The 57,411-nt window shown below is 53.3% G+C and carries 48 protein-coding genes, 3 tRNA genes, 2 other RNA genes, 10 pseudogenes and 1 riboswitch (2 of these 64 running past the window's edge); of the genes and pseudogenes, 43 read left to right on the top strand and 20 right to left on the bottom strand.

Annotation, left to right across the window (positions count from 1 at the left end; translation table 11 throughout):
- The 20 genes and pseudogenes from sucA to O3W44_RS07435 form a co-directional block, all read left to right on the top strand.
- Positions 1-1,392: pseudogene (gene sucA / locus O3W44_RS07530) on the top strand (2-oxoglutarate dehydrogenase E1 component); it begins 1,414 nt to the left of the window's first position.
- A 15-nt stretch (positions 1,393-1,407) separates the two neighbouring features.
- The gene (gene odhB, locus O3W44_RS07525; protein ID WP_269292578.1) at positions 1,408-2,628 is read left to right on the top strand and encodes a 2-oxoglutarate dehydrogenase complex dihydrolipoyllysine-residue succinyltransferase; all 1,221 of its coding nucleotides are present in this window, start codon (positions 1,408-1,410) and stop codon (positions 2,626-2,628) included.
- A gap of 69 nt (positions 2,629-2,697) precedes the next feature.
- Positions 2,698-3,864, top strand: coding sequence for an ADP-forming succinate--CoA ligase subunit beta (gene sucC / locus O3W44_RS07520; RefSeq protein ID WP_269292576.1), 1,167 nt, complete (start codon positions 2,698-2,700; stop codon positions 3,862-3,864).
- A complete protein-coding gene (gene sucD, locus O3W44_RS07515) occupies positions 3,864-4,739 on the top strand; it encodes a succinate--CoA ligase subunit alpha (RefSeq protein ID WP_021508535.1) in 876 nt (291 codons plus the stop codon). Before sucC ends, sucD begins: the two co-directional genes overlap by 1 nt.
- Positions 4,740-5,309: 570 nt before the next feature.
- On the top strand, positions 5,310-6,878 hold the full coding sequence (gene cydA / locus O3W44_RS07510) for a cytochrome ubiquinol oxidase subunit I (protein ID WP_269292574.1): 1,569 nt from the start codon (positions 5,310-5,312) through the stop codon (positions 6,876-6,878).
- An 11-nt stretch (positions 6,879-6,889) separates the two neighbouring features.
- Positions 6,890-8,029, top strand: coding sequence for a cytochrome d ubiquinol oxidase subunit II (gene cydB / locus O3W44_RS07505; RefSeq protein WP_269292573.1), 1,140 nt, complete (start codon positions 6,890-6,892; stop codon positions 8,027-8,029).
- 15 nt (positions 8,030-8,044) lie between these two features.
- Positions 8,045-8,158 carry a cytochrome bd-I oxidase subunit CydX gene (gene cydX, locus O3W44_RS07500; protein WP_269292572.1) on the top strand — a complete coding sequence of 38 codons (114 nt, stop codon included), beginning with the start codon at positions 8,045-8,047 and terminating at the stop codon, positions 8,156-8,158.
- On the top strand, positions 8,158-8,451 hold the full coding sequence (gene ybgE / locus O3W44_RS07495) for a cyd operon protein YbgE (RefSeq protein ID WP_269292571.1): 294 nt from the start codon (positions 8,158-8,160) through the stop codon (positions 8,449-8,451). Before cydX ends, ybgE begins: the two co-directional genes overlap by 1 nt.
- A gap of 177 nt (positions 8,452-8,628) precedes the next feature.
- Complete coding sequence (gene ybgC, locus O3W44_RS07490; protein ID WP_269292570.1) at positions 8,629-9,033, top strand: tol-pal system-associated acyl-CoA thioesterase; 405 nt, start codon at positions 8,629-8,631, stop codon at positions 9,031-9,033.
- A complete protein-coding gene (gene tolQ, locus O3W44_RS07485; protein WP_269292569.1) occupies positions 9,030-9,716 on the top strand; it encodes a Tol-Pal system protein TolQ in 687 nt (228 codons plus the stop codon). Before ybgC ends, tolQ begins: the two co-directional genes overlap by 4 nt.
- Before the next feature lie 13 nt (positions 9,717-9,729).
- A pseudogene (gene tolR, locus O3W44_RS07480) lies at positions 9,730-10,159 on the top strand (colicin uptake protein TolR).
- A gap of 27 nt (positions 10,160-10,186) precedes the next feature.
- Positions 10,187-11,476, top strand: a complete 1,290-nt coding sequence (gene tolA, locus O3W44_RS07475) for a cell envelope integrity protein TolA (RefSeq protein WP_269292568.1) — start codon at positions 10,187-10,189, stop codon at positions 11,474-11,476.
- Positions 11,477-11,591: 115 nt separating this feature from the next.
- On the top strand, positions 11,592-12,887 hold the full coding sequence (tolB, locus tag O3W44_RS07470) for a Tol-Pal system beta propeller repeat protein TolB (protein WP_269292567.1): 1,296 nt from the start codon (positions 11,592-11,594) through the stop codon (positions 12,885-12,887).
- Between the two features lie 51 nt (positions 12,888-12,938).
- Positions 12,939-13,463, top strand: coding sequence for a peptidoglycan-associated lipoprotein Pal (gene pal / locus O3W44_RS07465; protein WP_269292565.1), 525 nt, complete (start codon positions 12,939-12,941; stop codon positions 13,461-13,463).
- A gap of 9 nt (positions 13,464-13,472) precedes the next feature.
- Complete coding sequence (gene cpoB / locus O3W44_RS07460) at positions 13,473-14,273, top strand: cell division protein CpoB (protein ID WP_269292564.1); 801 nt, start codon at positions 13,473-13,475, stop codon at positions 14,271-14,273.
- Between the two features lie 165 nt (positions 14,274-14,438).
- Positions 14,439-14,514, top strand: a tRNA-Lys gene (locus O3W44_RS07455).
- A 58-nt stretch (positions 14,515-14,572) separates the two neighbouring features.
- Positions 14,573-14,648 (top strand) — tRNA-Lys (locus O3W44_RS07450).
- A gap of 44 nt (positions 14,649-14,692) precedes the next feature.
- A tRNA-Lys gene (locus tag O3W44_RS07445) sits at positions 14,693-14,768 on the top strand.
- 43 nt (positions 14,769-14,811) lie between these two features.
- Positions 14,812-14,948, top strand: a non-coding RNA gene (locus O3W44_RS07440) — RtT sRNA.
- 43 nt (positions 14,949-14,991) lie between these two features.
- Positions 14,992-15,118: non-coding RNA, RtT sRNA (locus tag O3W44_RS07435), on the top strand.
- A 182-nt stretch (positions 15,119-15,300) separates the two neighbouring features.
- Here O3W44_RS07435 and O3W44_RS07430 read toward each other — a convergent pair.
- Entirely contained in the window at positions 15,301-16,749 is a 1,449-nt protein-coding gene (locus tag O3W44_RS07430) for an AlkA N-terminal domain-containing protein (protein WP_269292563.1), read from the bottom strand.
- A 159-nt stretch (positions 16,750-16,908) separates the two neighbouring features.
- Between O3W44_RS07430 and O3W44_RS07425 the strand changes: the two genes are divergently transcribed.
- From O3W44_RS07425 to pnuC, 3 genes are all read left to right on the top strand, one after another.
- Positions 16,909-17,394: a methylated-DNA--[protein]-cysteine S-methyltransferase gene (locus O3W44_RS07425; RefSeq protein ID WP_269292562.1), complete on the top strand. Its 486-nt coding sequence runs from the start codon at positions 16,909-16,911 to the stop codon at positions 17,392-17,394.
- A gap of 154 nt (positions 17,395-17,548) precedes the next feature.
- Entirely contained in the window at positions 17,549-18,610 is a 1,062-nt protein-coding gene (nadA, locus tag O3W44_RS07420) for a quinolinate synthase NadA (RefSeq protein ID WP_269292561.1), read from the top strand.
- Between the two features lie 25 nt (positions 18,611-18,635).
- Positions 18,636-19,355 (top strand): nicotinamide riboside transporter PnuC, encoded by a 720-nt coding sequence (gene pnuC, locus O3W44_RS07415; RefSeq protein WP_269292560.1) that lies wholly within the window; start codon positions 18,636-18,638, stop codon positions 19,353-19,355.
- On the opposite strand, the gene zitB is transcribed toward pnuC, so the two are convergent.
- From zitB to O3W44_RS07395, 4 genes are all read right to left on the bottom strand, one after another.
- Complete coding sequence (gene zitB / locus O3W44_RS07410; RefSeq protein WP_269292559.1) at positions 19,352-20,308, bottom strand: CDF family zinc transporter ZitB; 957 nt, start codon at positions 20,306-20,308, stop codon at positions 19,352-19,354. The genes pnuC and zitB overlap by 4 nt on opposite strands.
- Positions 20,286-23,360: an ATP-binding protein gene (locus O3W44_RS07405; protein ID WP_269292558.1), complete on the bottom strand. Its 3,075-nt coding sequence runs from the start codon at positions 23,358-23,360 to the stop codon at positions 20,286-20,288. Before O3W44_RS07405 ends, zitB begins: the two co-directional genes overlap by 23 nt.
- Complete coding sequence (locus O3W44_RS07400) at positions 23,342-23,923, bottom strand: response regulator transcription factor (protein WP_269292557.1); 582 nt, start codon at positions 23,921-23,923, stop codon at positions 23,342-23,344. Before O3W44_RS07400 ends, O3W44_RS07405 begins: the two co-directional genes overlap by 19 nt.
- A gap of 94 nt (positions 23,924-24,017) precedes the next feature.
- Entirely contained in the window at positions 24,018-24,368 is a 351-nt protein-coding gene (locus O3W44_RS07395; RefSeq protein WP_269292556.1) for a YbgS-like family protein, read from the bottom strand.
- A 289-nt stretch (positions 24,369-24,657) separates the two neighbouring features.
- Here O3W44_RS07395 and aroG point away from each other — a divergent pair, with 289 nt between their 5' ends.
- Complete coding sequence (gene aroG, locus O3W44_RS07390; RefSeq protein WP_269292555.1) at positions 24,658-25,710, top strand: 3-deoxy-7-phosphoheptulonate synthase AroG; 1,053 nt, start codon at positions 24,658-24,660, stop codon at positions 25,708-25,710.
- Between the two features lie 60 nt (positions 25,711-25,770).
- On the opposite strand, the gene gpmA is transcribed toward aroG, so the two are convergent.
- From gpmA to modE, 6 genes and pseudogenes are all read right to left on the bottom strand, one after another.
- Complete coding sequence (gpmA, locus tag O3W44_RS07385; RefSeq protein ID WP_269292554.1) at positions 25,771-26,523, bottom strand: 2,3-diphosphoglycerate-dependent phosphoglycerate mutase; 753 nt, start codon at positions 26,521-26,523, stop codon at positions 25,771-25,773.
- Positions 26,524-26,686: 163 nt separating this feature from the next.
- Positions 26,687-27,717, bottom strand: a pseudogene (galM, locus tag O3W44_RS07380) (galactose-1-epimerase).
- The gene (gene galK, locus O3W44_RS07375; RefSeq protein WP_269292553.1) at positions 27,705-28,859 is read right to left on the bottom strand and encodes a galactokinase; all 1,155 of its coding nucleotides are present in this window, start codon (positions 28,857-28,859) and stop codon (positions 27,705-27,707) included. Before galK ends, galM begins: the two are co-directional and overlap by 13 nt.
- Positions 28,856-29,900: pseudogene (galT, locus tag O3W44_RS07370) on the bottom strand (galactose-1-phosphate uridylyltransferase). Before galT ends, galK begins: the two are co-directional and overlap by 4 nt.
- 225 nt (positions 29,901-30,125) lie before the next feature.
- Positions 30,126-31,597, bottom strand: a pseudogene (modF, locus tag O3W44_RS07365) (molybdate ABC transporter ATP-binding protein ModF).
- A gap of 76 nt (positions 31,598-31,673) precedes the next feature.
- Positions 31,674-32,456, bottom strand: a complete 783-nt coding sequence (modE, locus tag O3W44_RS07360) for a molybdenum-dependent transcriptional regulator (protein ID WP_269292552.1) — start codon at positions 32,454-32,456, stop codon at positions 31,674-31,676.
- A 141-nt stretch (positions 32,457-32,597) separates the two neighbouring features.
- Here modE and O3W44_RS07355 point away from each other — a divergent pair, with 141 nt between their 5' ends.
- From O3W44_RS07355 to modC, 4 genes are all read left to right on the top strand, one after another.
- A complete protein-coding gene (locus O3W44_RS07355) occupies positions 32,598-32,750 on the top strand; it encodes an AcrZ family multidrug efflux pump-associated protein (protein ID WP_269292551.1) in 153 nt (50 codons plus the stop codon).
- 140 nt (positions 32,751-32,890) lie between these two features.
- Positions 32,891-33,664 carry a molybdate ABC transporter substrate-binding protein gene (gene modA / locus O3W44_RS07350; RefSeq protein WP_269292550.1) on the top strand — a complete coding sequence of 258 codons (774 nt, stop codon included), beginning with the start codon at positions 32,891-32,893 and terminating at the stop codon, positions 33,662-33,664.
- On the top strand, positions 33,661-34,350 hold the full coding sequence (modB, locus tag O3W44_RS07345) for a molybdate ABC transporter permease subunit (RefSeq protein WP_269292549.1): 690 nt from the start codon (positions 33,661-33,663) through the stop codon (positions 34,348-34,350). Before modA ends, modB begins: the two co-directional genes overlap by 4 nt.
- A gap of 2 nt (positions 34,351-34,352) precedes the next feature.
- A complete protein-coding gene (modC, locus tag O3W44_RS07340) occupies positions 34,353-35,411 on the top strand; it encodes a molybdenum ABC transporter ATP-binding protein ModC (RefSeq protein ID WP_269292548.1) in 1,059 nt (352 codons plus the stop codon).
- Positions 35,412-35,423: 12 nt separating this feature from the next.
- On the opposite strand, the gene O3W44_RS07335 is transcribed toward modC, so the two are convergent.
- Positions 35,424-36,245, bottom strand: coding sequence for a pyridoxal phosphatase (locus O3W44_RS07335; protein WP_269292546.1), 822 nt, complete (start codon positions 36,243-36,245; stop codon positions 35,424-35,426).
- 152 nt (positions 36,246-36,397) lie between these two features.
- Here O3W44_RS07335 and pgl point away from each other — a divergent pair, with 152 nt between their 5' ends.
- Positions 36,398-37,393: a 6-phosphogluconolactonase gene (gene pgl, locus O3W44_RS07330; RefSeq protein WP_269292545.1), complete on the top strand. Its 996-nt coding sequence runs from the start codon at positions 36,398-36,400 to the stop codon at positions 37,391-37,393.
- Positions 37,394-37,438: 45 nt separating this feature from the next.
- Here the strand turns inward: pgl and O3W44_RS07325 are convergent, their stop codons facing one another.
- Positions 37,439-37,876 (bottom strand): kinase inhibitor, encoded by a 438-nt coding sequence (locus tag O3W44_RS07325; protein ID WP_442954616.1) that lies wholly within the window; start codon positions 37,874-37,876, stop codon positions 37,439-37,441.
- A 116-nt stretch (positions 37,877-37,992) separates the two neighbouring features.
- Positions 37,993-39,284, bottom strand: a pseudogene (gene bioA / locus O3W44_RS07320) (adenosylmethionine--8-amino-7-oxononanoate transaminase).
- Positions 39,285-39,369: 85 nt separating this feature from the next.
- Here bioA and bioB point away from each other — a divergent pair.
- From bioB to bioD, 4 genes are read left to right on the top strand one after another with little or no spacing between them, the layout of a single operon-like run.
- Complete coding sequence (gene bioB / locus O3W44_RS07315; RefSeq protein WP_269292544.1) at positions 39,370-40,401, top strand: biotin synthase BioB; 1,032 nt, start codon at positions 39,370-39,372, stop codon at positions 40,399-40,401.
- On the top strand, positions 40,401-41,555 hold the full coding sequence (bioF, locus tag O3W44_RS07310) for an 8-amino-7-oxononanoate synthase (protein ID WP_269292543.1): 1,155 nt from the start codon (positions 40,401-40,403) through the stop codon (positions 41,553-41,555). Before bioB ends, bioF begins: the two co-directional genes overlap by 1 nt.
- Positions 41,536-42,291, top strand: a complete 756-nt coding sequence (gene bioC, locus O3W44_RS07305; RefSeq protein ID WP_269292542.1) for a malonyl-ACP O-methyltransferase BioC — start codon at positions 41,536-41,538, stop codon at positions 42,289-42,291. The genes bioF and bioC overlap by 20 nt, the downstream gene beginning before the upstream one ends.
- Positions 42,288-42,959, top strand: coding sequence for a dethiobiotin synthase (gene bioD / locus O3W44_RS07300; protein WP_269292541.1), 672 nt, complete (start codon positions 42,288-42,290; stop codon positions 42,957-42,959). The genes bioC and bioD overlap by 4 nt, the downstream gene beginning before the upstream one ends.
- Positions 42,960-42,966: 7 nt before the next feature.
- On the opposite strand, the gene O3W44_RS07295 is transcribed toward bioD, so the two are convergent.
- Positions 42,967-43,689 (bottom strand): ABC transporter ATP-binding protein, encoded by a 723-nt coding sequence (locus O3W44_RS07295; RefSeq protein WP_269292540.1) that lies wholly within the window; start codon positions 43,687-43,689, stop codon positions 42,967-42,969.
- An 896-nt stretch (positions 43,690-44,585) separates the two neighbouring features.
- Here O3W44_RS07295 and uvrB point away from each other — a divergent pair.
- Positions 44,586-46,607, top strand: a complete 2,022-nt coding sequence (gene uvrB / locus O3W44_RS07290; protein ID WP_269292539.1) for an excinuclease ABC subunit UvrB — start codon at positions 44,586-44,588, stop codon at positions 46,605-46,607.
- A 1-nt stretch (position 46,608) separates the two neighbouring features.
- On the opposite strand, the pseudogene O3W44_RS07285 reads toward uvrB, so the two are convergent.
- A pseudogene (locus O3W44_RS07285) lies at positions 46,609-47,515 on the bottom strand (gluconeogenesis factor YvcK family protein).
- Positions 47,516-47,720: 205 nt separating this feature from the next.
- A riboswitch (molybdenum cofactor riboswitch) is annotated at positions 47,721-47,854 on the top strand.
- Here O3W44_RS07285 and moaA point away from each other — a divergent pair.
- The 5 genes and pseudogenes from moaA (at position 47,844) to moaE (ending at position 50,539) form a co-directional block, all read left to right on the top strand.
- Positions 47,844-48,830, top strand: coding sequence for a GTP 3',8-cyclase MoaA (gene moaA / locus O3W44_RS07280; RefSeq protein WP_269292538.1), 987 nt, complete (start codon positions 47,844-47,846; stop codon positions 48,828-48,830). (Overlaps the previous riboswitch by 11 nt.)
- A 14-nt stretch (positions 48,831-48,844) precedes the next feature.
- Entirely contained in the window at positions 48,845-49,360 is a 516-nt protein-coding gene (gene moaB, locus O3W44_RS07275) for a molybdenum cofactor biosynthesis protein B (RefSeq protein WP_269292537.1), read from the top strand.
- A gap of 2 nt (positions 49,361-49,362) precedes the next feature.
- A pseudogene (gene moaC / locus O3W44_RS07270) lies at positions 49,363-49,847 on the top strand (cyclic pyranopterin monophosphate synthase MoaC).
- Positions 49,840-50,085 (top strand): molybdopterin synthase sulfur carrier subunit, encoded by a 246-nt coding sequence (gene moaD, locus O3W44_RS07265; RefSeq protein ID WP_269292536.1) that lies wholly within the window; start codon positions 49,840-49,842, stop codon positions 50,083-50,085. Before moaC ends, moaD begins: the two are co-directional and overlap by 8 nt.
- Before the next feature lies 1 nt (position 50,086).
- Positions 50,087-50,539 carry a molybdopterin synthase catalytic subunit MoaE gene (moaE, locus tag O3W44_RS07260; RefSeq protein ID WP_269292534.1) on the top strand — a complete coding sequence of 151 codons (453 nt, stop codon included), beginning with the start codon at positions 50,087-50,089 and terminating at the stop codon, positions 50,537-50,539.
- On the opposite strand, the gene O3W44_RS07255 is transcribed toward moaE, so the two are convergent.
- Complete coding sequence (locus tag O3W44_RS07255) at positions 50,536-51,321, bottom strand: OBAP family protein (protein ID WP_269292533.1); 786 nt, start codon at positions 51,319-51,321, stop codon at positions 50,536-50,538. The genes moaE and O3W44_RS07255 overlap by 4 nt on opposite strands.
- Before the next feature lie 120 nt (positions 51,322-51,441).
- Here O3W44_RS07255 and O3W44_RS07250 point away from each other — a divergent pair, with 120 nt between their 5' ends.
- The gene (locus O3W44_RS07250) at positions 51,442-52,536 is read left to right on the top strand and encodes a DUF1615 domain-containing protein (protein ID WP_269292532.1); all 1,095 of its coding nucleotides are present in this window, start codon (positions 51,442-51,444) and stop codon (positions 52,534-52,536) included.
- Positions 52,537-52,630: 94 nt separating this feature from the next.
- On the top strand, positions 52,631-53,338 hold the full coding sequence (locus O3W44_RS07245; protein ID WP_269292531.1) for a Bax inhibitor-1/YccA family protein: 708 nt from the start codon (positions 52,631-52,633) through the stop codon (positions 53,336-53,338).
- 92 nt (positions 53,339-53,430) lie between these two features.
- Here the strand turns inward: O3W44_RS07245 and O3W44_RS07240 are convergent.
- The 3 genes and pseudogenes from O3W44_RS07240 to O3W44_RS07230 form a co-directional block, all read right to left on the bottom strand.
- Positions 53,431-54,394, bottom strand: a pseudogene (locus tag O3W44_RS07240) (lysylphosphatidylglycerol synthase transmembrane domain-containing protein).
- Positions 54,394-55,638 (bottom strand): annotated as a pseudogene (clsB, locus tag O3W44_RS07235) (cardiolipin synthase ClsB). The pseudogenes O3W44_RS07240 and clsB overlap by 1 nt, the downstream one beginning before the upstream one ends.
- Positions 55,635-56,396: an endonuclease/exonuclease/phosphatase family protein gene (locus O3W44_RS07230; RefSeq protein ID WP_269292530.1), complete on the bottom strand. Its 762-nt coding sequence runs from the start codon at positions 56,394-56,396 to the stop codon at positions 55,635-55,637. The pseudogene clsB and the gene O3W44_RS07230 overlap by 4 nt, the downstream one beginning before the upstream one ends.
- 180 nt (positions 56,397-56,576) lie before the next feature.
- Here O3W44_RS07230 and O3W44_RS07225 point away from each other — a divergent pair, with 180 nt between their 5' ends.
- Together O3W44_RS07225 and rhlE are read left to right on the top strand one after the other, a co-directional pair.
- Positions 56,577-56,969, top strand: coding sequence for a YbhQ family protein (locus O3W44_RS07225; RefSeq protein ID WP_269292529.1), 393 nt, complete (start codon positions 56,577-56,579; stop codon positions 56,967-56,969).
- Between the two features lie 237 nt (positions 56,970-57,206).
- Positions 57,207-57,411, top strand: the 5' portion of a protein-coding gene (rhlE, locus tag O3W44_RS07220) for an ATP-dependent RNA helicase RhlE (protein ID WP_269292528.1). Its footprint extends 1,148 nt past the window's final position; the window shows 205 of its 1,353 coding nt (coding positions 1-205); the start codon lies at positions 57,207-57,209; the stop codon falls past the right edge of the window.

The following is a 57,411-nucleotide window of genomic DNA, read 5'->3' as shown; positions in this document are numbered from 1 at the left end:
GCCGTTGATGTACCAGAAAATCAAAAAGCATCCGACGCCGCGCAAAATCTATGCTGACCGTCTGGAAAGCGAAGGTGTTGCCACTCAGGAAGATGCCACCGAAATGGTGAACCTCTACCGTGATGCTTTGGATGAAGGTGAATGTGTGGTGCCGGAATGGCGTCCAATGAGCCTGCACTCCTTTACCTGGTCTCCTTATCTCAATCATGAGTGGGATGAAGCCTATCCGGCCAAAGTTGATAAGAAGCGGTTGCAGGAACTGGCGCGCCGCATCAGTCAAATCCCGGAAGAAGTAGAAGTGCAATCGCGCGTGGCCAAGATTTACAACGACCGCAAAGAGATGGCCGAAGGCAACAAAGCTTTGACTGGGGCGGCGCAGAAAACCTGGCTTACGCAACGCTGGTTGATGAAGGCATCCCGGTGCGTCTGTCTGGTGAAGATACTGGCCGTGGCACCTTCTTTCATCGCCATGCAGTTATCCATAACCAGGCTAACGGTTCCACCTACACACCGCTGCACCATGTACACAATGGGCAGGGGCAGTTCAAGGTATGGGATTCGGTGTTGTCGGAAGAGGCGGTACTGGCATTTGAATATGGTTACGCCACGGCTGAACCACGCATCCTGACCATTTGGGAAGCGCAGTTTGGTGACTTCGCCAACGGTGCGCAGGTGGTTATCGACCAGTTCATCAGCTCCGGTGAGCAGAAATGGGGCCGCATGTGTGGTCTGGTGATGCTGCTGCCACATGGCTATGAAGGTCAGGGTCCTGAGCACTCATCCGCTCGCCTGGAACGTTATCTGCAACTCTGCGCTGAGCAGAATATGCAAGTATGCGTACCGTCAACGCCAGCGCAGGTTTATCACATGCTGCGTCGTCAGGCGTTGCGTGGTATGCGTCGTCCGCTGATCGTGATGTCACCCAAATCACTGCTGCGTCATCCACTGGCTATTTCGTCGCTGGATGAACTGGCAGATGGCAGTTTCCAGCCAGCGATTGGTGAAATTGACGATCTCGATCCGCAAGGCGTAAAACGTGTGGTGCTGTGTGCCGGTAAAGTCTATTACGATCTGCTGGAGCAGCGTCGTAAGAACGAGCAGACCGACGTCGCCATCGTGCGTATTGAACAGCTTTATCCGTTCCCACATCAGGCCGTACAAGAAGCACTGAAAGCCTATTCCCACGTACAGGATTTTGTCTGGTGTCAGGAAGAACCTTTGAACCAGGGCGCGTGGTACTGTAGTCAACATCATTTCCGCGAAGTCGTGCCGTTTGGCGCCACCTTGCGTTATGCAGGCCGCCCGGCATCTGCTTCACCGGCCGTGGGTTACATGTCCGTACACCAAAAACAGCAGCAAGACCTGGTTAATGACGCGCTGAACGTTGATTAATTAAAAGGAAAGATAATGAGTAGCGTAGATATTCTCGTTCCCGACCTGCCTGAATCCGTTGCCGATGCCTCCGTGGCAACCTGGCACAAAAAACCAGGCGATGCAGTAAGTCGCGATGAAGTGCTGGTAGAGATCGAAACTGACAAAGTGGTACTGGAAGTGCCAGCCTCCGCAGACGGCGTTCTGGAAGCGGTACTGGAAGATGAAGGGGCAACTGTCACTTCTCGCCAGATTTTGGGTCGTCTGAAAGAAGGTAACAGCGCGGGTAAAGAAACCAGTGCTAAAGCTGACAGCAAAGAGTCTACACCGGCTCAGCGTCAGACTGCTTCACTGGAAGAAGAGAGCAATGACGCACTCAGCCCGGCGATTCGCCGTCTGATTGCAGAGCACAATCTGGATGCATCGCAGATTAAAGGCAGCGGTGTTGGCGGTCGTATCACACGGGAAGATGTGGAAAAACATCTGGCTAAGAAGCCAGAAACCGCAAAAGCCGCTGCACCTGCCGCAGAAGCAGCGCCGCAACCGGCTGTGGCTAACCGCAGCGAAAAACGTGTACCGATGACGCGTCTGCGTAAGCGTGTAGCTGAGCGTCTGCTGGAAGCGAAAAACAGCACCGCCATGCTGACCACCTTCAACGAAGTCAACATGAAGCCGATCATGGATCTGCGCAAGCAGTACGGCGAAGTCTTCGAGAAGCGTCACGGCGTGCGTCTGGGCTTTATGTCTTTCTACATTAAAGCCGTGGTAGAGGCGCTGAAGCGTTATCCAGAAGTCAATGCGTCTATCGATGGCGATGATGTGGTTTACCACAACTACTTTGATGTCAGTATTGCTGTTTCAACCCCACGCGGCCTGGTCACGCCAGTGCTGCGCGATGTTGATGCGCTGAGCATGGCTGATATCGAGAAGAAAATTAAAGAGCTGGCAGTGAAAGGTCGTGACGGCAAGCTGACCGTTGAGGATCTGACTGGCGGTAACTTCACTATCACGAATGGCGGTGTTTTCGGTTCGTTGATGTCAACGCCGATCATCAACCCACCGCAGAGTGCGATTCTGGGTATGCACGCCATTAAAGATCGTCCAATGGCAGTGAATGGTCAGGTTGTTGTGCTGCCAATGATGTATCTGGCGCTCTCCTACGATCACCGTCTGATTGATGGCCGCGAGTCTGTTGGCTATCTGGTGGCGGTGAAAGAGATGCTGGAAGATCCGGCACGTCTGCTGCTGGACGTCTGATTTTCATCGGGCGCGTTTCAGACGCGCCCAACTTTATTAATCTTTTCAGACCTGAATGGATAGAACATCATGAACTTACACGAATACCAGGCGAAACAGCTGTTTGCACGGTATGGCATGCCGGCACCAACAGGTTACGCTTGCACTACACCACGCCAGGCAGAAGAAGCGGCGTCAAAAATTGGCGCAGGTCCGTGGGTAGTTAAATGTCAGGTTCATGCCGGTGGCCGCGGTAAAGCGGGCGGTGTGAAAGTGGTTAACAGTAAAGAAGAGATTCGCGCTTTTGCTGAGAACTGGCTTGGCAAGCGTCTGGTGACATATCAAACAGATGCTGATGGTCAACCAGTAAACCAGATTCTGGTTGAAGCGGCGACAGACATCGATCAAGAACTCTATCTGGGCGCAGTGGTTGACCGTGCGACCCGTCGCGTTGTTTTCATGGCGTCTACCGAAGGCGGCGTGGAAATTGAGAAAGTGGCAGAAGAGACGCCACACCTGATCCATAAAATGGCGCTGGATCCACTAACCGGTCCACAGCCTTATCAGGGCCGCGAACTGGCATTTAAACTCGGCCTGACCGGTAAACAAGTTAGCCAGTTCACCAAGATCTTTATGGGTCTGGCGACCATGTTCCTGGAGCGCGATCTGGCGCTGGTTGAGATCAACCCGCTGGTGATCACTAAGCAAGGCGATCTGATTTGCCTGGATGGCAAACTGGGTGCCGACGGCAACGCCCTGTTCCGTCAGCCTGAACTGCGCGAAATGCGTGATCCAAGTCAGGAAGACCCGCGCGAAGCACACGCAACACAGTGGGAACTGAACTACGTTGCGCTGGAAGGCAACATCGGCTGTATGGTTAACGGTGCAGGCCTGGCAATGGGCACCATGGACATCGTGAAACACCACGGTGGTCAACCGGCTAACTTCCTCGACGTTGGCGGCGGCGCCACCAAAGAGCGCGTAACTGAAGCCTTCAAAATTATCCTGTCTGACGATGCAGTTAAAGCCGTATTCGTTAACATCTTCGGCGGTATTGTACGCTGCGATTTGATCGCTGACGGCATCATCGGCGCGGTCGCTGAAGTGGGTGTCAACGTACCGGTTGTGGTACGTCTGGAAGGGAACAACGCCGAGCTGGGCGCGCAGAAACTGGCGGACAGCGGTTTGAATATCATTGCAGCAACCAGCCTGACAGACGCGGCACAGCGTGTTGTTGCTGCTGCGGAGGGTAAATAATGTCCATTTTGATCGACAAAAACACCAAAGTTATCTGCCAGGGATTCACCGGCGGACAGGGCACATTCCACTCTGAGCAGGCGCTGGCGTATGGTACGCAGCTGGTTGGCGGCGTAACGCCAGGCAAAGGCGGCACCACCCATCTCGGTTTACCGGTGTTTAACACCGTGCGTGAAGCGGTAGAAGCCACTGGTGCAACCGCAACAGTTATCTATGTTCCGGCCCCGTTCTGTAAAGACGGTATCCTGGAAGCCATTGACGCAGGCATCAAGCTGATTATCACCATCACTGAAGGTATCCCAACGCTGGATATGCTGACCGTGAAAGTGAAGCTGGATGAAGCGGGCGTGCGCATGATCGGACCAAACTGCCCGGGTGTCATTACCCCAGGCGAATGTAAGATCGGTATTATGCCAGGCCACATTCATCAGCCAGGACGTGTGGGTATCGTTTCACGTTCCGGTACGCTGACGTATGAAGCGGTTAAGCAGACCACGGATATCGGCTACGGCCAGTCAACCTGCGTTGGCATTGGTGGCGACCCGATTCCTGGCTCTAACTTTATCGACATCCTGAAAATGTTCCAGGACGATCCGCAGACTGAAGCGATTGTCATGATCGGTGAAATCGGCGGCAGCGCCGAAGAAGAAGCGGCAGCGTTCATCAAAGAGCATGTAACCAAGCCAGTGGTAGGTTACATCGCCGGTGTGACGGCGCCAAAAGGCAAACGTATGGGCCATGCGGGCGCCATCATCGCAGGTGGCAAAGGTACGGCAGATGAGAAATTTGCCGCGCTGGAAGCCGCAGGGGTGAAAACGGTACGCAGCCTGGCTGATATCGGTGACGCTGTTAAAGCGGTTCTGCCTGCTAAATAAGAGAGTGGTTTTCGAACGCTCAGGCCACCTTCGGGTGGCCTTTTTTATGCGCGTCATAAATCCAGCCGGTATCTGTCGGTTCTTCATTTATGGCGCGGTTACAGCGGGAGGTCAGGTTAATAAAAACGAATAAAGGTAATTAATTTTAGGGAAATAACAGAATTTATTGACACCTTTTTAACACTCTTTTTGCCAGGTCATATTTAAACAACCGTTGCGTTAATCCAGATCAATTATCCACGACATATAACAAAGTTTACCGCTGGCAAAGCGCAGCGTTACAGGCTTAAATTGCGCTGCATCAATCCAGCCTTTTATACAAACTTTCAAACGTTTGCTGTAGTTCGGGATGACCACCTGTTGCCTGGTTTCTCGCGTACGCGTTTAAGCTAATGGCTTGTTTTGACGTTGTTCTGTTTCTGAAATCTTAATTCACTCACACAGGGCAGGGCAATAATCGGTTCTGCTAATAACAAAACTGGAATCAATAATCAGTCGTTCCTGACGCTTTTTTGACGCCTAATCCTGTTCCTCGCGTCAAAAAACGTATGCGAGGAGCAAGGAGTTACTATGCTAGATATTGTCGAACTGTCGCGTTTACAGTTTGCCTTAACGGCGATGTACCATTTCCTGTTTGTCCCCTTAACGCTCGGTATGGCGTTTTTGCTGGCCATTATGGAAACGGTTTACGTTCTGAGCGGCAAACAAATCTATAAAGATATGACCAAATTCTGGGGCAAGTTATTTGGTATTAACTTTGCCCTTGGTGTGGCGACAGGCCTGACCATGGAATTTCAGTTCGGAACGAACTGGTCATATTATTCTCACTATGTTGGCGATATTTTCGGTGCCCCTCTGGCCATCGAAGGATTAATGGCCTTCTTCCTCGAATCCACCTTTGTTGGCCTGTTTTTCTTCGGCTGGGATCGCTTAGGCAAAGTCCAGCATTTAGCGGTAACCTGGCTGGTGGCGCTGGGCTCAAACATGTCGGCACTGTGGATTCTGGTTGCGAACGGCTGGATGCAAAATCCGATCGCGTCTGATTTCAATTTCGAAACCATGCGCATGGAAATGCTGAGCTTTTCCGAGCTGGTGTTGAATCCCGTTGCGCAGGTGAAATTCGTTCATACCGTTGCGGCAGGTTACACCACCGGCGCGATGTTTATCCTTGGCATCAGTGCCTGGTACTTACTGAAAGGACGAGATACCGCATTTGCTAAACGCTCCTTCGCGATTGCGGCCAGCTTTGGCATGGCGGCGGTATTATCCGTGATTGTACTGGGGGATGAGTCCGGTTATGAAATGGGCGACGTCCAGAAAACCAAACTGGCCGCCATCGAAGCCGAATGGGAAACACAACCCGCACCGGCTTCCTTTACGCTGTTTGGTTTGCCCAGTCAGGAGACGCAGGAAAACCACTACGCCATTCAAATTCCCTGGCTGCTCGGCCTGATCGCCACCCGCTCGGTGGATACGCCAGTAACGGGCCTGAAAGATCTTATGACGCAGCATGAGGCCCGCATTCGTAACGGGATGAAAGCGTATGCGCTGCTGAATGAACTGCGTGCAGGCAGCCAGGATCCGGCGGTGCGTGAAGCGTTCAATAACAGCAAAAAGGATTTGGGCTACGGCCTGCTATTGAAACGCTATACCGCAAACGTCTCTGATGCGACCGAAGCGCAAATCCTTCAGGCAACCCAGGATTCAATCCCTCGCGTCGCGCCGCTCTATTTTGCCTTCCGTATTATGGTGTTATGCGGCGTGCTGCTGCTGGGCGTGATTATGCTGTCGTTCTGGAGCGTTATTCGTAATCGCATTGGCAAAAACCGTTGGTTATTAAAGGCGGCGCTCTACAGCATTCCACTGCCATGGATTGCGGTAGAGGCGGGCTGGTTTGTTGCCGAGTATGGTCGCCAGCCCTGGGCGATTGGTGAAGTGTTACCGACAGCAGTGGCGAACTCATCGCTGACGGTGGGCGACATTTTGTTCTCGATGATTCTGATCTGCGGTCTTTATACGCTGTTCCTCGTTGCCGAAATGTATTTGATGTTCAAATTCGCGCGCCTTGGGCCAAGCAGCCTGAAGACCGGGCGTTATCATCATGAGATCGCCACTCACGTTCAGCCGGTGCGTGGATAAGGAGAACAGCTATGTTTGATTATGAAGTGCTGCGCTTTGTCTGGTGGCTGTTGATCGGCATTCTGCTGGTTGGATTTGCGGTTGCCGACGGTTTTGACATGGGCGTCGGTATGTTAACGCGCCTGCTGGGGCGCACCGATACCGAACGCCGTGTCATGATCAATAGCATTGCACCGCACTGGGACGGCAACCAGGTCTGGTTGATTACCGCAGGCGGTGCGCTGTTTGCTGCCTGGCCTATGGTCTACGCCGCCGCGTTTTCTGGCTTTTATGTCGCGATGATTGTGGTACTGGCTTCACTGTTTTTCCGACCAGTGGGCTTTGATTATCGTTCCAAAATTGAAGACAGACGCTGGCGTGATGTATGGGACTGGGGCATCTTCATCGGGAGCTTTGTGCCGCCGCTGGTTATAGGTGTTGCTTTCGGTAATTTATTACAGGGCGTGCCGTTTTATGCGGATGAATATTTGCGCCTCTTCTATACCGGTAACTTTTTCCAGTTGCTGAATCCGTTTGGCCTGCTGGCTGGCGTGATCAGCGTGGCGATGATTCTGGCGCAGGGCGCAACCTATCTGCAAATGCGTACCACCGGCGAACTGCACCTGCGTTCACGCCTTGCCGCACAGATTTCAGCTCTGGTGATGCTGGTGTGTTTCGTGCTGGCGGGCGTGTGGGTGAAATATGGCATTGATGGTTTTGTGGTGACCAGCACCCTTGATCATCATGCGGCGTCTAACCCGCTGGGGAAAACCGTAATACGTGAAGCAGGCAGCTGGATGGTTAATTTCCAGAATATGCCGTTACTGTGGCTGTTCCCGCTGCTTGGCGTGCTGTTGCCACTGATGACAATTCTCTGTTCTCGCCTGGAGAAGGGTGCCTGGGCATTTATTTTCTCTTCACTGACATTAGCGTGCGTCATCATGACGGCTGGGATTGCGCTATTCCCGTTCATTATGCCGTCAAGCACTGTGCCGGGCGCCAGTCTGACAATGTGGGATGCGACGTCCAGTTTACTGACGCTGAAAATTATGACAATTGCCGCTATCATTTTTGTACCGCTCATCCTGGCTTATACCGCATGGTGCTATTACAAGATGTATGGCCGAATCACGAAAGAATACATTGAGCGCAACACGCACTCGCTGTACTGATTAAGGAGACGACACATGTGGTATTTTGCCTGGATTCTCGGCACGTTGCTGGCTTGTGCCTTTGGGATTGTGACGGCGCTGGCGATTGAACATGTTGAAGAGAGCGCCATTAAGGACGAACACCCCTGATGCGTAAGGTCATTCGGACGCTTTATCGTCTGATGGACAAGGGCCTGTTACGGGCCCTTTCGCTTATTCTGGCGCTACTGCTGGCGGGCTGCCTGATTTGGGACCCGTCACGCTATGCCGCACAGACGAGTAACCTGACAGTCTGGCAAGGTTTTTTAGTGATTTGGGCGGTATGTGCCGGTGTGATTCACGGCGTTGGCTTTCGGCCAAAGCAAACGCGCTGGCAAGCGCTGTTTTCACCTTTACCCGCACTGCTTATCTTACTGGCCGGTATTTACTGGTTTTATACTTAACATCCGCTAAAACGATGCAGGCAGTGAATTTATGTCAGCCTCTGGTCAAGAAATCTGCTGTAAATAGTTCCGATTGTTACGGACTGATAATTATTTTCTCCTGGCTCTGGACACCCATTCCAAACCCCAATTCTCTTGCGTATAGTAGCAACGTTTAAAACGAGGCCGGGATGTAGAGTGAGTACAACGCTGTTTCGCTGGCCGGTTCGGGTCTATTACGAAGACACCGATGCCGGTGGTGTGGTTTATCACGCCAGCTATATCGCTTTTTATGAACGAGCACGTACCGAGATGTTGCGTCAGCACCATTTCAATCAGCAGACACTGTTAGAACAACAGATTGCTTTTGTGGTGCGGCGGATGACGGTGGACTATTTTTCGGCGGCACGTCTTGATGATCTTCTCGATATTCAGAGTGAAGTGACCTCAATGACGCGGGCGACGATGACGTTCACGCAACGTATCGTGAATGCAGAAGGCAAAGTGCTCAATGAAGCAGAGGTCCTGATTGCCTGCATAAACCCACATCTAATGAAGCCGATTGCGCTTCCCAAGTCTATTGTCGCGGAGTTCAAGCAGTGACTGACATGAACATTCTTGATTTGTTCCTGAAGGCTAGCCTTCTGGTCAAACTTATCATGTTGATTTTAATCGGCTTTTCAATTGCCTCTTGGGCAATCATTATTCAGCGCACGCGCATTTTGAATGCGGCAGGGCGTGAGGCGGAAGCCTTTGAAGATAAGTTTTGGTCTGGCATTGAGCTCTCTCGCCTGTATCAGGAGAGTCAGGGCCGCCGTGACGAGTTGTCCGGCTCAGAGCAAATCTTCTATTCTGGCTTTAAGGAGTTTGCTCGCTTGCACCGTGTCAACAGTCACGCGCCAGAAGCGGTGGTAGAAGGTGCCGGTCGTGCTATGCGTATTTCCATGAACCGTGAGCTTGAGGCCCTGGAAAATCACATTCCATTTCTGGGAACTGTGGGTTCAATCAGTCCCTATATCGGCCTTTTCGGTACTGTTTGGGGGATCATGCATGCCTTCATCGCCCTGGGTGCGGTGAAGCAGGCGACCTTACAAATGGTGGCGCCAGGCATTGCTGAAGCGTTGATCGCTACCGCTATCGGCCTGTTTGCTGCTATTCCTGCGGTTATGGCGTACAACCGTCTTAATCAGCGCGTAAACAAGCTGGAGCAGGGCTACGACAACTTCATGGAAGAGTTCACCGCTATTCTGCATCGCCAGGCATTCTCCAGCGAAAACGCTAAGTAAACAGAGGTTAATGATGGCCAGAGTGCGTGGTCGCGGTCGCCGCGATCTGAAGTCGGAAATCAACATTGTTCCGCTGCTGGACGTCCTGCTGGTGCTGCTGCTGATTTTTATGGCGACGGCACCCATTATTACCCAGAGCGTAGAAGTTGACTTACCCGATGCCACGGATTCTAAAACGGTTGCCAGCGATGATAATCCGCCGGTAATTGTCGAAGTGTCGGGCGTAGGTCAATACAGCCTGGTCGTGGATCACGATCGCATGGAACAACTGCCACCAGAGCAGGTGATCAGCGAAGCGCAGCGTCGACTGGAAGCCAATCCAAAGACTCTCTTTTTTGATCGGCGGGGCAAAAGAAGTGCCTTACGACGAAATCATCAAGGCGCTTAACCTGCTGCACCAGGCGGGTGTTAAATCTGTCGGTTTGATGACGCAGCCGATTTAAAGTCGAACCGTTTTTTGGGAACCGAGAGTGTCGAAGGCAACCGAGCAAAACGAGAAGTTAAAGCGCGCGATAATTGTATCGGTGATTCTGCACATTGTGCTAATCGGGCTGCTGGTATGGAGTTCATTTAATGAGCACATTGAAGCCAGCGGCGGCGGTGGCGGCAGCGATATCGATGCAGTCATGGTCGATCCCGGTGCAGTGGTAGAACAGTATAACCGCCAACAGAATCAGCAAAGCGACAGTCAGCGTGCTGAGCAGCAGCGTAAAAAACAGGCGCAGCAGCAGGCAGAAGAGCTTCAGCAAAAGCAGGCCGCCGAACAGCAGCGTTTGAAAGAGCTTGAGAAAGAGCGGTTACAGGCGCAAGAGGCAGCAAAAGAGCAGGCGAAACAGCAGGCAGAGCAACAGAAAGCGGCTGAACAAGCGGCTAAGCAAGCGCAGGAGCAGCAGAAAACTGCCGAAGCTGCTGCCGCGAAAGCCAAAGCTGAAGCGAAAGCGCAGGCAGATGCCCAGGCAAAAGCCGCTGCTGAGGCGAAGCAAAAAGCTGCTGAACAGGCGAAACAGGCCGCAGCTGAAGCGAAAAAACAGGCTGAACAACAGGCGAAAGCTGCCGCTGCCGAGGCCGCCAAAGAAAAAGCGGTAGCTGAGGCGAAAGCGAAGTCAGAGGCCGAAGCCAAAGCGAAAGCAGCGGCTGACGCTAAAGCCAAAGCAGAAGCTGAAGCGAAAGCCAAAGCCGCCGCCGATGCGAAAGCAAAAGCGGCGCAGGAAGCGAAAGAAAAAGCTGCTGAAGCCGCGAAGGAAGCCAAAGAGAAGGCTGCCGCAGAAGCCAAAGCTAAAGCAGACGCCGCAGCAAAAGCGAAGGCTGAGGCTACAGCGAAAGCCAAAGCGGCCGCCGATGCGAAGAAAAAGGCAGCCGCTGAAGCCGCGGAAAATGACAGCGCAGTGGATGATCTGTTAGGGGGCTTAGCGTCGGGTAGGAATGCGCCGAAAAGTGGCACCTCAAGCGGTGCGGCAGGGCAGGGCAAACAGAAGACTGCGGGTGCATCAGGGGCTGACGTAAATGCCTATCTGGGACAGATCACCAGTGCTATTCAGAGCCGTTTTTATGATGCAGATCTGTATCGCGGAAAAAGCTGTGACTTACGTATTAAACTTGCGCCAGATGGCTTGTTGATTGACGTTAAGGCAGAAGGTGGCGACCCCGCATTGTGTCAGGCGGCGATCGCAGCGGCGAAGCAGGCCCGTATTCCAAAGCCGCCATCGCAGGCTGTGTATGAAGTGTTTAAAAACGCACCTATGCGTTTTAGACCGCAATAATGCAGTAACTTACGGCAGGTTGATCTAAGGTTAGCTTGCCGTATTTTAGTTGTACTCGTGGTTTCCAGGAACAGTGCCAATTATCGTGGACTGAGGTTCAGATAAGGGAGAAAAAATGAAGCAAGCACTTCGCGTATCGTTAAGCTTTTTCTTACTGCTGTGGGCAGCAATGTTACATGCAGAAGTTCGCATTGAGATCACCCAGGGCGTCAACACTGCACGCCCTATCGGTGTGGTTCCTTTCAAATGGGCCGGCCCAGGCGCTGCGCCAGAAGATATTGGTGGTATTGTCGCGGCTGACCTGCGCAACAGCGGTAAGTTTAATCCGCTTGATCGCTCACGTTTGCCACAGCAGCCAACCAGTGCGCAGGAAGTGCAGCCTGCTGCATGGAGCGCATTAGGTATTGATGCCGTGGTGGTAGGCCAGGTTCAGCCGAACCCAGATGGCAGCTATCAGGTCTCTTATCAGCTGGTTGATACCGGTGCAGCACCGGGTACCGTGCTGGCGCAAAACACCTATAAAGTCACTAAGCAGTGGCTGCGTTATGCGGCACACACGGCCAGTGATGAAACCTTCCAGAAACTGACCGGCATTAAAGGCGCATTCCGCACGCGAATCGCTTACGTTGTACAGACCAACGGCGGTCAGTTCCCGTATGAGTTGCGCGTTGCCGATTACGACGGTTACAACCAGTTTGTGGTCCATCGCTCACCGCAGCCGTTGATGTCACCAACCTGGTCACCAGACGGCAGCAAAGTCGCTTATGTGACTTTTGAAAGCGGCAAGTCAGCTCTGGTAGTGCAAACGCTCTCTAACGGCGCGATCCGTCAGGTTGCTTCATATCCACGCCATAACGGCGCACCAGCATTCTCTCCGGATGGCTCTAAGCTGGCTTTCGCACTGTCGAAAACCGGTAGCCTGAATCTGTATGTCATGGATTTAGGTTCGGGTCAGATCCGTCAGATTACCGATGGCCGCTATAACAGCACAGAACCAACCTGGTTCCCGGATAGCCAGACGCTGGCTTATACCTCAGACCAGGCGGGCGCCCCACAAATTTATAAAATTGGAGTTAACGGCGGAGCGCCGCAGCGTATTACCTGGGAAGGTGGTCAGAACCAGGACGCTGATGTTGCCTCGGATGGCAAATCAATGGTGATGATTAGCACCAACGGTGGTGCTCAACACGTCGCCAAACAGGATCTGGAAACGGGAGCCGTTCAAACGTTAACGGACACGTTCCTGGATGAAACGCCAAGCCTGGCACCGAACGGCACGATGGTAATCTATAGCTCTACTCAGGGGATGGGTTCCGTGTTGCAGTTGGTTTCAACAGACGGGCGTTTCAAAGCGCGTCTTCCGGCTACTGATGGACAGGTTAAATTCCCTGCCTGGTCGCCGTATCTGTAATGCCTGTGAAACCAGGCATCACACACAATAAACAATAATGGGATTTTTGAAATGCAACTGAACAAAGTGCTGAAGGGTTTAATGCTGGCTCTGCCGGTTTTGGCGGTAGCGGCTTGTAGCTCACACAAAAACAATAACAACGATCAGACGGGCATGGGTGCTGGCGCTGACGGTGCTTACGGTGCTGGCATGAACGGCAGCGGCAACATGTCTTCTGACGAGCAGGCGCGTCTGCAGATGCAACAGCTGCAGCAGAACAACATCGTTTACTTCGGTCTGGACAAGTATGACGTTCAGTCTGATTACGCTCAGATGCTGGATCAGCATGCTGCATTCCTGCGTAGCAACCCGTCTTACAAAGTGACTATCGAAGGTCATGCAGATGAGCGCGGTACGCCAGAATACAACATCGCCCTGGGCGAGCGTCGTGCTAACGCCGTTAAAATGTACCTGCAAGGTAAAGGCGTGTCTGCTGACCAAATGTCTATCGTTTCTTACGGTAAAGAGAAGCCAGCGGTTCTGGGTCATGACGAAGCGGCATACTCTAAAAACCGTCGTGCAGTTCTGGTCTACTAAGAGAATCACATGGTTAGTAACTTCAGACGTCATCTGTTGAGTCTGTCGTTACTGATTGGCGTAGCGGCCCCCTGGGCCGCTAATGCCCAAGCGTCAATCAGTAGCGTTGGCTCCGGCTCGGTCGAAGACCGTGTCACCACTCTTGAACGAATCTCGAATGCCCAGGCTCAGCTTTTGCAGCAGTTGCAGCAGCAGATGAGCGATAATCAAAGCGATATTGATTCGCTGCGTGGGCAAATCCAGCAAAACACCTACCAGCTGAACCAGGTTATTGAGCGCCAGAAGCAGATCTACCAGCAGATCGACAGCCTGAGCAGCAGCAATAATGGTGGTCAGCAAGCCGCAGGCGGTAACGCAGGCGCGGACGCAGGTGCGGCTGCCAGCACAGACGGTGAAGCGGGTGCTGCGGCGTCCACAGGCGCACCGGTGCAAAGCGGCGATGCGAATAGTGATTACAATGCTGCCGTTGCGCTGATTCTGGAGAAAAAGCAATACGACCAGGCTATCACTGCGTTGCAGGCGTGGGTAAAACGTTATCCTGATTCTACTTATCAGCCGAATGCCAATTACTGGCTGGGACAGTTGAATTACAACAAAGGGAAAAAGGACGACGCCGCCTATTATTACGCCACGGTGGTGAAGAACTATCCGAAGTCACCAAAAGCGTCAGAAGCATTACTTAAAGTTGGCGTCATCATGCAGGAGAAAAACGACACGGCGAAAGCCAAAGCCGTTTATCAGCAGGTGATTAAACTTTATCCGAACACCGATTCGGCTAAACAGGCACAAAAACGCCTGTCTGGATTGTAATGTGTGCAGGTCAGACCGGATTTCGTTTGATTTCTGGTCTTGCCGCATGAAAGGTGAGCAGTTAAACCTTTTATCGAAAATAAGGGTTGTGCTGCCTCGGTAAATCAGTAATATATGCCGCCGTTGCCGGGACACATTGCAAGCGTGTCTGGCAAGCCTGAAGATGGGTCGTTAGCTCAGTTGGTAGAGCAGTTGACTTTTAATCAATTGGTCGCAGGTTCGAATCCTGCACGACCCACCATCTCCAGCCGGATATCTTCCTGCGAAGAGAGCTTCAGCAAAGCTTCACAACCTAAGATGGGTCGTTAGCTCAGTTGGTAGAGCAGTTGACTTTTAATCAATTGGTCGCAGGTTCGAATCCTGCACGACCCACCATCTTTGGTTCAGACCGCGTGTCTGAATGGTTGTAAGCCCCCAGCGGGTCGTTAGCTCAGTTGGTAGAGCAGTTGACTTTTAATCAATTGGTCGCAGGTTCGAATCCTGCACGACCCACCAATTCAGAGAAAAGCGCCTTTACGGCGCTTTTTTCGTTTTCAGGGCAGAGAGTTAAACGTGCAGGATGAAGAACCTGCGCAGGTTCGACTGAATCGCCGGGAGCGATTCAGGCTGATGTGTCAGCATCACCCGCAGGGCGAGGCCCCGGACGGGCCGAGGCATATCCTGCACGACCCACCAATTCAGAGAAAAGCGCCTTTACGGCGCTTTTTTCGTTTTCAGGGCAGAGAGTTAAACGTGCAGGATGAAGAACCTACGCAGGTTCGACTGAATCGCCGGGAGCGATTCAGGCTGATGTGTCAGCATCACCCGCAGGGCGAGGCCCCGGGCATATCCTGCACGACCCACCAGTTCAGAGAAAAGCGCCTTTACGGCGCTTTTTTCGTTTTCAGGTGGGCATGATGGGCTGCTACGTAAAGACGGCGCTGGCCCTTTCTTCCGCAGCCCGTCATCCTCTCATTTATGCAAACTGGTTGCGCTTTTAACCGCTATCATAAGGCGCCCCTGACCCGGCGACATCCTTAACGCCATCTTAAGACAAACTTTTCCAGATATGCATCACCGCGTAACTGCGCCAGGGGCGCCACTGTTGCGATCGTTGTTCGGCAGCGCGCGGTGACAGGCCACCCAGATTCTTACGAATAGCAATGTCCTCTTTGGGAAAAGCATCCGGCCAGCGTAAGGCGCGCATCGCAATATAGTGTGCAGTCCACGGGCCAATGCCCGGCAGACTCACCAGAAGCGTCATAATCTCATCTGGCGTCAGCGTAGCGTTAAAACGCAGCGTACCAGCAGCACAGGCGCTGGCGAAGGCCTGAATAGCCCTGGCGCGTGCACTGACAATGCCCAGCCCGGCAATTTCATCAATTGTGGCGTCGGCGACGCGCTGTGGTCGGGCAGAGTAGCGCGACAGGTCAGCAAAGGGTGTAACACAAGGTTCGCCAAAGGCCTGAGCAAAGCGACTACTCAGCGTAGTGGCTGCTTTAACGGTAAATTGCTGACCCAAAATGGCGCGCACGCCTAGCTCAAAACCATCGAACGCGCCAGGCACGCGCAGGCCGGGATAGTGATGAATACTGTCCGTCAGCAGGGGATCCTGCCGTAAATGCGCCGCAATCAGTAAGGGTTGGGCATTTAAATCGAACAAATCACGCAAACGACGCAGCAGGGCAGGCAGCACGGGCGTCAGAGAGGTAGAAAATTCCACTGACAGCGCATTTTTAGCCGCAAGGTGTGACACGCTAATCCAGCCGCGGTAATTGCCTAACGCCACGGTGCGACGATAAACATCGCCTTCAACCGCTTCTACTTCTTTCATTAAACGCTGCTGTAAATACCCCAGCGTCGCTGGCCAGTCATAAGGCGGGCGGTAGCTGAGGCGTAACTGAGCCACATCGCCAGGATGCGCCTGTACAGGCTGGTTCACCTCTTTGCGTAATGCGCCAGGTGTCATGCGGTAACGTGCCTGAAACACATCGTTAAAGCGTCGCAGGCTGCTAAAACCACTGGCAAAAGCAACGTCGATGATGGGCAGTCGAGTTTCCGTGAGAAGCTGTTTGGCAAGCAGCATACGGCGCGTCTGTTTTAACTCCAGCGGCGATACGCCCAGTTCTTGCTGAACAATGCGTCTTAACTGCCGGGAACTGAGACCAAATTCAGCCGCGATTTCATCCAGTCCTTCATGTTCTTCCAGTAACCCCTCTTCGATGCGCTGAACCAGACGATCTGCTACCCGATGCGCGTTATCAACGGGCGCATTACCGGGCGCCAGCTCAGGGCGGCAGCGCAGGCAAGGGCGAAAATTCGCCTTTTCCGCAGCCTCGGCACTGGTAAAAAACAGGCAATTTTTTCGCATGGGGGGTTTTACCGGGCATACCGGACGGCAATAAATACCGGTTGAGGTCACGCCCACATAAAAAACACCATCAAAGCGTGTATCACGTGATGTCAGGGCCTGATAAGCACTATCGGGATCGAGCATGGCTAATCTCCGGTAAATAAAGTGCAGCCTACACCCGTAACCGGAAGCCGACTGGCTGTTTTCGGACAGCACAACAGTTTATCGCGATGGCCGAAAACAGCCAGTTTGCTGAATAAAAAGTGCGATAATAGCCAACAGAACACTGGCAGGAGAGAGATCATGTACTTCTACAAATCTGTTGTAACGCCCGTTGGCGAGCTTAAGTTGATTGCCAGTAATCAGGGACTGGCTGCCATTTTATGGCAAGACGACAATCCTAAACGCGTGCGGCTTGCCCCGCTGGAGCACAAAGAACACCACCCTGTGTTGTGCGCAGCGGAGACGCAATTGCGGGAATATTTTGCCGGTAACCGACAATGCTTCAGCCTGCCGCTGGATTTTGCCGGTACTGAATTTCAAAAAAAAGTCTGGCAGGCGCTGGTAACCATTCCTTTCGGCGAAACCCGCAGTTACCGGCAGATTGCTGAGCAGATTGGTCATCCGGCCGCGATGCGCGCAGTGGGCGCAGCAAACGGCAAAAATCCGCTCTCAATCGTTGCACCCTGTCATCGGGTTATTGGTGCCAACGGTAAGCTAACCGGTTTTGCGGGAGGGCTCGAGGTGAAAGCTTTCCTGTTGCAACTGGAAACACCACAAAGCGCGTAACGTCTCGCAACGTCACTTTTTATGAATAAAAAAGCACGACACTCATGGGCTTTTCCGCTATCGTGTTTAGCATATAAAACACGATGGCGGAATGAACACCCTAAGCCGCCTCAAATAGCGATTTTCGTTAATTAGATAAAACGAGAGCTGTGTCATGAGTGTGATGTTCGATCCTGAAAGCGCCATTTATCCTTTTCCGCCAAAACCTGCTCGCCTGAGCACCGAACAAAAAGCGTTCTATCGCGAAAAAATCAAAGCGTTACTCAAAGCACGTAACGCAGTGATGGTGGCGCACTATTACACCGATCCTGAAATTCAGGCGCTGGCAGAAGAGACGGGCGGCTGTGTCTCTGATTCGCTGGAGATGGCACGTTTTGGCAGCACGCATCCAGCCACCACGCTGCTGGTGGCCGGCGTCCGTTTTATGGGTGAAACCGCGAAAATCCTTAGTCCTGAAAAAACCGTGCTGATGCCAACCTTGCAGGCGGAATGTTCACTCGATCTCGGCTGTCCCATCGAAGAATTCAATGCGTTTTGCGATGCCCATCCTGACCGTACCGTAGTGGTTTACGCCAACACCTCAGCGGCAGTTAAAGCGCGCGCAGACTGGGTTGTCACATCAAGCATTGCCGTTGAACTTATTGAACACCTCGACAGCCTCGGCGAAAAAATTATCTGGGCGCCCGATCGCCATCTGGGCCGCTACGTTACGCAAAAATCGGGTGCTGATGTATTGTGCTGGCAAGGTGCCTGTATTGTACACGATGAGTTCAAAACGCAGGCGCTGCAGCGCATGAAAGCTCTCTATCCTGATGCGGCCGTGCTGGTTCATCCTGAATCACCGCAGGCCATCGTCGATCTGGCTGATGCGGTTGGCTCTACCAGCCAGTTGATCCAGGCAGCGAAAGCCTTGCCACACCCGCAAATGATTGTGGCAACCGATCGCGGTATTTTTTATAAAATGCAGCAAGCGGTGCCGGAAAAAGAGCTGCTTGAAGCGCCCACTGCGGGAGAGGGAGCAACCTGTCGCAGTTGTGCGCACTGCCCGTGGATGGCCATGAATGGCCTGCAGGCAATTGCGGAAGGGTTGGAGTTCGGCGGTCAGGCGCACGAAATACATGTCGATGCGGGATTGCGTGAGGCGGCATTGCTGCCGCTCAACCGCATGCTATCCTTTGCAGCGGAACTTAAACTTAACGTAAAAGGAAACGCCTGACGCGCTCCTTTTACAGGTGCCTGTTATGGATTTCTTTAGCACACAAAATATTCTGATTCATATTCCTCTGGGAGCGGGTGGCTACGATCTTTCATGGATCGAAGCCATCGGCACACTGGCGGGCTTGCTTTGTATCTGGCTCGCCAGCCAGGAAAAAGTGATTAATTATCCATTTGGATTAATTAACGTCGTGCTGTTTGCCGTGATCTTTTTCCAGATCCAGCTCTATGCCAGTTTACTGCTGCAGCTTTTCTTCTTCGTCGCCAATGTCTACGGCTGGTATGCCTGGAGTCGCCAGACGGCCGATAAGCAGGCGGTACTGAAAATTCGCTGGTTGCCGCTACCCAAAGCGTTAACCTGGGGCGCGGTGTGTGTAATTGCTATCGGTCTTATGACGCTCTATATCGATCCGGTGTTTGCTTTCCTGACACGCACAGCCGTTGGCATAATGAACAGTCTGGGGCTGGCTGTTGTGATGCCGCAATTACAACCTGATGCTTTCCCGTTCTGGGACGCTTGCATGATGGTACTGTCGATTGTCGCGATGATCCTGATGACGCGGAAATATGTGGAGAACTGGCTGCTGTGGGTCATTATCGATGTAATTAGCGTAATGATCTTTGCCCGTCAGGGGGTTTACGCCATGGCGCTTGAGTATGTCATTTTGACCTTGATTGCATTAAACGGGTCGCGCCTGTGGATCAAGAGTGCGCAAGAGCATGGCTCGCACGCACTCTCGCATTAATGATGGTGGGCGTGTTCGCCGTGATGATGTGCGTGATGCCCGGCAGTTGACTCGCTGCCGAGGCACAGTTCGCACTCTTGGCCTGCGCAGGGTTGATACTCCATCTGCACCGTTGCGTGTGCAATTTTATAGTGCTGATGCAAATAGCGGTGAATGCGCTGCAGCAGAGCATCATGATCGTAAGGCGGGATCACCTGCACATGCAGTGTCAGGACCGGTTTCTCTCCTACCTGCCACAGATGAACGTGATGAACATTGCGCACTTCAGCAATATTCAGGGTCAGATCGCGCGACAGTTTATTCACATCCACTGTTCGTGGTGACCCCTCCAGCAATTCATGCAGACTTTCGCGCAGCAGTGCCCAGGCGCTGCGCAATACCAGCAATGACACCAGCAGTGATAAAATGGGATCGATGGGCATCCAGCCGGTAAACATGATAATCAGTGCCGCGATAATGGCCCCGATGGAACCGAGTAAATCTCCCATTACATGCAGTGCCGCCGCACGCACGTTAAGATTCTTCTCTTCGCTACCGTGATGCAGTAACCAGAATGACAAAAGATTGGCGAACAGTCCGGCAACCGCAATACCGAACATCAGTCCACCCGTGACCGGCTCAGGATGATAAAAACGACGCAGTGCCTCCCAGACGATCAACACGGTAATTACCAGCAAGGCTATCGCATTAACAAAGGCTGCCAGCGTGGTAAGGCGCAGCAGACCAAACGTATGACGTGCATTCGGTTTACGCTGAGAAAATTGTACAGCCAGTAGCGCCATCAGCAGGGCGGCAGCATCAGTCAGCATATGTCCGGCATCGGCCAGCAGTGCCAGCGAGCCTGAAATCCAGCCGCCAGTAACCTCAGCAAGCATAAAAACAGCCGTCACTGCGAAGGCTGCCGCAAGACGCTTGCGGTTGCTGTTTTGGCTATGAGAGTGCGTGTGTGCCATAAGAATCCAGTTTTTTCAGTAACCTGTTTGTTAATGATATCAGTAAATTCGACTCTTCAGAGACGTCCTGATGCTGTTTGGCCTTTTCTGCCAGCCGCTGGCTTAACGTTACGCCTTCGCTTAAACCGATTAATAACCAGCTGCCTTTCATCCGATGAGCCGATTCTGCCAGTTGCGACCAGTCAGCGACATCTCTTGCCGCAATGATTTGTGCAATATCGGTGGCTAAGGTGTCGTGCAGGGTACGGCTCAGGCGCGAAAGAAACGTCTGGTTTTGCTGTGCCAGTTGCCACAAATTAGCATCAAGCCCGGCCAGTGGATCATCGCGCAACCTGCGTAACAGTCCGGCGATATCCGGCAATTGTACCGGCTTAATGAGTACGCATTCGTTACTTTCTAATGCCACTGTCAAAAGCTGCGCATCGGCGGAGCAGAGCACGCGCAGGGACGGGTGTCCGCGCTGGCGATCGCGTCGCCGTAGCAGGCGCAGCAGTTGCATACCATTGGGGCGCGGCATCATCTGATCGATAAACAACAGATCATAAGGTTGCTGCGCATCAGCCAACAGCAGCGCGCGCCCTTGTTCAAAACACTCTGCCTGAATAGCAAAGCGAGCCAGCTGCTGCTGCATTACCAGCAAATTGGTCGGGTGATCGTCAATAACCGCCACGCGCAGATGAGGGTATTGCGGTAAAGCATCGTCAGGGTTTAATTCCGGCGCGTCACATAATATCAACGGCAGCGTAACCGTCACCTCTGTGCCTGAACCGGGCTGGGAAACAACGGCAATTTCGCCCCCCATACGCAGCACAATTTCACGGCAGATAAACAATCCCAGGCCGCTTCCCTGTACTGAAACCGATTTGCCAGATGGGGCCTGATACCAGGGATCGAATAACTTCTGTTGCTCCTCCAGAGGAATACCGCTGCCGCTGTCGCGTACCGTAACAATCAGCCTGTTATTTACTGCCAGCGTCAGACAAATCTCACCTTTCGGCGTGAATTTCAGCGCATTGGTGATCAAATTATTGATGACCTGCTGCAGGCGATCGGCATCAATTAAAATCGCGTCTGGCAGAGGGGTTAAGGCTTCGAATCGTAAGGCCGGGCCATCCTGACGCATCAGCGGATGATAAAAATGCTGCAGCTGCGCCAGCCACTGCGACAACGCTAAGGGGCGCGGCGCCAGCGTAAAACTGTTGCTCTCAATACGTGCATGATCCTGCAAATCGTTCAGCAAGGTCATCAGTGACTGGGCGCTGCTGTGCAGCAATGTCAGGTTAGCGTTGGGATGCTGCTTTTTCTCCAGCTCAAGCAGGCCGAGGATCGCCTGCATCGGCGTGCGCAATTCATGACTGACAGTGGCTAAAAACTGGCTTTTCATTGCATTGGCAAGTTCGGCCTGTTCCCGCTGCTGGCGCTCGCGTCGCTGCTGCCAGTAACGGCGCGCCAGTAAAAGCAGCAGAATGGCAAATGCCGCACCGGCACTGATAAGCACCACTTTCGGCAAGGATCGCATCGCCATAACGCTGCCGGGCTGCGGCGGCATCGACCAACTGTCACGCATCTGGCTTTGCGTATCGGCGGGAATTTGCTGTAAGGCACGATCGAGCAAGGCGCGTAAAACTGTTTCATCTGGCGTTACGCCTAACGCAACTGGCCAGGCAATATCACTGGCGGCAAAGGCAAGATGAATCTGGCTGTTATCACGGCTGGCGATGCGCCAGCGCGCTGACAAAACATTATCAACCAGCGCATCGATTTGACCGTTATTCAGCGCATCATACAGGCTGCCGCGATCGGCAAATGTCTGCGGCTGCAGATCGGCAGGCAATAACTTCATGGCTAAATCATCCTGCAATACGCCCACACGCTTACCACTGAGATCGCTCCAGTGAGCGAAGGCGGCGTTACGGGTAGCGTAAATGCCCCACAGCGCACGCCAGACCGGCAGGCTGGTGCTCTGCATCGCTTCACCATTCAACGGCAGCATCAGTTGTAACATGACCTGGTGCTGCGCCATCATCGCAGCAGCCTGCTGCGGATTACTGACCCAGCGCGGCGCAAAGCGCAGTCCAGTGCTTTGCGCGACTGCCTTAAGCAGGTCGATACCGTAACCGCGTGGCGTGCCGCTGCTGTCACGATAACTCCACGGATAGTTATCGCGTTCGGCAGCGTAGTAAATCACCGGATGCGCCGCTATCCAGTCACGTTCAGACGCGCTAAGCATAAGCGTTTGCGTATCCTGATAGCGTGGCAGGGGGGTACTCCAGCGATCCTGTAGCGTGCTCATTAACTCAGCAGGAAGCTGACGCAAACTTTGATTCAGCCAGCTCACCGTGGCCGGGTTGTAGGCAAAAGCGCGCAGGTTGAGCTGACCACTGTCTCTGTTTGAGGCGATTTGATAAATCTCGCCTTGCTGCAACTGGCTGAGTAAAAACCCGGCGCTGATTTCATCCGCCACGACATAATCGTTTTGCTGATTGAGCAGGGTGTAAAGTGCCTGCAAATCGCTACCGTAAGTCCGCCATTGATGGCGCTCAGCAAAGGCGTGTGGGAGCTGCGCCAGTGTTGACTGGCTGATTGCCAACTGTGCATTCTGACTGTTAAACATCACCGCACGCTGATTTTGCTGGTTCCGGTAAATACGCAGCGGGCTGCTAAACCAGTTATCACTGCTTAACATGCCAGAGGGCAGGGGCGGCGACAGCATCCCGAGCGCGAAATCGATCTGCTGCTGCTTAAGTGCCTGTAAAAGGTCCGCCTGGCTGGCGAACAGGCTGAGGCTGAACTGCGCACCGGTCAGCTGGCGCAGGGCCGCAAGATAGTCAGCATCAATGCCATAAAGATCGTTACCGACACGCATCGTCCAGGGCGCATTGTTATCTTCCAGCAGCCCGACGCGCAACATCTTGCCTTGCATCGCCTCTGCGCCTTTTACCGGCATCATCATCGGCAGGTTGATACTGCTCACCGGACGCAACGCTGCCTGGAGCAGCGGACAGAGAAATAAAACCATCAACACCCAATATTTCACTGTTGCGCCTTCCATAAGTCAGCCAGCTCAACCACGGAACGTGCCCCGGTTTTTTCCAGAATATTCTTTTTATGGGTACTGACCGTTTTATTACTGATGTGCAGGCGTTCGGCAATTTGCAAATTAGACAAGCCGCTGGCTAACAGGGCCAGAACCTGACGCTCTTTACGGGTAAGCGGGAGTTCCGGCGCATCGCCGATCGCCGGGAAAGCGGTTTGACCACCGAGGACAGCCAGGATAGCACTGAGTAACTGCTCCATGCGCTGACTCTTCACCACATAGCCTGCGGCTCCCAGCGCCCTGGCCTGACGGACATAATGTTGAGTCTGTTCGCCAGAGTAGATCAACACCGGACAGGTCGGTAAATGCACTTTGAGACGGCGCAAAATTTCCAGCCCATCGCCGTCCGGCAAACCCATGTCCAGCACAATAATATCGAGCGGCTGCTGTAAAAACGGGCGCGCGGCGTGTTCGCTGCTGGCCGAAAACAGACGAAGAGGGACAGGAGAGTGAATGAGCGCAGCTTCCAGCGCCACTTCAACCAGTGGATGATCGTCAATCAGAAGCAATGAAGCCATGAAGAATTCCCTGTTATTTTACAGGTTCAGCATAGCGGAAGAAGAGAAGGGAAAAAATAAAGGAGAGCTAAGCTCTCCTTATTAACATCAATAATTACTGCGAAGTACCGTCGGTTTTGGTATTGACGTCACCGCCACCCTCTTTGGTCTGAACTTTTTTATTGATGTTTGGGCATTTGCCATCTTTACATTGCGCATTCTGGTCAATTTCATCAGCGGACATATTGCTACTGCCGGTCGCTGACTGGTTGGTATTCATACCAGAATTGTTAATGTCTTTGTTATCAACATTATTCGGTGGCAGATTCTCTTTCGCGCCACCAGCTGCTGCGCCTGCGTCGGCAGCCTGATTCGCAGTACCATTGTTACCCTGAGCCGCCATTGCTGCGCCGCTACCCAAGGTCATCGCTGCCGTAAAAAGGATAATTGCAAACTTATTCATCATTATGCTCCCGTTAATTAATGACAGTTGCTGTCTCAAACCCGGTGTTGCAGTTTGGATAAACGTCTCCCGGGCGAAATATAATTCCGCCGTTTGGCTTATAAGCAAATATTAATTGTGCAAGCAGCCAGTTCCTCAGTGCTTACAAGTAAAAAGCTTAGTCGATGCGTTAATAAATGCAAATTTCACTCGCGCATTTTAACCAGAACGGGAATTTACACCCCGGCGCTTCGGGCTACATTGTTCAGGTTGCGCCCGGCGCACGCTGGGCCAGAAATAATATGGAATCAGTATGAATTACCAGAACGATGATTTACGCATCAGAGAGATCAAAGAGCTGTTACCTCCTGTTGCGCTGCTTGAGAAATTTCCGGCAAGTGATAAAGCGGCGCAAACGGTGTCAGAAGCGCGCCAGGCAATCCATCATATCCTGCAAGGCCGGGATGATCGCCTGCTGGTGGTGATTGGACCCTGCTCCATTCACGATACCGAAGCCGCAAAAGCCTATGCGTCACGCTTGTTAACGCTGCGTGAAGAGCTGAAAGGCGAGCTTGAAGTGGTCATGCGCGTCTATTTTGAAAAGCCGCGTACCACCGTGGGCTGGAAAGGGCTAATTAACGATCCTTACATGGATGGCAGCTTTCAGTTAAACGATGGCCTGCGTATGGCGCGTAAATTGTTGCTCGATATCAATGACAGCGGTTTACCGGCGGCGGGTGAGTTCCTGGATATGATCACGCCACAATATGTAGCCGATTTGATGAGCTGGGGCGCGATTGGTGCACGTACCACCGAGTCTCAGGTGCACCGCGAGCTGGCTTCAGGTTTATCCTGCCCGGTAGGGTTTAAAAACGGCACCGACGGCACCATCAAAGTCGCGATTGATGCAATCAACGCGGCGGGTTCACCGCACTGTTTCCTGTCGGTGACCAAATATGGCCATTCAGCGATTGTCGAAACCAGCGGCAACGCGGACTGTCATATCATTTTGCGTGGCGGTAAAGAGCCAAACTACAGTGCGCATCACGTTAGTGCCGTTAAAGCGGGCCTGGAAAAAGCCGGTTTACCGCAGCAGGTGATGATCGATTTTAGTCATGCTAACAGCAGCAAGCAGTATCAAAAGCAGATGCTGGTAGCAGATGATGTTTCGCAGCAGATTATCGCGGGCGAAAAGGGCATTATCGGCGTGATGATTGAAAGTCATTTAGTTGAAGGCAATCAAAGCCTGGAGAGCGGCGAGCCGCTGGTCTATGGCAAAAGCGTCACTGACGCCTGCATCGGCTGGGACGATACCGACAAAGTCCTGCGTCAGTTGGCAGCAGCGGTAAAACAGCGTCGCGGCTGATTATCGCACTTGCATAAAAAGGCCAGACTTACGTCTGGCCTTTTGCGTTTCAGCGCAGGCTTACTTCGCTTTGCCCTGGTTTGCCACGGCCGCCGCTTTTGCAGCGATTTCGTCGGCATCACCCAGATAGTAACGCTTCAGCGGTTTGAAGTTTTCGTCAAACTCATACACCAACGGCACACCGGTTGGGATATTAAGTTCCAGAATCTCTTCTTCGCTCATATTATCGAGATATTTTACCAGCGCACGCAGTGAGTTACCGTGTGCCGCCACGATCACTTTCTCACCGCTTTTGATGCGCGGCAGAATGCTTTCGTTCCAGTAAGGGATCACGCGGTCAATGGTCAGCGCCAGGCTTTCGGTGGTTGGCAGCTGTTCAGCGGTCAGAGATGCGTAACGCGGATCGTGTCCCGGGAAACGCTCGTCGCTGCGATCCAGTTCCGGCGGAGTTACCGCGAAGCCGCGACGCCACTGTTTAACCTGCTCGTCGCCATATTTGTCGGCGGTTTCCGCTTTGTTCAGACCCTGCAGCGCGCCGTAGTGACGCTCGTTCAGACGCCATGATTTTTCAACCGGCAGCCAGGCCTGATCCAGCTCATCAAGAACGTTCCACAGGGTGTGAATGGCGCGTTTCAGCACAGAGGTGTAAGCAAAATCAAAGACGAAACCTTCTTTCTTCAGCAGTTGACCGGCTGCTTTGGCTTCGGTGCGACCTTTGTCAGAAAGGTCTACGTCGTACCATCCGGTAAAGCGGTTTTCGTTGTTCCACTGGCTTTCGCCGTGTCGCACCAGAACCAGCTTAGTTACGGCCATAGCTTAACTCCTTAATACTTAATGTTTCTGTGATAATGGAAACCTGCTGCTGCCAGCACAATGAGCGGCGCCGGACTGCGTACTGATTGCGCCATACCATATCGGAAAACAGCGCCCCGCGTAAGCCTGTCTGTTACGCACTGCGCGTTTTTCGTCCGGCGGCTCAGTGCGGCGTGAAGCGATAGCGCGTCACAGACTCATAACATTCCCTGGCTGTAGCCAGCAATCGGCTTGCGGCCACTCAGGATGATTAGGCGAGTCAGGTAAAAACTCACTCTCCAGTGCAATGCCCTGGAAAGCAGTATAGCTTTCCTGCTCGCGGGCGCGCGTGCCCTCAAGATAGTTGCCGCTGTAAAACTGCAACGCGGGTGCTGAGGTCGTCACGCTGAGTTGCAGCTTACCATCCGCTGACCACAACTCTGCGGCAGGCTGATTTGCGTCACCGGCGCTCTCCAGCAGAAACGCATGGTCATAACCTTTCACCGCCTGCTGATCCTCGTCGGCGAGAAAATCCTGAGCGACGGTTTTCGGCTGGCGAAAATCGAAGCTGGTTCCTGCCACCGCTTTTAATGGCGCATTCGGAATGCCTGCGCTGTCAACCGGCAGGTAACGATGGGCGTGCAGTTGTAAGCGATGCTGACGCGCGTCGCCATGATGCGCATCAAGATTAAAGTAAGCGTGATTGGTCAGATTAACCGGACAGGCCCGATCGCAGCGCGCTTCGTAATGAATCGACAGGCTGTTGTCATCATCAAGCCGGAAGCGCACATTCGCAACTAAGTTACCCGGAAAGCCCTGGTCGCCATCGGGCGAATCGATACGGTAATGCACTTCGCTTTCAGACTGGCTGACGATCTGCCAGCGCCGCTTATCAAAACCTTCCGGGCCGCCATGTAGCTGATGCTCGCCCTGATTAGCCGCCAGTTGCAGCGGCAGTGCAGACAATCTGGCATGAGCGATGCGGTTAGCGTAACGGCCCACAGTCGCGCCCAGATAAGCCTCCTGATGCAGATAATCAGAGGGCGTAGCGCAGCCGAGCAGTGCTTCACGCACGCTGCCGTCCTGCATAGGCACGCGAGCCGAAAGCCAGGTCGCGCCCCAGTCCATAAAGGTCGCAATCATGCCATTGGCGTTACGCAGCACAGTAATGCGCCACGGCTGACCGTCTGGCGCATGAGAATTTACATCTGGCATTGACCGGCTCCTTCTGACGCTTTGCAAACGTAAAAGGTCTCTTTTATGCCGGTTTTGGCTTCATACTGTGCGGCAACGGCTGCTTTGACCTGATCAACCTGATCAAGCGGTATTAATGCCACGACGCAACCGCCAAAACCGCCGCCAGTCATGCGTACACCGCCACGCTCGCCAATTTCAGCTTTAACAATTTCAACCAGGGTATCGATCGGCGGGACGGTAATTTCAAAATCATCGCGCATGGACGCGTGCGATTCTGCCATCAGCTCACCCATGCGTTTAAGATCGCCCCGGCTCAACGCTTCAGCGGCTTCCAGGGTGCGGGCGTTTTCAGTCAGTACATGACGCACACGTTTGGCAACCTCGGGATCAAGCCGGGATTCAGCGGCCTGAAACTCTGCCAGCCCGACATCGCGTAATGCCTGCTTTTCAAAGAAGCGCGCACCGGTTTCACACTGCTGTCGGCGCGTGTTGTATTCGCTCCCGACCAGGCTACGGCGGAAGTTAGAGTTGATAATCACCACCGCAACATCGTCTGGCAGGGAAACCGGCCGCGTGCTGAGCGTGCGACAGTCAAGCAGCATGGCGTGATCTTTCTGACCCAGCGCGGAAATAAGCTGATCCATGATGCCGCAGTTACAGCCCACAAACTGGTTTTCCGCTTCCTGTCCGTTCACCGCAATGGCTGCGCCATCCAGCGGCAGGGCATAGAGCTGCTGCAACACGGTGCCAACGGCCACTTCCAGCGAGGCTGAAGAGCTTAAACCCGCGCCCTGCGGCACGTTGCCGCTGATCACCATATCAACGCCGCCAAAGTCGGCATGGCGTTTTTGCAGGTGCTTTACGACGCCGCGTACATAGTTTGCCCACATTGGCTCCTGAACGCTGACAATCGGTTCATCCAGAGAGAAGCTGTCCTGGGCATTATCATAATCAACGGCAATGACCCGTACCTGGCGATCGTCCCGCTTCGCACAGGCGATAACGGTTTGATAATCAATGGCGCAGGGCAGAACAAAGCCGTCATTGTAATCGGTGTGTTCACCGATCAAATTTACCCGACCTGGCGCCTGGATGATGTGCGTCGGCGCGTAGCCGAACAGATCGGAGAACACCTGTTGCGTGGTGGTTTTTAAATTCATTGTTGTGCCTCGCGGAAGTGAACATCGCTAACAGAACGCAACCGTTCTGCTGCCTGTTCTGCGGTAAGATCGCGTTGGGTTTCGGCCAGCATTTCATACCCGACCATAAATTTACGCACCGTTGCTGAACGCAGCAGCGGTGGATAGAAGTGCGCATGCAATTGCCAGTGATCGTTCGCTTCATTGTTGAAGGGCGCGCCATGCCAGCCCATTGAATAGGGAAAGAGCACTGAAACAGGTTGTCGTAACGGCTGGTGAGCTGCTTCAGGGCAAGCGCCAGATCGCTACGCTGCGCCTCATCAAGATCGGTCAGGCGTTTGATCTGCGCTTTTGGCAGTAACAAGGTTTCGAAGGGCCAGGCGGCCCACCACGGCACCACGGCCAGCCAGTGTTCGGTTTCGACCACGGTGCGGCTGCCATCGTTTAGCTCGCGGGCGGCGTAATCAACCAGCATGGGTGAGCCATGTCTGGCGAAATAGTCACGCTGATGATCGTCTTCACGCTGGGCTTCATTAGGCAGAAAACTGTTGGCCCATATCTGGCCATGCGGATGTGGGTTGGAACAACCCATTGCTGCGCCTTTGTTTTCAAATACCTGCACCCACGGATAGTGTTGTCCGAGGTCGGCAGTCTGCTCCTGCCAGGTACGCACGACTTCTTCGAGCGCGTTGAGTGACATTTCCGGCAAGGTTTTGCTGTGATCGGGTGAGAAGCAGATGACACGGCTGGTACCCCGGGCGCTTTCACAGCGCATCAGCACATCGTCGCTGGCGGGGGCATCTGGCGTATCGGTCATCAAGGCGGCAAAGTCATTAGTGAAAACGTAAGTGCCGCTGTAGTCCGGGTTTTTATCGCCGGTAATGCGGGTATTGCCGGCACACAAAAACAGTCGGGATCGTGCGCGGGCAAAGTATGGGTAGCAGGAGTTTCCTGAGCACCTTGCCACGGACGTTTGGCACGATGCGGGGAAACTAAAATCCACTGATCGATCAGTGGATTGTAACGGCGATGCGGATGATCGACCGGGTTAAATTTTTCCATGTTTCATCCTGGTAAGCGTCAAAAGCCGGTTAGGCATTGTTAAAAAATAGCACATCAGCCGACATGAAAGCGTGATCGAGTCTGGATAAATGGTATCGTTTACACAAGCTGAATAATCTCATTTTATAGCGTTCAGTGCAGCAGAGAGGCGATTATTGTGCAAGTTAATGGTAACGCTTACATTGCGGAGGGGAATAAACGCCGACAGGGCGGCGTTTAGAGAAATTAGCCTAACGTTTCTTGAAGATAATCGTAACCCTCTGCGCGTGCGACAAAGCTAAGGCGGTGAGTAATGCACTGCGGCGCATCTTCTGCATGGTGTGAAACAAACAGCAGTTGCGTGCGGCCTTCACCAATCAGCACGTCGACAAAGCGACGAACCAGCTGACGGTTAATCGGATCGAGTCCCTGCAATGGTTCATCGAGAATCAGCAGGGTAGGATGCTTAACCAGCGCGCGCGCAATCAGCACCAGCCGCTGTTGTCCCCATGACAGACTGTGGAACGGCGCATCGCTTAACGCATTATCCATGCCCAGCAGCGCCAGCCACTGGCGCGCCAGCGCCTTCTGGCGCTCGGAGACGGCCTGATACAGGCCTATCGAATCAAAAAAGCCGGAGAGGATCACGGTAAGCACATTTACGCTGACGCGGTAATCAAGATGCAGGCTACTGCTGACATAACCAATATGCTGCTTGATATCCCAGATGGTTTCACCACTGCCGCGACGGCGACCAAACAGGGTTAAATCATTGCTGTAGCCTTGGGGATGATCGCCCGTGACCAGACTGAGTAGCGTCGATTTACCCGCGCCGTTAGGGCCAACAATCTGCCAGTGTTCACCGGCGTTAACCTGCCAGTTTAGACCCTTAATCACCGGTTGATCGTCATAAGAAACCACACCGTTGCGCAATATGACGCGGGGTGCATTATCAGCCAGTGTTGGCAGTTGATCGGGCGCATCGGCTTCGGGTAGCGCCATGCCCCTGAGCTGTTCACTGTGCGCCAGCTGCGCAACCAGGGCTTCGGCCAGAATCGCCTGACGCGCACCGACATGGGTAAGGGTACATTCGGCCAGCACGCCAACCTGCTGGATAAACGCCGGGATATCATCGAAGCGGTTTAATACCAGTACCAGGGTAAAGCCGGGCTGTTGCAGGTTTTGCAGCGTTTCGCTCAGGCTGGCGCGTGACGCCACATCCAGCCCGTCAAAAGGTTCATCAAGAATCAACAGATCCGGCTGCTTCATCAGTGCCTGACACAGCAGAGTCTTGCGCGTTTCGCCAGTGGAGAGATACTTGAAGCGGCGTGACAGCAACCCCGTTATGCCAAACTGCTCCGCCAGCTGTGCGCACCGCGCCGTATCTTTACTTCATCCTGAATAATCTCTGACGCCGTGCGACCGGTATCATTTTCGCCTTCGCTCAGCAGATCGGTGTTATTGCGTAACCATTCATCAGACACCAGTTTTTGTAACTGCTCTAATGAAAGACGGGCTGGACGCTGAAAATTGCTGATTAGCCTGCCTTTTAACGGTGGAAGCTCACCCGACAGCGCCCGCGCCAGAGAGGATTTACCACTGCCGTTTGCGCCAACAAAAGCCCAGCTTTCGCCGCTGTGAAGCTGAAGATCATTAAGGGTCAGTATTCGGGTGTCGCTAAGACGAAACGTGCCTTGCGAAATTTGCAATGAAGACATGATATATTCCATTTTATGCATCGTATCACTGAGTTGTAACCACTGCATGCCATGAAGTCAAATCACGACCTGTAAACTAAAGTAACGTCGCCAGAATGGCGTGTTCAGCATTAAAGCTGGCGGTAACGGTGTCGCCCGCGTGCAGAATTTTTTGCTGCACCTCGGTGTTGGAGAGGGTGGCGCACAGGGTTTCCCCGCTGGCTAAGGTCATCAACACTTCGCTTACCTGCTCGCCGGGTTCGATGGCACTGATCTGTGCCGTTAACTGATTATCTGCCTCGCCGGGATGGTGATTTACTGTAATCCACGGCGCTTTAATTAATACCAGCACTTCTTTCCCGGCAGTGAGTTGCAAACGCTCGGCGCTGCGCTGCGTTAACGCTACCTTAAGCGCCGTTTTGCCATCTGCCAGCAAAATAGTGAGATGCTGAACGACCTGCTGTGCATCGTTGGTGATAACCGTACCGAAAAGTTGATTACGCGCACTGGTTTGCAGCGAAAAGCGCGCAATGGCTGCCAGCAGGCTGTCGAGCGGCAGCGAATCCTGTTGCAGCGCATCAAAGGCTTTTTGCTGAATTTGCTCCATTAACTGGAACAGCTGGATTAATCGCTGACCGTAACGCGTCAGGCAAGCACCCCCGCCGCCTTTGCCACCGGTGGCGCGTTCAACCAGCGTTTCATCTGCCAGTTGATTCATTTCGTTAATCGCATCCCATGCGCTTTTATAGCTGATCCCCGCCAGCCTGGCACCCTGACTGATCGAGCCGGTATGCTGGACCTGCTTTAGCAGCTCAATGCGGCGCGGATCGGCAAAGAGTTTTTGCTGTAAACGAATATGAAGAGAGAGTTCGGCTTGCATGGCAGCTCCGGCAAAGGGTTGATTCACAACACGCTGGGATGATAGCGGCGTTTCGGCAGAAAAGTAAAAGCACGAAAAGGGCTGCGCAAATATTTCTTCAACCGTTACAATCTCTTTTTTGTTCGCAGAGTGAGACTCTCCATGTTGGAATTGCTTAAAAGCCTCGCCGTGGCGGTAATTATGGTACCCGTTGTGATGGCGGTGATGTTGGGTCTGATTTATGGCCTGGGTGAAGTATTTAACGTCATCTCAAAATTTGGCCGTCGCGAAAACAGCCCCCGTTCACAAAATTGATTTCCTGAAATGCCCGCCATGTCAGCGGGCGTTATTATTTTCCCCGCCCTCAATCTTCTGCTTTTCCTGCCGATAATGTCATGACACTCCGGGAACTTACGTTATATTATCGCCTATACAACGAACCACTGGAGAACACCATGTCTGTATCATCGTACCGTTGGGGTATTGCCGCTGTGTTGAGTGTGTCGCTGGCCGGTCAGGCTGCTGCGGCTGAAAAAATTACTGTGTTTGCTGCTGCGTCGTTAACCAACGCTCTGCAGGAGATTAGTAGCCAGTATCAGCAGAAAAGTGGCGTAGAGGTCGTCTCCTCATTTGCCTCCTCTTCTACGCTGGCGCGTCAGATTGAGCAGGGCGCACCTGCCGATCTGTTCATCTCTGCCGATCAGCAGTGGATGGACGATGCGGTGGCTAAAAAGAGCATGATCGATAACACACGTTTTACCTTGCTGGGTAACGATTTGGTGTTGATCGCACCGCGTAGCAGCACCGTAAAAGCGGTTAATATCGACAACCACACCGACTGGAAAAGCCTGCTAAAAGGTGAACGTCTGGCGGTGGGCGATCCCGATCACGTGCCTGCCGGTATCTACGCTAAAGAGGCGTTACAGAAACTGGGCGCGTGGGAAACGCTGTCTCCAGTTATGGCGCGGGCAAACAATGTACGTGCCGCACTGGCGCTGGTGGAGCGCAATGAAACGCCGTTTGGCATTGTGTATGGTTCAGATGCTGTTGCCAGCAATAAAGTACAGGTGGTTGGCACGTTCCCGGAATCGAGCCATAAAGCAGTCGAATATCCGATGGCGATAGTTAAGGATCACAACGGCTCAGCCGTTACTGCTTTTTATCAGTATTTAAAAGGGCCGGAAGCGGCAGCCGTGTTTAAACGTTACGGATTCACACCTAAGACATGATACTCAGCGATCTCGAATGGCAGGCGGTCATGCTTAGCCTGAAAGTGTCTGGCATTGCCGTGCTCTGCAGCCTGCCGTTTGGCATCCTGATTGCCTGGATTCTGGTACGTTGCCGCTTTCCAGGCAAAACCCTGCTCGACAGTTTGATTCATTTACCGCTGGTGTTGCCGCCCGTGGTGGTGGGCTATCTGTTATTAATTGGTCTGGGGCGACGTGGATTTATAGGTGAAAAGCTCTATGACTGGTTTGGCTTCAGCTTCGCCTTTAGCTGGCGTGGGGCCGCTTTAGCCTCTGCAGTGATCGCGTTTCCGCTCATGGTGCGTGCAATTCGTCTGGCATTAGAAGCGGTCGATACGCGACTGGAACAGGCAGCACGCACATTGGGCGCAGGCCGCTGGCGCGTATTCTTTACCATCACTTTACCGCTCACATTGCCCGGCATCATTGTTGGGACTGTGCTGGCCTTTGCACGCTCGCTCGGTGAATTTGGTGCAACGATTACCTTTGTATCCAATATCCCCGGCGAGACGCGTACCATTCCGCTGGCAATGTACACCCTGATTGAGACACCGGGCGCAGAAAGCGCCGCAGCCCGGCTCTGCGTCATCGCCATCGTTTTGGCGCTGGCATCGCTATTGATCTCTGAATGGCTGGCCCGCTGGGGTCGTAAGCGGATGGGGGCATAATCATGCTGTCACTCAATTTTTCCCAGCAGTTGGGCGATCATGTGCTTGAGGTCAATGCGCACATTCCGGCCAAAGGGATTACCGCCATATTTGGCGTATCCGGTGCCGGTAAAACCTCATTAATCAATGCCATCGGTGGTTTAACCCAGCCGCAGAGCGGCACGATCCAGCTTAACGACCGCATCCTGTTTGATGCGGATAAACAGATCATATTACCGCCTGAAAAACGCCGCATTGGCTATGTTTTTCAGGATGCGCGGCTGTTTCCCCACTATCGCGTGCGTGGAAACCTGCAATATGGCATGGCAGCCAAAATGAAAGGGCAGTTTGAGGCACTGGTGTCTCTGCTTGGGCTTGAAACCCTGCTAAATCGTTTTCCACTGTCGCTGTCAGGAGGCGAAAAGCAGCGGGTGGCGATTGGTCGCGCCTTGCTCACCGCCCCCGATATTTTGCTGATGGATGAACCTCTGGCTTCACTCGACCTGCCGCGCAAGCGTGAACTGATGCCTTATCTGCAAAAGCTGGCAAAGCAGGTTGAAATTCCGCTGCTGTATGTTTCACACAGCCTCGAAGAGATACTGCAATTAGCGGATAATGTGCTGGTGCTGGACAGCGGAAAAGTCAAGGCGTTTGGTTCGCTGGAGCGCGTCTGGGGCAGCAGTGCAATGCGGCCCTGGCTGCCACTCAACGAACTCACCAGCGTGCTGCGTGTGCAGGTGTTAGAGCAGCACCCCGATTACCCGATGACGGCACTGTCGCTGGGCGATCAGCATATCTGGGTCAGTCGGATAAATCAGCCCGCTAAAACGCCGCTGCGTATTCGTATCGCCTCAGCCGATGTCTCCCTGGCGCTGCAACCGCCACACAACACTTCTATCCGCAATATTTTACCGGCGCAGGTGGTGGAATTGATTGAGGTCGGGGATCAGATTGAAGTCAGGCTGCGCATCGGCATCAGCGAATTATGGGCGCGTATCTCGCCGTGGGCACGGGATGAACTGGGCATTCGGCCAGAACAGTGGCTCTATGCCCAGATTAAAAGCGTTTCAGTCACGGCCTGAACCGCGATCCGCTCAGGCAAGCAGTAGGTGATTAAGGGTGTCGGCAATACTGGGTTCGAGATTGGTGCCGATCACCTTTTTCGCCCGGATTCTGATCGCCTCGTCGGCGTTGCCCATTGCGACGCCCATGCCAACCGCTTCCAGCATGCTGAGGTCGTTATAGTTGTCACCAAAGGCGATAACGTCATTCATGCTCAACCCAAGCGATTCAACCCACTGCGCCAGCCGTTTCCCTTTGCTGTTGCCGCGCTGCGCGATATCAACCTGATCGTGCCATGACCATTCGCACGCCAGTCCTAATTCAGCTTCAACTTTTTCTGCGAACAGCTCCAGCTCAACGATGTTTTCGTGCGACAACGCAAATTTCCAGATCGATTCTGCGTCGTGTGCAGCCTGCGCCAGATCCGGCACCTGCTTAAACAGCGGACGCTGATGCGGCGGCAGCGATTCGGCCCATTTCATGGTGCGGATAACATGCCCGGTCGGCGTTTGATAGAGCATCGCATCGTCCACATACAGCAAGCCGTGAATCGGCTGCGCAGTCAGCATTTCAATCACGCGCAGCGCCTGCTGTTTATCCATCGGATCGGCAGCCAGCACCTTTTGGGCTTGGTAATCATACAAATAGGTGCCATTGCAGCAAATTGCTGGCGTATCCAGCTCTAATGCCTGATAAAAAGGATGAATAGCGCAGTGATGGCGGCCAGTCACAATGGCGACCTTAATACCCGCCTGACGTGCGCGTTGCAGGGTTTCAATGGACTGCGGCAGAATGGTTTTTGCTGGCGTTAACAGCGTGCCATCAAGGTCGAGGGCGATTACACGATAGCTCATTAATCCTTCCGTCTGTATGCGTTAGCGAAGGGCCAAGTCTACATTGACCGCGGCCCTGAGACAAAAAACAGGGCACAAATGATCTCAGCGCCGTCAAAGAAAACGCGCTAAAGTGACCCACTGAACATAGCGGCAGCATAAAAGGAGAATGCATGAAACAAGTTGTCTACACCGCCAGTCCCGAAAGTCAGCAAATTCATGTCTGGCAATTGAATGAAGATGGCGCACTCACACTGCTTCAGGTGACGGATGTTGCCGGCCAGGTTCAGCCAATGGTGGTGAGTCCGAAAAAAGATTTCCTCTATGTTGGCGTACGCCCCAATTTTCGCGTCTTAGCTTTCCGCATTGCGGCGGATGGCACCTTGACTGAAGCGGGCCAGGCACCATTGCCAGGCAGCCCAACGCACATTTCGACCGATCGCACAGGAAAATTCCTGTTTTGCGGTTCTTATAATGATGAGTGTGTCAGCGTCAGCCCGATCAACGCCGAGGGAATACCGCAAGCGCCAACGCAGGTGATTAACGGCCTTGCCGGTTGTCATTCCGCCAATATCGATAACGCTAATCAAACGCTGTTCGTGCCCGCGTTAAAGCAGGATCGCATCTGCCTGTTTGAACTGGGTGCTGAAGGCCAGCTAACGCCACGTCAGCAGGCACAGGTTACCACTGTAGAGGGTGCCGGCCCGCGCCATATGGTATTTCATCCCAACGGCAATTACGCCTACTGCGTCAACGAACTGGACAGCACCGTGGATGTCTGGGCGCTAAACCATGCACAGGGTGAGGTTGAGCGCGTGCAGACGCTGGATTTGCTGCCGCCGGGCTTTGAGGGTACACGCTGGGCAGCAGATATCCATCTGACGCCGAATGGCCGCTTTCTTTACGCCTGCGATCGTACCAGCAGCACGCTGGCAATCTTTAGCGTCAGTGAAGAGGGTGGATTATTAACAGTAGAAGGATTCCAGCCGACCGAAACGCAGCCGCGCGGTTTCAACATTGACAACAGCGGTCAGTATCTGGTGGCGGCAGGACAGAAATCACATCATATTGAGGTTTATCGTATTACCGGGCCGCAGGGACTGTTACAGCCTGTTGGCCGTTATGCGGTGGGCCAGGGACCAATGTGGGTGGTGATTCATCAGCTTTAACCCCATCGCCCTCTCCTGTGGGAGAGGGCATCAGGCTGGGGATGATCAGGAATACATTACCGTAACCGACGCACTGGCCAGCACGTGAAAATGCACGTTAAAGCCCACCATTGCACCACTTGCACCTTCATCAACCTCAATCTTATCCACATCCAGTGCATGCACGCTGAAGATATAGCGATGGCTTTCGCCCTGCGGCGGTGCGGCACCACCGTAACCGGCTTTACCGAAATCTGTCCGCGTCTGTACCGCGCCAGCAGGCAATGATGCCGCGCCCGAACCGGCACCTTGCGGCAGAGAAGCGGTGCTGGCAGGAAGATTGGCAACGACCCAGTGCCACCAGCCGGAACCGGTAGGCGCATCCGGATCGTAGCAGGTCACGACAAAGCTTTTCGTCCCTTCCGGCGCATCTTCCCACGCCAGATGCGGGGAGAGATTTTCGCCCTGATAACCCATGCCATTAAAAACGTGCTTCTCCGGCATTTTGTCGCCGTCGTTAAAATCCTCGGCTATAAACTCGCATCACATCTCCTTCAGTGGTTGAGGAATCACACCTCATATTAACGAAAAAGTGTGTTACTTCCAGTTGTTAGCCCAACTCAGGAGACAAAATGGGAAGGATGCTCAAGTGCCGCGCCAATCGTCCGGGTGAGTTTCGTCAACGCCTCCGGCTCGATAATGTAAGGCGGCATCAGGTAAATCAGACGACCAAATGGGCGGATCCACACGCCGTGTGCAACAAAAAATTGCTGTAACGCGGCCATATTAACCGGCTTGTGCGTCTCAACCACGCCGATAGCACCCAATACACGTATATCAGCCACCTGCGGTGACGCCTGCAGAGGTAAAAGTTCATCACGCAGTTGCCGTTCAATCGCCGCAACCTGAGTCTTCCAGTGCCCTTCCTCTAACAGCGTTAAGCTTTCAACTGCGACGGCGCAGGCGAGCGGGTTGCCCATAAACGTCGGGCCATGCATAAAACACCCTGCCGGGCTGCGGCTGATGGTTTCTGCCACTTCGCGTGTGGTCAGCGTTGCCGCCAGCGTCAGGGTGCCGCCAGTTAACGCTTTGCCCACGCATAAAATATCTGGCTCAATTGCCGCATGTTCGCAGGCGAACAGCTTGCCGGTGCGACCAAAGCCCGTGGCAATTTCATCTGCAATCAGCAGCACGCCGTAGCGATCGCACAAGTCACGCACCTGCTGCAAATAGCGTGGATGATAGAAACGCATGCCGCCCGCGCCTTGCACAATCGGCTCAAGGATCACTGCCGCGAGCTGATGATGACGCTGTTCCATGTGTCGGGCAAAATCGTCGATGTCGCGTTCGTTCCACTCATCATCAAACGCACATTGCGGCGCGGCAGCAAAATGATGCTCAGGCAGATAGCCACGCCATAAGCTGTGCATGGAATTATCAGGATCGCAAACCGACATGGCGGCAAACGTATCGCCATGATAGCCACGCTTGAGCGTCAAAAATTGCTGACGCACTTCACCCCGGCCCAGCCAGTATTGCAGCGCCATCTTCATCGCAACTTCAACCGATACCGAACCGGAATCAGCCAGAAACACGCACTCCAGCGATGCAGGCGTCAGCGCCACCAGCTTGCGACACAAGGCCACCGCTGCCGGATGAGTGATGCCGCCAAACATCACGTGCGCCATCTGCGTCATCTGCTGCTGCATCGCCTGATTCAGTCGGGGATGGTTATAGCCATGAATCGCTGCCCACCATGATGACATACCGTCTACTAATTCACCGCCATCAGCCAGTTGCAAATGGACGCCCTGTGCGGCCACCACCGGATAACAGGGCAGGGATCGGTCATTGAGGTATAGGGATGCCAGATATGCTGGCGGTCAAATTCGCTGTCGCTCTGACTGAACATGGGTATTGTAAACCAAAAATAAAAAATATAGTTTACAAGTATAACCACGTTAATCGTCGGGATGACACCCTTTTTGGAGCAAGCAATGGCACAACGTTGGACTCTGGCGCAGGCACAGGCGCTGTTTGATAAACCTTTTCTCGAACTGATGTTTGAAGCGCAGCAGGTGCACCGTCAGCATTTTGACCCGCGCCAGGTGCAGGTCAGTACCCTGTTATCAATCAAAACCGGCGCCTGCCCGGAAGACTGCAAATATTGCCCGCAGAGCGCACGCTATAAAACCGGTCTTGAATCTGAACGTCTGATGGAAGTCGAAGAAGTGCTGATCTCCGCGCGTAAAGCGAAAGCGGCGGGTTCCAGCCGTTTCTGCATGGGCGCAGCGTGGAAAAACCCGAACGATCGCGACATGCCTTACCTTGAAAAAATGGTTGAGGGCGTCAAGGCGATGGGCATGGAAACCTGCATGACGCTCGGCACACTCAGTGACACACAGGCACAGCGACTGGCTGGCGCCGGGCTCGATTTCTACAACCACAATCTTGATACCTCACCAGAATTTTACGGCAGTATTATCACCACGCGCAGCTATCAGGAGCGTCTGGACACGCTGGGCAAAGTGCGTGATGCCGGGATCAAGGTCTGTTCAGGCGGCATTGTTGGGCTGGGTGAAACCGTTAACGATCGCGCCGGTTTGCTGGTGCAGTTAGCTAACCTGCCGACGCCGCCAGAAAGCGTGCCAATCAACATGCTGGTGAAAGTGAAAGGCACACCGCTGGCCGATAACGATGATGTAGAGCCATTCGATTTTATTCGTACCATTGCCGTGGCGCGTATCATGATGCCTGCCTCCCATGTACGCCTTTCTGCCGGACGTGAGCAGATGAGCGAACAGACGCAGGCGATGTGCTTCATGGCGGGTGCCAACTCTATTTTCTATGGCTGCAAGCTGCTCACCACACCAAACCCGGAAGAGGACAAAGATTTAATCCTGTTCCGCAAGCTGGGACTGAATCCGGAACACACTCACACGCAAAGCGGTGATAACGAACAGCAGCAGCATCTGAGCGAGCAGTTATTCAACGCGGATACCGACCAGTTTTATAACGCGGCGGTGTAATGAGCTGGCAGCAACGTATTACCACGGCGCTGGAGCAGCGGCACGCAGCCGATGGCTGGCGTCAGCGCCACGTGACTGATGAAAACCACACGCGTTTACTGACGGTGGAGGGGAAACGCTATCGCCACTTTTCCAGCAATGATTATCTGGGGCTGAGCCAGCATCCGGCGGTCATCGCTGGCTGGCAGCGCGGTGCACAACAGGCCGGCGCAGGTGCAGGCGCGTCCGGGCATGTCACGGGTTTTAACCGCTTACATGCCGATTTAGAGGCGCAGCTTGCAGACTGGCTCGGTTACCGGCGTGCGCTGCTGTTTATTTCCGGCTTCGCCGCTAATCAGGCGGTTATTCATCTTCTGGCGGAAAAAACGGATCGCATTCTGGCTGATAAGCTGGCCCATGCGTCGCTGCTGGATGCTGCCAGCCACAGTCCGGCGCAGTTGCGCCGTTTTAGCCATAACGCAGCAGAGAGTCTCGCCGCGCGCCTGGCCATTCCCTGTGAAGGGGAGACGCTGGTGGTGACGGAAGGCATCTTTAGCATGGATGGTGACAGCGCACCGTTGCAGGCGATCGCTGAGCAGACACGTTGCGCACAGGGCTGGCTGCTGGTGGATGATGCGCACGGTATTGGGGTGGTTGGCGAGCAAGGGCGCGGCAGTTGCTGGCAGCAGGGCGTTAAGCCGGAATTGCTGATAGTCACCTTTGGAAAAGGATTTGGCGTGAGCGGCGCGGCATTGCTGTGTGATGAGGCGACCGCCGACTATTTTTTGCAGTTTTCACGTCATCTGATTTATTCAACGGCGATGCCGCCAGCGCAGGCTTGTGCGCTACAGGCGGCGCTTGCACAGGTGCAGCAAGGTGACGCGCTGAGACAGCGACTTAGTGCCAACATACAAAGATTCAGAGCCGGTGCTGCTTCACTGCCGTGGCAATTAATGGGCTCTGAAAGCGCCATTCAGCCGCTCATTGTTGGTGAAAATGCGCAGGCGATGGCGTTATCCCGCAGGCTGGCAGAAGCGGGTTGCTGGGTCAGTGCGATTCGACCGCCAACCGTGCCGCCGGGCACGGCACGCTTACGTATTACGCTAACGGCGGCACATCAGCCGGAAGATATCGATGTTTTGCTGGAGGCGCTGCATGACGCTGCAGGTCAATAAACGTGCCGTCGCACGCGCCTTCGGTCGTGCTGCTGCTCACTACGACAGCCACGCTGAACTGCAACGCCTCAGCGGTGATGCGCTACTGGCGCTGGCGCCTTCGCAGAGCGGCAATGCTGTATTAGACGCTGGCTGCGGCACTGGCTGGTACAGTCGCGTCTGGCAGCAACGCGGCAAGCAGGTCACTGCACTGGATCTCTCGCCGCAAATGCTGCAACAGGCCCGACAGAATAAGGCGGCCCATCACTATCTGGCGGGCGATATTGATGCTTTGCCGCTGTCAGATGCCTGTGTGGATGTGGTGTGGAGCAATCTGGTGGTGCAGTGGAGTGACAATTTGCGTGCAGCATTGCACCAGTTTACGCGCGTTCTGCGTCCTCAAGGCTGCCTGCTGTTCTCCACTTTAAGCGCCGGCTCACTGCATGAAGTGCACCAGGCCTGGTCTGCACTGGATAACCATTCACATGCGAACCGCTTTCTCCCCGAAGAGGAGATCGCGACGGTCTGTGCTGCATATCATCTGCAATGTCATTCACAGGTCATTACTCTGCATTTCCCTGACGCCATAAGCGCGATGCGCTCTCTGAAAGGCATTGGCGCAACCCATTTACACAGCGGGCGTGAGAGCCGTTTGTTAACGCGTCAGCGTCTGGCGCAGCTGGAAAGATGCTGGCCACGCGACGCGCAGGGATTTCGCCTCAGTTACCATTTGATGTATGGAGTGACTCAATTATGAAACGCTGGTTTATCACTGGCACCGACACCGAAGTGGGTAAAACTGTTGCCAGCAGCGCACTGTTGCAGGCGGCCAGTGCAGCGGGCTATCGCTGTGCAGGCTACAAACCTGTCGCTTCTGGCTGTGATGTTACGCCTGACGGCATTCGCAACAGTGATGCCCTGGCGCTACAGCGTTACAGCAGCGTGGCGCTGGAGTACGCGCAGGTCAATCCCATGGCATTTATCGAGCCGACTTCGCCGCATATTATCAGCGCAGAAGAGAAGAGACCGATCGATTTCACGACGCTGTCGGCAGGCTTGCGAACTCTTGAATCGCGCGCAGACTGGGTACTGGTCGAAGGTGCAGGCGGATGGTATACGCCGCTTTCAGAAACGGAAACCTATGCCGACTGGGTAGAGCGCGAACAGTTGCCCGTTATTTTAGTGGTGGGAGTAAAGCTGGGCTGTATTAATCACGCTATGCTCACCGCAGAGGCGATAAAGGCGCGCGGTTTACGTCTGGCTGGCTGGATTGCTAATGATGTTTTGCCACCCGGCAAACGTCATCAGGAATATCTCGCTACGCTAAATCAACGCTTACCGGCTCCCTGCCTTGGTGAAATTCCCTGGCTAACCGAAGCCAGCCAGTATGCAGACTGTGGGCGTTATCTGATCCTGCCCGAATAAGTCGCCTTTATACCACCGTCAGCCATTTGTTGACGGTGAAATCATCGAGCTGAGCTACTTTTCCCTGCGCCACGTTGCGGCCACGGTGCAGCAGCAGGAAATAGTCGGCTACGCGGCGGATCAGCGAGACGCGCTGCTCTAACAGCAAAATTGTCATGCCGTAATCCAGATTCAGACGACGAATCAAATTCCCCATCTCCTCTTCCAGCCACGGCGACATGCCATCGGTGGGCTCATCAAGGATCAGCAGCTTCGGCTGCAACACTAACGCACGCGCTAACGCCAGTTGCTGCTGCTGATCGATCGGCAGATTGCCGCTGCGCTGCTGGCGTAATGAGTAGAGTGCCGGGAAAAGATCAAAAACCATTTCAGGGATCGTGCGATGACGATCGGCCTGATCCGCGCCTGCCAGCAGTGCGATCAATAAATTATCTTCAACGCTCATTTGGGTGAAGATATGACGGCCCTGCGGCACATAGCCAATACCCCGGCGTGCACGCTGCTCAGCCGGTTGCAGCAGCAGATTTTCAGGCGGCGAGCCATCTTCATGCCAGAAGATCGAGCCGCTGTTTATCGGCAGTCTTCCCATAATACAGTTCACCAGTGTGGTTTTACCCATACCAGAGCGACCCAGAACCCCGGTGCAGGTACCGGGCGGCAGATCGAGATCCACATCCCACAGAATATGGTTTTGACCGTAAAACTGATTCACCGAACGTAAACTCAGCATCTGACACACTCCTTCCAGATAATTAGCCTGAATGCTTCCGCTCTTTGTCGTCTGGCAAACAAGTCATCAACGATGGCGCTAACGCCATTGCCGCACAGTGCGCCGGAGCGCGTTGTTACTTACTGGAACTAAGCTTGCAATTCCCAGGCCAGATTATCATTGGCGTCAGATTTAGCCTTAAGCCCTGAAAAAATTGCAATAAAAGATGAGTAATGCTTAATAATTTCGCAAAGTTATAAAACATTTGCACTTTGACAGTGCTCATTGCTTAACGTTTCTGGTGCATTTGATCGGTCATAATGCAAAAAGTCTGAACAGGCGTGTGCGTTAACCTGCTCATCCGGCGCATTAATTTCGCGGGCGGGCACCAAAAGGATAGCTAAAGCGCAACAGAAAGAGGTGAAATTAGCCGAAAAAAAATATTTTTAACCGGAACTGCAGTGGGGAAAAAATTATACACAGCCGATGGCGGTTGGCTTCACTTTAGTTATCCACTATTCCTGTGGATAACCTTGTGCATTAGGTAATGAAAACAGCTTTGAAGCGAGGAAATACGCGGCCTGGTAACATAATGCTGAGAAACTGGGCTTTTTGCGTTAATCAAGTAATATCAATAGCTTAATAAAAAACAAGTCTGAGGATTATCTGTCAGTTCATCGAACTGCAATTTTATGACGCTCTATTGACAAATGTTAAAATCACGCTCTGCCTGGGGATAACCTTGCGCAACAAAATAATCTGCAAGTGGACCGCCATGCGATAATAAGGGCAAGCCGCGTTCACCTGTTACTCTGCATCACAACTGTAATTATATCCAGTATTTTTTTCTGGCAAAATCACCATAGCAGAGTAAAATGATTGCCTGCCCGCCGACTTCTTCAGCAGGAACCGCATTCATGAGTAAAGTCTTTAAATTAAACTCCGCTTTTAAGCCTTCTGGCGATCAGCCTGAAGCCATTCGTCGTCTTGAAGAGGGGCTTGAAGATGGGTTGGCTCACCAGACGTTATTAGGCGTAACCGGTTCGGGGAAAACCTTTACCGTTGCCAATGTCATTGCCGATCTTAATCGTCCCACCATGGTGCTGGCTCCGAACAAAACGCTGGCGGCGCAGCTGTACGGTGAATTCAAAGAATTCTTTCCCGAAAACGCGGTAGAATTTTTTGTCTCTTATTACGACTATTATCAGCCAGAAGCCTATGTTCCCAGCTCGGACACCTTTATTGAAAAAGATGCGTCGGTTAACGAGCACATCGAACAGATGCGTTTGTCAGCGACAAAAGCGTTGCTGGAACGCCGCGATGTGATTGTCGTGGCATCGGTATCGGCGATTTATGGTCTGGGCGATCCCGATCTCTATCTGAAAATGATGCTGCACCTGACGCGCGGCATGATTATCGATCAGCGCAGCATTCTGCGTCGCCTGTCAGAACTGCAATATACCCGTAACGATCAAGCCTTCCAGCGCGGTACGTTCCGCGTGCGTGGTGAAGTCATCGATATTTTCCCGGCAGAATCTGATGATATTGCGCTGCGCGTTGAGCTGTTTGACGAAGAAGTCGAGCGGCTGTCACTGTTTGATCCGCTCACCGGACAGGTGGAATCGGTTATTCCGCGCTTTACTATCTATCCAAAAACGCACTACGTTACGCCGCGCGAGCGTATTTTGCAGGCAATGGAAGATATTAAAGTTGAATTAGGCGATCGCCGTAAAGTGTTGCTGGAAAACAATAAGTTGCTTGAAGAGCAGCGCATCACCCAGCGCACGCAGTTTGATCTGGAGATGATGGGCGAACTGGGTTATTGCTCTGGCATCGAAAACTACTCGCGCTATCTTTCCGGGCGCGGAGCGGGTGAAGCACCTCCGACACTGTTTGATTATCTGCCCGCAGATGGCTTGCTGGTGGTCGATGAATCGCACGTCACCATACCGCAGATCGGCGGCATGTATCGCGGTGACCGCGCGCGTAAAGAGACGCTGGTGGAGTATGGCTTCCGTTTGCCGTCTGCACTCGATAACCGGCCCATGAAGTTTGAAGAGTTTGAGGCACTGGCACCGCAAACCATTTATGTTTCAGCGACGCCAGGCAATTACGAACTGGAAAAATCGGGCACGGAAGTGATCGATCAGGTAGTACGTCCTACCGGCTTACTGGATCCATTAATTGAGGTGCGCCCGGTGGCGACCCAGGTTGACGATCTGCTGTCGGAGATCCGCCAACGCGTAGCGATCAACGAGCGCGTTCTGGTGACGGTGTTAACCAAGCGCATGGCGGAAGATCTCACCGAATATCTGGAAGAACACGGTGAAAAGGTGCGTTATTTGCACTCCGATATCGATACAGTAGAACGTATGGAGATTATCCGCGATTTACGCCTGGGCGAGTTTGATGTGCTGGTGGGGATCAACTTGCTGCGTGAAGGTCTGGACATGCCTGAAGTCTCGCTGGTGGCAATTCTTGATGCCGATAAAGAGGGCTTTTTGCGTTCAGAACGATCGCTGATTCAGACCATTGGCCGTGCTGCCCGTAACGTTAACGGTAAAGCGATTCTTTACGGCGATAAAATTACGCCTTCAATGGCGCGAGCGATTAGCGAAACGGAACGTCGTCGCGAAAAACAGCAGCTTTACAACGTAGAGAAAGGCATTGTGCCGCAGGGCCTGAACAAGAAAATCACCGACATCCTGGAGCTGGGCAACAATGTGGTGAAAACGCGCGGTAAGGCGAAATCTACACGTCGTGGCGCAGCTGAGGCAGAAGCAGATTATCTGGCGCTGACGCCACAGGCTTTGCAGAAGAAAATTCACGAGCTTGAAGGGCAGATGCAGCAACATGCGCAGAACCTGGAGTTTGAGCAGGCGGCTAACGTGCGTGACCAGCTGCATGAACTGCGCACGTTGTTTATTGCCGCGTCGTAACTTAATTAAATCCCTGAATGGCGTGCTCTAATGCCACCCGTAGCAGCTGGCGGTCGTGACGATATTTAATATCGGCGGCTTCCAGCGGCTCGCGGACAATTAAGCGATTCTCTACGTGGCTGATATCAGCCGCCGGGCTCACCACCACAGCATCAATTACCCGCTTACCAATATAACGCTCCATCATGGCCAGCTTATCGGCAATCGTCAGATTAGCCGCTGCCGGACTCAACTCGCGCCCCAGGTTGCCGATAAACACCATGGTTGCAGGCGTACGGCGAAGGGCTTGCGCCATGTCGTCCATCAACAGAATGGGCATCAGGCTGGTGAAAAAAACTGCCGGGGCCAATAAGAATTAAGTCGGCTTCAGCTATCGCTTCCAGCGCCTCACGCGTGGGCTGGACATTGGGATGCAGCATCATCTCTTGTGGCGGCTGCACCATTTCATCGATCGCCGTTTCGCCGTAAACCATGTTGCCTTCCTTATCCAGCGCCACCAGATCCACGGGCTGCTCAGACATAGGGATCAGAAAGGCATCTACTTTTAACAGATTACGGATGATGTTAATGGCTTCAATAGGGCGGACGCTGAGGTGATCGAGGGCTTTTAGCATCAGATTGCCGAGATTGTGCCCAGCCAGCTCGCCGTTACCGGCAAAGCGGTATTCAAACATGGCTGACGCGACGCTGGGTTCGGTAATCAACTGGTTCAGGCAATTTCGCATGTCGCCCCAGGCAATACCGCCTTCAGAGCGACGAATGCGACCGGTTGAACCACCATTATCGGTGGTGGTTACAATGCCTGTCAGGCGCGAGCCAAGTGGTGATAACGCCGACATTACGCGGCCTAAACCGTGTCCACCGCCTAAAGCCACCACGCGATCAAGATCGGCGAGGGTTCGATTCATATAATTCCTTATTGCGCGTCTGCTGAAGCTGTTTAGCAGGCAAAAGCCAGACGGGGATGACAAGCGTCAAATTCTGCTGTGCATTTTAACGTATCCTGTCGCTAAAATGCGGTGAAAATTCGTTATATTATTAAATATATAGCGAAAACAGCCGTTGGAATAGTGAGATAAATCGCGCTACCATCTCACTAACCGCGTTGATCACAGGGTCAACGTACACTCTAGCCTGAGTACCTAAGTCGCAAGATAGGGAACTCAGGCCGCAGCTTTACGCTGCCAGGGTGCAGAAAGAAATGACTGCATCTCCCGACTTTGGAAAGGTGTTCTGGTGCCACAATTTACTGATGCATTTGAGCGCAAATTTTACTATTTGCGTTTATCGGTCACGGACGTATGTAACTTCCGCTGTACCTATTGCCTGCCGGACGGCTACAAACCGCACGGTATTCGTAACAAAAGTTTTCTGTCACTGGATGAGATCCGACGCGTGACGCGCGCATTTGCTGCTGCGGGCACTGAAAAAGTGCGCCTGACAGGCGGCGAGCCGTCGCTGCGCCGCGATTTTACCGACATAATTGCCGCAGTGCGTGAAAACGAATCTATTCGCCATATCGCTGTGACCACCAATGGCTATCGACTGGCGCGCGATGTTAAACAGTGGCGCGATGCCGGTTTAACCGCGCTTAACGTCAGCGTTGACAGCCTTGATGCACGTCAGTTTCACGCGATTACCGGCCAGGATAAGTTTTATCAGGTGATGGCGGGCATTGATGCTGCTTTCGAGGCGGGTTTTCAACAGGTTAAGGTCAACAGTGTTCTGATGCGCGATCTTAACAGCCGCAACCTGACAACCTTTCTGGACTGGATCCGTACCCGCTCTGTTCAGCTGCGCTTTATTGAACTGATGGAAACCGGTGATGGCGGATCGCTGTTTCGCCAGCAACATGTTTCCGGCGAAGTCATTCGCGACAAGCTTATCGCGCAAGGCTGGCAGCGCCGCATGAGCGGGCGCAGCGACGGCCCGGCACAGGTGTTTTATCACCCTGATTATCTGGGCGAAATCGGCTTGATCATGCCTTATTCAAAAGATTTCTGCGCCAGTTGTAATCGCCTGCGCGTCTCCGCGCAGGGCAATCTGCATCTCTGCCTGTTTGGCGATGGCGGTATCCCATTGCGCGATTTGCTGGCTTCGGATGACCAACAATCAGAATTGCAGGCACGTATTGCCAGCAGCCTGGGCCAGAAAAAGCAGACGCATTTTCTGCATCAGGGTAATACCGGCATCACGCAGAACCTTTCCTACATTGGCGGATAAATTCAGGAGCAATCATGGGTAAACCAACCCGCGAGTTTCAACCGGTGCAGATGGCGGTCCTGACCGTTTCTGACAGTCGCGATGCCAGCAATGACACCTCAGGCGATTACCTGCGTGAAGCCGCCCGCGAAGCTGGTCACAGCGTGCTCGATCATGCCATTGTGCCCGACAACATTTATCGTATTCGCGCCATCGTTTCACGCTGGATAGCCAGTGAGGATGTCCAGGTGGTTATCGTTAACGGCGGTACCGGTTTTAACCTTAAAAACAGTACGCCAGAAGCACTGTTGCCGCTGTTTGATCGACAAATTGATGGCTTTGGTGAGCTATTTCGCATGATCTCCTATGAAGAAATTGGCGGCTCTACGCTGCAATCGCGAGCGATAGCGGGTATGGCAAATCAGACGCTGATTATGGCGGTGCCAGGCTCGACCAGCGCCTGCCGCAGCGCGTGGGAGCGCATCATTGCTGAACAACTGGATGCGCGCACCCGCCCATGTAATTTTGTTTCACATTTAAAGAAGCTTTGAGCATGTCACAACTCACACATATTAATGCCGCAGGCGAAGCACATATGGTTGATGTGTCGTCCAAAGCGGAAACGGTACGAGAAGCGCAGGCAGAAGCTCTGGTGCTGATGAAACCCGAAACGCTGCAAATGATCATTGAAGGCAGCCATCACAAGGGCGATGTTTTCGCTACGGCGCGCATTGCCGGTATTCAGGCGGCAAAACGTACCGGGAGCTGATCCCGCTCTGTCATCCCCTGATGCTCAGCAAAGTTGAAGTGAACCTGGTGGCTGAACCAGATTTTAACCGGGTGCGTATTACTTCACTTTGTCGCCTGAGCGGGAAAACCGGTGTGGAGATGGAAGCGTTGACGGCGGCATCCGTTGCGGCACTGACCATCTACGATATGTGCAAAGCTGTCCAGAAGGATATCGTGATTGATCAGCTGCGGTTACTGACGAAAAGTGGTGGGAAATCAGGTGATTTTCAGGCGGTGGATCATGATTAACGTACTGTTTTTTGCACAGGTGCGTGAGCTAACGGGCACCCCTTCGCTGGAGATGCCAGCGGATTATCCTGATGTTGCTGCTTTGCGCAGCGCACTGGCTCAGCGCGGCGATCGCTGGGCGCTGGCGCTGGAATCGGGCAAGCTGCTGGCTGCGGTAAATCAGACACTGGTGCCGATGAGCCATCCGCTGAAAGCAGGCGATGAAGTCGCGTTTTTCCCACCCGTTACGGGAGGCTGATATGGAAACACAAATTCGCGTTGGCAGTGCACCGTTCAGTATGGCGGAGGAGTATCACTGGCTGGCCGCCAGCAAAGAAGATGGCGCAGTGGTGACCTTCACCGGCAAAGTGCGCAATCATAACCTGGGCGACAACGTTGCAGCATTGACGCTGGAACATTATCCCGGCATGACCGAAAAGGCTCTGCAGGCGATCGTTGACGATGCGCGCCAACGCTGGCCTTTACATCGCGTCACGGTTATTCATCGCGTCGGTGAACTGTTCCCCGGTGACGAGATTGTCTTTGTTGGCGTCAGCAGTGCGCACCGCAGCAGCGCCTTTGCCGCTGCGGAGTTTGTGATGGATTATCTGAAAACCCGTGCACCGTTCTGGAAGCGCGAAGCCACTGAACAGGGCGATCGCTGGGTGGATGCGCGTGACAGCGATCATCAGGCGGCGCAACGCTGGGATTAAGGTTTTTTCAACTGCTCGGCTGGCGCGAAGTGGGTTTCGCCGTGGGCGTGCTCACCGCCGCCAGCCACGCGTTTCAACTGAATCACTTCACCTTGTTGCCAGGCATTTGCGCCGGGCACCACCGGATGCGTCACGATATCGGCCCGTTCAGCACGTATCTTTTTCGTATCGACACCAAATCGCTGGTCACGCTCGTTCAGCAGCCGTTGATCCAGCTGCCCGTCGGCGGTAAAGCCCATCATTAAAGCAGGAATGCCGAGTGGTAAGGTTTTATCGCGGTCAGTGTGCCAGGTGTGCCAGGTTTTTCCATAGGTATTGGCGATGCGGCTCATTAATGCATGGTCCGCTGTGGCGGGCAGGCCGGGGGCAATTAGCGAACCCGATTTAACCTCATACTGATGGCTGTGCCACAGCTTTTTCTCTTCTGGCGGCAATCTCTTATAGAGTCGCTCGCTGATAATGTATTCAACCCCCATGAGTTTTGCATCCCGCGTGTTGCCGTCATAAATCACTGCCTGCATCACATCTTCGTTCAACACCGTCACGTAATGATGCGCTTCCATCTGCCCGTTTTGATCGCCGTTATAGAAATGAAAACCATCCAGATAGGCGCTAATCGCCTCAATGGGCGGGCGAGACTGCATCACCTCTGCGCCGCTTTCCAGTAGCTGAAGAGAAGAGGAGGTGGGGAGACCAGGCGACTTAACGTTTGTTGGTGATGTATTGCCGCCACAGCCCGCCAACAGCAGGCTAAGCGCAGCGAGAGGCCAGAGTTTTAACATGTTGCATCCTTTTAACCGTAAAAGGATAAACATAGTTCAGGAAAAGAGTTCAGAAAAACAGAGGCCGCGTAAAGCGCCACAATGTTAAGGTAGGCGTTTGGTTTATTTCAGAGGACAGGTATGTCATTCAAAACGCTTCTGCCACGCCTGACGCTGGTCGCCTCCCTGGTGCTGGTCGGGTGTAGCATGAAAAAGGAGCCGGAAGCCCCGGTTCGCCAACCCGCTGATGTTAAAGCACAAATCCAGCGTCTGTTGCCCACCCACGTCACAAACAAATCGGGCTGGGCAGAGGATATTTACACCTCATTCCGCACCCAACAGATTGATCCCAGCGCCAGTAATCTGTGTGCCGTGATTGCCGTTACCGGTCAGGAATCCAGTTTTAGCGCCGAAGCGAGCGTTTCCGGCTTGCCTGAAATTGCCTGGGGCGAAATTGACCGTCGTGCCGCGAAAGTTCACGTTCCGGCATTCCTGGTACGCACAGCCCTGCTGATCAAATCACCGACCGGCGAAAGCTACGCAGCACGGCTGGATAAGGTGCGCAGTGAAAAAGAGCTGAGTGCCATTTTTGACGATTTTATCGAGATGGCCCCGATGGGGCAGACGCTGTTCGGCGATCTCAACCCGATTCACACAGGCGGGCCGATGCAGGTCAGTATTAATTTTGCCGAAGCGCATGCCAGAGATTATCCGTGGCCGGTGGACGGTTCGATTCGGCGTGAAGTATTTACCCGTCACGGTGGGATCTATTTCGGCACGATGCATCTTCTGGGCTATCCGGCTGACTACAGCCAGCCGCTCTATCGTTTTGCCGATTTCAATGCCGGTTGGTACGCCAGTCGCAATGCTGCGTTTCAGGCTGCGGTCTCTCGTGCTACGGGCATGAAACTGGCACTGGATGGCGATCTGATCCTCTACGGCTCTGAGAAAGCCGGTTCAACGGAGCTGGCGGTGCGCACGCTGGCGAAACGCATTGATATGAGCAACAGCGAAATTCGTCGCGATCTGGAGAAGGGTGAGCAGGCGAATTTCAGCGACAGCGATCTCTGGAAGCAGGTATTTACTCTGGCCGATAAAATGGCGGGACGCCGTGTACCCCGTGAAATGTTGCCGGGCATTAAGCTGGAAAGTCCGAAAATTACCCGCAATCTTACCACGGCCTGGTTTGCACAACGTGTCGACAGCCGCTATCAACAATGTATGTCGCGTCGTTAAACCGCGTGTTGTGGCACAGTTGCGCTGAGCTGTGCCACACTTAGCGATGCTCCGTTTCGTAAAATGTCCAAATCCGACTATCAGGAGGTGCATCATGGACCGATATCCACGTAATGATTCATTAGTGCAGCCTGCAACCAGCGGGTTGCAGGCTTATATGGCGCAGGTTTATGGCTGGATGACCTGCGGATTACTGTTGACTGCCTTTGTCTCCTGGTTCGCTGCGCGTACGCCTGCCGTGATGGAACTGGTGTTTGCTAATCGCATCACGTTCTTTGGCCTGATTATCGCCCAGTTAGCCCTGGTGTTTTTCCTCTCCGGAATGGTACATCGTCTGAGCGGCGCGGTAGCCACCGGCTTGTTCATGCTCTATTCGGCTCTTACCGGCGTGACCATGGCGAGCATCTTTCTGGTTTATACCTATTCATCAATTGCCAGCACCTTCTTTGTTACCGCTGGCATGTTTGGTGCGATGAGCTTTTATGGCTATACCACCAAACGCGATCTGAGCCGCATAGGCAGTTTACTGTTCATGGCGTTGATTGGCATTGTGCTGGCGTCGCTGGTGAATTTTTGGCTGAAAAGCCCGGCGTTAATGTGGGCAATTACCTATATCGGCGTGGTGGTGTTTGTCGGACTGACAGCCTATGACACGCAGAAGCTGAAAAACATCGGTGAGCAGATAGATGCGCGCGACACGGAAAACCTGCGTCGTTATTCGATCATGGGTGCACTGACGCTCTATCTCGATTTCATCAACCTGTTCCTGATGCTGCTGCGGATTTTCGGTAATCGCCGCTAAGTCTTTGCGCTTGATCTGCTCTCTCCGGTCTTTCCCTTTGAACAGGAAAGACCGGAGAGAAGATCAGCCTGCAAAAAACAGATCAGCATCGATCATGAATTCTGCAATTTCTTTTCATTCTTTTCGCGCAGGTGCTTCGCCCGGCTCTCAAGCAGTAAATAGAGCACCAGCGCCAGCAGCAGCGGTAAAATAAAGTACAGCACACGATACGCCAGCAGTGCCGCAATAATGGCACCGTGTGTTGTATGCTGACCGCTCAGTAGTGCCAGAAATACTGCTTCAAGTACGCCAATGCCAGCGGGAATATGAATAATCACTCCGGCTATGCTGCTGATCAGCAACACACCCAACACCACGGGATAGCCTACATCACGCCCAAGCAGCAGCCAGATTATGGTGCCCATCACCATCCAGTTTGCGCAGGAAACCACGAACTGCAACAGCGCCATGCGCAGCGAGGGGAGTTGTAATGTCTGGCCCTTGATCTTCCAGCGTCGGCGTTTTGAAAACGCACAGGCCCACAGATAAACCAGCGCCAGCGCCAGCAGTGCAGCACCCGTCAAACGAAGCGTGGTCTCGCCAATGAACCAGCCTTCCGGAACGGGCACCATGCCTGCGGTAAACACCACACCCGCCAGCAGAATATAGCCGAGCCAGTTAGTGGCAATACTCAGGAAAAGATGCGCGTAATGGTACCGCTGCTTAATCCGAGGCGAGAATAAAGCCGATAGCGCATCGCTACGCCACCCACCCAGGTACTGAGTGTCAGGTTAAAGGCGTAGCAGATAAACGACACCAGCATAACCTGACGTTTTGCCAGCTTGTGACCACAGTAGGTGCGACCAATCAGATCATAACAGCCATAGGTGAGATAACTCACTATCACCAGCCCGGCGGCAATTAACACCACGAAGCGGTTGTAGTTGACGATGACCTCATAAACGTCTTCCCAGTTGACCTTACGCGCATAGACCACCAGCAAAACCACAACGGCAATAAAAAGAGCCAGGTAAGGATTTTTTTCGCTAATTGCCAGCGAGGATGCTTTTTCGCCATCAGGGTTTTGCTCCTTCGTTATTAGCTTCGACGCGATCTTGCGTCTCCATTTCCGGCTGAACCGGAGGGTGAACTTGAGCTAAAAGTGGCGTATGTGCAGGTAACCAACCGGCAATCGCTGGGAAATGGCGTAAAAAGTGGAAAACAATCACGCTTTTTGTCAGGTGCCACCAGGTGCGCGGCGGCAATTTATCATCCTGTACGCGCTGACAATCTTTCGCCAGTAAATGCTCCAGATTGTCACGCAGCGTCTGGTTAAACTGATGATCGTGAATGATCAGATTAGCTTCGAGATTAAGCGAGAGGCTGAGTGGATCGAGATTGCTGGAGCCCACTGTCGACCATTGCTGATCTTTCACCGCCACCTTGCCGTGTAACGGACGGCGGCAATATTCGTACACTTCAACCCCGGCATCGACCAGGTAGGTTGTAGAGCATTTCTGCGCCGACCTTCACAATGGGCATATCCGGCTCACCTTGCACAATCAGCCTGACGCGCACGCCACGCTGCGCGGCGCTGCGCATTTCACGCAGCAGACGGTAGCCAGGAAAGAAGTAGGCGTTAGCGATAATCACATCTTCTTTGGCGCTGCGTAACATCTCGAGATAGTGCACTTCGATATCGTCACGATGATCATCATTATCACGATAGACAAACAGCACCTGAGCATCGCCGGGTTTGGCATTTACCGCCGGACGATGTGAGCGAGAGCCCCACCAGCGGCGTGTAGCCTGTTCGTTTCCCATTGCATTTTGTAGGTATCGGCTAATATCAGCGACGATCGGACCTTTAACTTCTACCGCATAATCCTGCTTGGCTTCTGGCCCATAGCTGGTGTTGTGCTCAGAAGAGAAATTGATCCCTCCCACAAAGGCGATCACATCATCAATTACCACCGTTTTTCGATGCAGGCGACGGAACACATTGGTACGCATACCCATTACCAGCGGGCGTGGATCGTAATAGATAAAACGTACCCCGGCACCGGTCAGGCTGTTGATAAATTTATCTGACAGATCGGGGAGCCGTAGCCATCCACCATGACTTCAATCTTCACGCCACGCTGTGCAGCAGCCAGCAGTTCACGGTGCAGCGCGTTGCCAACATCATCTTCAAATAAAATAAAGGTTTCCAGCATGATGGTACGTTCGGCACGCTGAATGGCACCAAACACACGCGGGAAAAACTCATCGCCGTTTTCCAGCAGGCGCAGCTTATTACCTTCTTGCCAGTGAAAATTCATAGGTGAATCTCCACAGCCAGGGGCGCATGATCAGAGAGATGCGACCAGGGTTTACGTGGTAGCGCCCACGGATGACTGACCGTGGCATTGCGCACATAGATACGATCCAGGCGCAGAATAGGAAAGCGAGCAGGGAAGGTGCGCGCCGGATGTCCGGTTTTCATGCTAAATACCTCTGTCAGGCCCGCGCCATGTTTCAGAATTTTATTGGCCCGTCGCTGCCAGTCGTTGAAATCACCCGCGACAACCAGTGGCGCATCGGGTGGCAGCGAGGCGATCATTTCGCACATCATTTTCATCTGCGCGTGACGGTGTGCCTCTTTCAGACCTAAATGTACGCAAATGACATGCAGGTTACCCTGAGGCTCAGGCAAGGCGATTTTACAGTGCAACATGCCACGGTTTTCACTTCCAGCAACAGATATGTCACAATTTTCATATTCGGTAATAGGAAAACGTGACAAAATCGCGTTGCCGTGGTGGCCTTCAGGATAAACCGCGTTGCGGCCGTAGGCAAAATCGTTCCACATGGTGTCGGCCAGGAATTCGTAATGGGGCGTGTCTGGCCAGTTTTCATGATGCAGCGGGTGGATGGCATGCGTGCCCATCACCTCCTGCAGGAAGACCACATCCGCAGAGGTTGCGCGTACTGCTTCACGCAGCTCGGGCAGGATAAAGCGGCGGTTGAAAGGGGCAAAACCCTTGTGTGTATTGATCGTCAGGACTTTAAATGAAAATCCTTGCTTGTTTTGTGGCATACTCGCGACGCACTCCTTTTCATCATCAACAGAATCAAAGTGTAGTCTTTGTCACAAATGGGTGGTGAAGAAGGACGATATTTAAGGCGTTATCTGAAATTTGCTTTACATTGAGGAAATCTGTCACCGGCCTGGGCCGGTTGCACTTGGGCGACCTGTTGGGTCTGCCAGGAGAAGAGAATGAAATGGTCTAATCGTATTCAAATCATCACCGGTCAAACCTATGCACATATTGCGATGCACCTGCTGGTGATAGCTGCGCTGATCGCGGGCTGGAAACACAAGGCACTGGTTGAAGTGTGCAGTACCCTGGTTGCGGCCTATGCAGTGGTGTTTATTGCCATGCTGGTCACACAGCGTAGTGCTCGTTTGCGCACCTTAGGTGATTACCTTGAAGAAGCGACTACCACCTATTATTTCGGCGCGGCAATGATGACACTGTTTTTAGTGTCGCGAATCTTCCACAGCACACTTCTGTTAGCCTGTCTGGGGCTGGTCATGCTGCTGGGACCGGCGCTGGTGTCGTTGTTAGCCAAAGAGCCAACGCGACGCGTCGAGAAAAAGCGTAGCTGATTCACAGGCCACCGTAAGGTGGCCTTGTTATTTTTCGTGATTTCATCGCTTTTTACCCGGCCATCTGCTGACAAGAAATGTGAGCTATCTCGCACCCTGGTGATAAAGCTGCTACACTCGCCCGCTTACGCATCGTAGTTTGTGCCCTTTTCACGCGTTAGTCCCCGGCTGGCGTCACTATCCCTCAGAAAACTACACCGTGGATCACGGCCTGAGCGGACCGGAGTAAAACACTTAATGTCTTTTGACTCTCTCGGCCTGAGTGCCGATATTTTGCGCGCGGTCGCCGAACAAGGCTACAGCGAACCGACACCTATTCAGCGCCAGGCGATTCCTGTGGTGCTGTCAGGCCGCGATCTGCTGGCAAGCGCCCAGACCGGCACCGGCAAAACGGCCGGATTTACCTTACCGTTATTACAAAAATTATCGGCAAAAGCCACGG

Source organism: Pantoea sp. LMR881 (genome assembly GCF_027157825.1).
Lineage (GTDB): Bacteria > Pseudomonadota > Gammaproteobacteria > Enterobacterales > Enterobacteriaceae > Pantoea > Pantoea haifensis.
Note: the sequence above shows the minus strand (reverse complement) of the source record. Positions and strands in the feature narration are given on the sequence as shown.

What these genes read in the sequence shown, in the direction of transcription:
- odhB (WP_269292578.1), top strand. Translation starts at nt 1,408, where the DNA reads ATGAGTAGCGTAGATATTCTCGTTCCCGACCTGCCTGAATCCGTTGCC.
- sucC (WP_269292576.1), top strand. Translation starts at nt 2,698, where the DNA reads ATGAACTTACACGAATACCAGGCGAAACAGCTGTTTGCACGGTATGGC.
- sucD (WP_021508535.1), top strand. Translation starts at nt 3,864, where the DNA reads ATGTCCATTTTGATCGACAAAAACACCAAAGTTATCTGCCAGGGATTC.
- cydA (WP_269292574.1), top strand. Translation starts at nt 5,310, where the DNA reads ATGCTAGATATTGTCGAACTGTCGCGTTTACAGTTTGCCTTAACGGCG.
- cydB (WP_269292573.1), top strand. Translation starts at nt 6,890, where the DNA reads ATGTTTGATTATGAAGTGCTGCGCTTTGTCTGGTGGCTGTTGATCGGC.
- cydX (WP_269292572.1), top strand. Translation starts at nt 8,045, where the DNA reads ATGTGGTATTTTGCCTGGATTCTCGGCACGTTGCTGGCTTGTGCCTTT.
- ybgE (WP_269292571.1), top strand. Translation starts at nt 8,158, where the DNA reads ATGCGTAAGGTCATTCGGACGCTTTATCGTCTGATGGACAAGGGCCTG.
- tolB (WP_269292567.1), top strand. Translation starts at nt 11,592, where the DNA reads ATGAAGCAAGCACTTCGCGTATCGTTAAGCTTTTTCTTACTGCTGTGG.
- pal (WP_269292565.1), top strand. Translation starts at nt 12,939, where the DNA reads ATGCAACTGAACAAAGTGCTGAAGGGTTTAATGCTGGCTCTGCCGGTT.
- cpoB (WP_269292564.1), top strand. Translation starts at nt 13,473, where the DNA reads ATGGTTAGTAACTTCAGACGTCATCTGTTGAGTCTGTCGTTACTGATT.
- O3W44_RS07430 (WP_269292563.1), bottom strand. Translation starts at nt 16,749, where the DNA reads ATGCTCGATCCCGATAGTGCTTATCAGGCCCTGACATCACGTGATACA.
- O3W44_RS07425 (WP_269292562.1), top strand. Translation starts at nt 16,909, where the DNA reads ATGTACTTCTACAAATCTGTTGTAACGCCCGTTGGCGAGCTTAAGTTG.
- nadA (WP_269292561.1), top strand. Translation starts at nt 17,549, where the DNA reads ATGAGTGTGATGTTCGATCCTGAAAGCGCCATTTATCCTTTTCCGCCA.
- pnuC (WP_269292560.1), top strand. Translation starts at nt 18,636, where the DNA reads ATGGATTTCTTTAGCACACAAAATATTCTGATTCATATTCCTCTGGGA.
- zitB (WP_269292559.1), bottom strand. Translation starts at nt 20,308, where the DNA reads ATGGCACACACGCACTCTCATAGCCAAAACAGCAACCGCAAGCGTCTT.
- O3W44_RS07405 (WP_269292558.1), bottom strand. Translation starts at nt 23,360, where the DNA reads ATGGAAGGCGCAACAGTGAAATATTGGGTGTTGATGGTTTTATTTCTC.
- O3W44_RS07400 (WP_269292557.1), bottom strand. Translation starts at nt 23,923, where the DNA reads ATGGCTTCATTGCTTCTGATTGACGATCATCCACTGGTTGAAGTGGCG.
- O3W44_RS07395 (WP_269292556.1), bottom strand. Translation starts at nt 24,368, where the DNA reads ATGATGAATAAGTTTGCAATTATCCTTTTTACGGCAGCGATGACCTTG.
- aroG (WP_269292555.1), top strand. Translation starts at nt 24,658, where the DNA reads ATGAATTACCAGAACGATGATTTACGCATCAGAGAGATCAAAGAGCTG.
- gpmA (WP_269292554.1), bottom strand. Translation starts at nt 26,523, where the DNA reads ATGGCCGTAACTAAGCTGGTTCTGGTGCGACACGGCGAAAGCCAGTGG.
- galK (WP_269292553.1), bottom strand. Translation starts at nt 28,859, where the DNA reads ATGAATTTAAAAACCACCACGCAACAGGTGTTCTCCGATCTGTTCGGC.
- modE (WP_269292552.1), bottom strand. Translation starts at nt 32,456, where the DNA reads ATGCAAGCCGAACTCTCTCTTCATATTCGTTTACAGCAAAAACTCTTT.
- O3W44_RS07355 (WP_269292551.1), top strand. Translation starts at nt 32,598, where the DNA reads ATGTTGGAATTGCTTAAAAGCCTCGCCGTGGCGGTAATTATGGTACCC.
- modA (WP_269292550.1), top strand. Translation starts at nt 32,891, where the DNA reads ATGTCTGTATCATCGTACCGTTGGGGTATTGCCGCTGTGTTGAGTGTG.
- modB (WP_269292549.1), top strand. Translation starts at nt 33,661, where the DNA reads ATGATACTCAGCGATCTCGAATGGCAGGCGGTCATGCTTAGCCTGAAA.
- modC (WP_269292548.1), top strand. Translation starts at nt 34,353, where the DNA reads ATGCTGTCACTCAATTTTTCCCAGCAGTTGGGCGATCATGTGCTTGAG.
- O3W44_RS07335 (WP_269292546.1), bottom strand. Translation starts at nt 36,245, where the DNA reads ATGAGCTATCGTGTAATCGCCCTCGACCTTGATGGCACGCTGTTAACG.
- pgl (WP_269292545.1), top strand. Translation starts at nt 36,398, where the DNA reads ATGAAACAAGTTGTCTACACCGCCAGTCCCGAAAGTCAGCAAATTCAT.
- O3W44_RS07325 (WP_442954616.1), bottom strand. Translation starts at nt 37,876, where the DNA reads ATGCCGGAGAAGCACGTTTTTAATGGCATGGGTTATCAGGGCGAAAAT.
- bioB (WP_269292544.1), top strand. Translation starts at nt 39,370, where the DNA reads ATGGCACAACGTTGGACTCTGGCGCAGGCACAGGCGCTGTTTGATAAA.
- bioF (WP_269292543.1), top strand. Translation starts at nt 40,401, where the DNA reads ATGAGCTGGCAGCAACGTATTACCACGGCGCTGGAGCAGCGGCACGCA.
- bioC (WP_269292542.1), top strand. Translation starts at nt 41,536, where the DNA reads ATGACGCTGCAGGTCAATAAACGTGCCGTCGCACGCGCCTTCGGTCGT.
- bioD (WP_269292541.1), top strand. Translation starts at nt 42,288, where the DNA reads ATGAAACGCTGGTTTATCACTGGCACCGACACCGAAGTGGGTAAAACT.
- O3W44_RS07295 (WP_269292540.1), bottom strand. Translation starts at nt 43,689, where the DNA reads ATGCTGAGTTTACGTTCGGTGAATCAGTTTTACGGTCAAAACCATATT.
- uvrB (WP_269292539.1), top strand. Translation starts at nt 44,586, where the DNA reads ATGAGTAAAGTCTTTAAATTAAACTCCGCTTTTAAGCCTTCTGGCGAT.
- moaB (WP_269292537.1), top strand. Translation starts at nt 48,845, where the DNA reads ATGGGTAAACCAACCCGCGAGTTTCAACCGGTGCAGATGGCGGTCCTG.
- moaD (WP_269292536.1), top strand. Translation starts at nt 49,840, where the DNA reads ATGATTAACGTACTGTTTTTTGCACAGGTGCGTGAGCTAACGGGCACC.
- moaE (WP_269292534.1), top strand. Translation starts at nt 50,087, where the DNA reads ATGGAAACACAAATTCGCGTTGGCAGTGCACCGTTCAGTATGGCGGAG.
- O3W44_RS07255 (WP_269292533.1), bottom strand. Translation starts at nt 51,321, where the DNA reads ATGTTAAAACTCTGGCCTCTCGCTGCGCTTAGCCTGCTGTTGGCGGGC.
- O3W44_RS07250 (WP_269292532.1), top strand. Translation starts at nt 51,442, where the DNA reads ATGTCATTCAAAACGCTTCTGCCACGCCTGACGCTGGTCGCCTCCCTG.
- O3W44_RS07245 (WP_269292531.1), top strand. Translation starts at nt 52,631, where the DNA reads ATGGACCGATATCCACGTAATGATTCATTAGTGCAGCCTGCAACCAGC.
- O3W44_RS07230 (WP_269292530.1), bottom strand. Translation starts at nt 56,396, where the DNA reads ATGCCACAAAACAAGCAAGGATTTTCATTTAAAGTCCTGACGATCAAT.
- O3W44_RS07225 (WP_269292529.1), top strand. Translation starts at nt 56,577, where the DNA reads ATGAAATGGTCTAATCGTATTCAAATCATCACCGGTCAAACCTATGCA.